The 55619-nt window shown below is 71.1% G+C and carries 53 protein-coding genes and 3 pseudogenes (2 of these 56 running past the window's edge); 24 read left to right on the forward strand and 32 right to left on the reverse strand.

Going from position 1 to position 55619, the window contains the following annotated elements; genetic code table 11:
- A protein-coding gene (locus IG08_RS0126630) for a VanZ family protein (RefSeq protein WP_030607321.1) crosses the window boundary here: on the forward strand, positions 1-94 show its final stretch. The gene continues 509 nt to the left of window position 1, outside the view; the window shows 94 of its 603 coding nt (coding positions 510-603); its start codon lies off the left edge, out of view; the stop codon is at positions 92-94.
- A 153-nt stretch (positions 95-247) separates the two neighbouring features.
- Positions 248-829 (forward strand): annotated as a pseudogene (locus IG08_RS0126635) (ricin-type beta-trefoil lectin domain protein); the annotation flags it as partial.
- A gap of 15 nt (positions 830-844) precedes the next feature.
- Here IG08_RS0126635 and IG08_RS0126640 read toward each other — a convergent pair.
- On the reverse strand, positions 845-1081 hold the full coding sequence (locus IG08_RS0126640) for a hypothetical protein (protein WP_030607327.1): 237 nt from the start codon (positions 1079-1081) through the stop codon (positions 845-847).
- A gap of 135 nt (positions 1082-1216) precedes the next feature.
- Between IG08_RS0126640 and IG08_RS0126645 the strand changes: the two genes are divergently transcribed.
- Both IG08_RS0126645 and IG08_RS0126650 read left to right on the forward strand, forming a co-directional pair.
- Positions 1217-2245, forward strand: coding sequence for a PHP domain-containing protein (locus IG08_RS0126645; protein WP_030607331.1), 1029 nt, complete (start codon positions 1217-1219; stop codon positions 2243-2245).
- Between the two features lie 292 nt (positions 2246-2537).
- On the forward strand, positions 2538-3500 hold the full coding sequence (locus IG08_RS0126650; RefSeq protein ID WP_030607334.1) for an SDR family NAD(P)-dependent oxidoreductase: 963 nt from the start codon (positions 2538-2540) through the stop codon (positions 3498-3500).
- Between the two features lie 122 nt (positions 3501-3622).
- Here IG08_RS0126650 and IG08_RS55970 read toward each other — a convergent pair whose 3' ends face one another.
- The 8 genes from IG08_RS55970 to IG08_RS0126690 all read right to left on the reverse strand — a co-directional run bounded on the left by IG08_RS55970 (position 3623) and on the right by IG08_RS0126690 (position 12908).
- Positions 3623-4438 carry a hypothetical protein gene (locus IG08_RS55970; RefSeq protein WP_052424890.1) on the reverse strand — a complete coding sequence of 272 codons (816 nt, stop codon included), beginning with the start codon at positions 4436-4438 and terminating at the stop codon, positions 3623-3625.
- Between the two features lie 281 nt (positions 4439-4719).
- Positions 4720-5370 (reverse strand): M15 family metallopeptidase, encoded by a 651-nt coding sequence (locus IG08_RS0126660; RefSeq protein ID WP_030607341.1) that lies wholly within the window; start codon positions 5368-5370, stop codon positions 4720-4722.
- Positions 5371-5400: 30 nt separating this feature from the next.
- On the reverse strand, positions 5401-6960 hold the full coding sequence (locus IG08_RS0126665) for a helix-turn-helix domain-containing protein (RefSeq protein ID WP_030607344.1): 1560 nt from the start codon (positions 6958-6960) through the stop codon (positions 5401-5403).
- Positions 6957-7235 carry a helix-turn-helix domain-containing protein gene (locus IG08_RS54475; RefSeq protein WP_030607349.1) on the reverse strand — a complete coding sequence of 93 codons (279 nt, stop codon included), beginning with the start codon at positions 7233-7235 and terminating at the stop codon, positions 6957-6959. The genes IG08_RS0126665 and IG08_RS54475 overlap by 4 nt, the downstream gene beginning before the upstream one ends.
- Before the next feature lie 94 nt (positions 7236-7329).
- Positions 7330-7545, reverse strand: coding sequence for a hypothetical protein (locus IG08_RS0126675; RefSeq protein WP_030607352.1), 216 nt, complete (start codon positions 7543-7545; stop codon positions 7330-7332).
- Between the two features lie 272 nt (positions 7546-7817).
- Positions 7818-8600 carry a DUF899 domain-containing protein gene (locus tag IG08_RS0126680; RefSeq protein WP_030607355.1) on the reverse strand — a complete coding sequence of 261 codons (783 nt, stop codon included), beginning with the start codon at positions 8598-8600 and terminating at the stop codon, positions 7818-7820.
- A 108-nt stretch (positions 8601-8708) separates the two neighbouring features.
- A complete protein-coding gene (locus IG08_RS0126685; RefSeq protein ID WP_043455254.1) occupies positions 8709-9692 on the reverse strand; it encodes a phosphotransferase family protein in 984 nt (327 codons plus the stop codon).
- 18 nt (positions 9693-9710) lie between these two features.
- Positions 9711-12908 (reverse strand): cytochrome P450, encoded by a 3198-nt coding sequence (locus IG08_RS0126690; protein ID WP_030607361.1) that lies wholly within the window; start codon positions 12906-12908, stop codon positions 9711-9713.
- Positions 12909-13013: 105 nt separating this feature from the next.
- Between IG08_RS0126690 and IG08_RS0126695 the strand changes: the two genes are divergently transcribed.
- A complete protein-coding gene (locus IG08_RS0126695; RefSeq protein WP_052424892.1) occupies positions 13014-13697 on the forward strand; it encodes a PAS domain S-box protein in 684 nt (227 codons plus the stop codon).
- On the opposite strand, the gene IG08_RS0126700 is transcribed toward IG08_RS0126695, so the two are convergent.
- A complete protein-coding gene (locus IG08_RS0126700) occupies positions 13625-14551 on the reverse strand; it encodes a DUF3626 domain-containing protein (protein WP_030607367.1) in 927 nt (308 codons plus the stop codon). The genes IG08_RS0126695 and IG08_RS0126700 overlap by 73 nt on opposite strands.
- Before the next feature lie 80 nt (positions 14552-14631).
- Between IG08_RS0126700 and IG08_RS0126705 the strand changes: the two genes are divergently transcribed.
- Entirely contained in the window at positions 14632-15126 is a 495-nt protein-coding gene (locus IG08_RS0126705; RefSeq protein WP_030607370.1) for an FBP domain-containing protein, read from the forward strand.
- 1 nt (position 15127) lies between these two features.
- Here IG08_RS0126705 and IG08_RS0126710 read toward each other — a convergent pair whose 3' ends face one another.
- The gene (locus tag IG08_RS0126710) at positions 15128-16126 is read right to left on the reverse strand and encodes a quinone oxidoreductase family protein (RefSeq protein WP_030607373.1); all 999 of its coding nucleotides are present in this window, start codon (positions 16124-16126) and stop codon (positions 15128-15130) included.
- 147 nt (positions 16127-16273) lie between these two features.
- On the opposite strand from IG08_RS0126710, the gene IG08_RS0126715 reads away from it, so the two are divergent.
- Positions 16274-16858 carry a CGNR zinc finger domain-containing protein gene (locus IG08_RS0126715; RefSeq protein ID WP_052424893.1) on the forward strand — a complete coding sequence of 195 codons (585 nt, stop codon included), beginning with the start codon at positions 16274-16276 and terminating at the stop codon, positions 16856-16858.
- Here IG08_RS0126715 and IG08_RS0126720 read toward each other — a convergent pair.
- Together IG08_RS0126720 and IG08_RS0126725 are read right to left on the reverse strand one after the other, a co-directional pair.
- Positions 16822-18156, reverse strand: coding sequence for an erythromycin esterase family protein (locus tag IG08_RS0126720; protein ID WP_030607381.1), 1335 nt, complete (start codon positions 18154-18156; stop codon positions 16822-16824). The genes IG08_RS0126715 and IG08_RS0126720 overlap by 37 nt on opposite strands.
- A gap of 122 nt (positions 18157-18278) precedes the next feature.
- On the reverse strand, positions 18279-18872 hold the full coding sequence (locus tag IG08_RS0126725) for a TIGR03086 family metal-binding protein (protein ID WP_030607384.1): 594 nt from the start codon (positions 18870-18872) through the stop codon (positions 18279-18281).
- 108 nt (positions 18873-18980) lie between these two features.
- Here IG08_RS0126725 and IG08_RS0126730 point away from each other — a divergent pair, with 108 nt between their 5' ends.
- The 3 genes from IG08_RS0126730 to IG08_RS0126740 all read left to right on the forward strand — a co-directional run bounded on the left by IG08_RS0126730 (position 18981) and on the right by IG08_RS0126740 (position 22589).
- Positions 18981-20216: an FUSC family protein gene (locus tag IG08_RS0126730; protein WP_030607397.1), complete on the forward strand. Its 1236-nt coding sequence runs from the start codon at positions 18981-18983 to the stop codon at positions 20214-20216.
- 47 nt (positions 20217-20263) lie between these two features.
- Positions 20264-21268 carry a hypothetical protein gene (locus IG08_RS0126735; RefSeq protein WP_030607400.1) on the forward strand — a complete coding sequence of 335 codons (1005 nt, stop codon included), beginning with the start codon at positions 20264-20266 and terminating at the stop codon, positions 21266-21268.
- 91 nt (positions 21269-21359) lie between these two features.
- Positions 21360-22589, forward strand: a complete 1230-nt coding sequence (locus IG08_RS0126740; protein ID WP_030607403.1) for a lactonase family protein — start codon at positions 21360-21362, stop codon at positions 22587-22589.
- Here IG08_RS0126740 and IG08_RS0126745 read toward each other — a convergent pair.
- Both IG08_RS0126745 and IG08_RS0126750 read right to left on the reverse strand, forming a co-directional pair.
- Positions 22557-23282 (reverse strand): DUF2470 domain-containing protein, encoded by a 726-nt coding sequence (locus IG08_RS0126745; protein WP_030607406.1) that lies wholly within the window; start codon positions 23280-23282, stop codon positions 22557-22559. The genes IG08_RS0126740 and IG08_RS0126745 overlap by 33 nt on opposite strands.
- A 95-nt stretch (positions 23283-23377) precedes the next feature.
- Positions 23378-23986 carry a TetR/AcrR family transcriptional regulator gene (locus tag IG08_RS0126750; RefSeq protein ID WP_030607409.1) on the reverse strand — a complete coding sequence of 203 codons (609 nt, stop codon included), beginning with the start codon at positions 23984-23986 and terminating at the stop codon, positions 23378-23380.
- Between the two features lie 107 nt (positions 23987-24093).
- On the opposite strand from IG08_RS0126750, the gene IG08_RS0126755 reads away from it, so the two are divergent.
- Entirely contained in the window at positions 24094-25605 is a 1512-nt protein-coding gene (locus IG08_RS0126755) for a cytochrome P450 (protein ID WP_030607411.1), read from the forward strand.
- Here IG08_RS0126755 and IG08_RS0126760 read toward each other — a convergent pair.
- Positions 25567-26397: a pentapeptide repeat-containing protein gene (locus IG08_RS0126760; RefSeq protein ID WP_030607428.1), complete on the reverse strand. Its 831-nt coding sequence runs from the start codon at positions 26395-26397 to the stop codon at positions 25567-25569. The two genes, IG08_RS0126755 and IG08_RS0126760, sit on opposite strands and share 39 nt — an antisense overlap.
- A gap of 53 nt (positions 26398-26450) precedes the next feature.
- On the opposite strand from IG08_RS0126760, the gene IG08_RS0126765 reads away from it, so the two are divergent.
- The 3 genes from IG08_RS0126765 (at position 26451) to IG08_RS0126775 (ending at position 28498) form a co-directional block, all read left to right on the forward strand.
- Entirely contained in the window at positions 26451-27038 is a 588-nt protein-coding gene (locus tag IG08_RS0126765) for a TetR/AcrR family transcriptional regulator (RefSeq protein WP_030607431.1), read from the forward strand.
- Positions 27039-27042: 4 nt separating this feature from the next.
- Positions 27043-28191 (forward strand): serine hydrolase domain-containing protein, encoded by a 1149-nt coding sequence (locus tag IG08_RS0126770; RefSeq protein ID WP_030607434.1) that lies wholly within the window; start codon positions 27043-27045, stop codon positions 28189-28191.
- A 106-nt stretch (positions 28192-28297) separates the two neighbouring features.
- Positions 28298-28498 (forward strand): DUF5999 family protein, encoded by a 201-nt coding sequence (locus IG08_RS0126775; protein WP_030607435.1) that lies wholly within the window; start codon positions 28298-28300, stop codon positions 28496-28498.
- Between the two features lies 1 nt (position 28499).
- On the opposite strand, the gene sigJ is transcribed toward IG08_RS0126775, so the two are convergent.
- The 11 genes from sigJ to IG08_RS0126830 form a co-directional block, all read right to left on the reverse strand.
- Positions 28500-29393 (reverse strand): RNA polymerase sigma factor SigJ, encoded by an 894-nt coding sequence (sigJ, locus tag IG08_RS0126780; RefSeq protein ID WP_030607436.1) that lies wholly within the window; start codon positions 29391-29393, stop codon positions 28500-28502.
- 57 nt (positions 29394-29450) lie between these two features.
- On the reverse strand, positions 29451-30065 hold the full coding sequence (locus IG08_RS0126785) for an FxLYD domain-containing protein (RefSeq protein ID WP_030607437.1): 615 nt from the start codon (positions 30063-30065) through the stop codon (positions 29451-29453).
- 110 nt (positions 30066-30175) lie between these two features.
- Entirely contained in the window at positions 30176-30919 is a 744-nt protein-coding gene (locus tag IG08_RS0126790; RefSeq protein WP_030607439.1) for a PIG-L deacetylase family protein, read from the reverse strand.
- A gap of 37 nt (positions 30920-30956) precedes the next feature.
- The gene (locus IG08_RS0126795; protein ID WP_030607444.1) at positions 30957-32258 is read right to left on the reverse strand and encodes an alpha/beta fold hydrolase; all 1302 of its coding nucleotides are present in this window, start codon (positions 32256-32258) and stop codon (positions 30957-30959) included.
- A gap of 102 nt (positions 32259-32360) precedes the next feature.
- Positions 32361-33386 (reverse strand): LacI family DNA-binding transcriptional regulator, encoded by a 1026-nt coding sequence (locus IG08_RS0126800; protein WP_030607447.1) that lies wholly within the window; start codon positions 33384-33386, stop codon positions 32361-32363.
- Positions 33387-33465: 79 nt separating this feature from the next.
- Positions 33466-34890, reverse strand: coding sequence for a BNR repeat-containing protein (locus IG08_RS0126805; RefSeq protein WP_030607451.1), 1425 nt, complete (start codon positions 34888-34890; stop codon positions 33466-33468).
- Positions 34891-34938: 48 nt separating this feature from the next.
- Positions 34939-35259 (reverse strand): L-rhamnose mutarotase, encoded by a 321-nt coding sequence (locus IG08_RS0126810; protein ID WP_030607455.1) that lies wholly within the window; start codon positions 35257-35259, stop codon positions 34939-34941.
- Between the two features lie 17 nt (positions 35260-35276).
- Positions 35277-36356: a rhamnose ABC transporter substrate-binding protein gene (gene rhaS, locus IG08_RS0126815; protein WP_030607457.1), complete on the reverse strand. Its 1080-nt coding sequence runs from the start codon at positions 36354-36356 to the stop codon at positions 35277-35279.
- 158 nt (positions 36357-36514) lie between these two features.
- A complete protein-coding gene (locus IG08_RS0126820) occupies positions 36515-37510 on the reverse strand; it encodes an ABC transporter permease (protein ID WP_030607460.1) in 996 nt (331 codons plus the stop codon).
- Positions 37503-38543, reverse strand: a complete 1041-nt coding sequence (locus IG08_RS0126825; protein ID WP_030607463.1) for an ABC transporter permease — start codon at positions 38541-38543, stop codon at positions 37503-37505. Before IG08_RS0126825 ends, IG08_RS0126820 begins: the two co-directional genes overlap by 8 nt.
- Positions 38540-40057, reverse strand: a complete 1518-nt coding sequence (locus tag IG08_RS0126830) for a sugar ABC transporter ATP-binding protein (protein ID WP_030607466.1) — start codon at positions 40055-40057, stop codon at positions 38540-38542. The genes IG08_RS0126825 and IG08_RS0126830 overlap by 4 nt, the downstream gene beginning before the upstream one ends.
- Positions 40058-40341: 284 nt before the next feature.
- Between IG08_RS0126830 and rhaI the strand changes: the two genes are divergently transcribed.
- The 7 genes and pseudogenes from rhaI to IG08_RS54480 all read left to right on the forward strand — a co-directional run bounded on the left by rhaI (position 40342) and on the right by IG08_RS54480 (position 49289).
- Complete coding sequence (gene rhaI / locus IG08_RS0126835) at positions 40342-41502, forward strand: L-rhamnose isomerase (protein ID WP_030607469.1); 1161 nt, start codon at positions 40342-40344, stop codon at positions 41500-41502.
- 114 nt (positions 41503-41616) lie between these two features.
- Entirely contained in the window at positions 41617-43656 is a 2040-nt protein-coding gene (locus tag IG08_RS0126840; protein ID WP_030607472.1) for a bifunctional rhamnulose-1-phosphate aldolase/short-chain dehydrogenase, read from the forward strand.
- Positions 43653-45101, forward strand: a complete 1449-nt coding sequence (locus IG08_RS0126845) for a rhamnulokinase (protein ID WP_030607475.1) — start codon at positions 43653-43655, stop codon at positions 45099-45101. Before IG08_RS0126840 ends, IG08_RS0126845 begins: the two co-directional genes overlap by 4 nt.
- 84 nt (positions 45102-45185) lie before the next feature.
- On the forward strand, positions 45186-45941 hold the full coding sequence (locus IG08_RS0126850) for a (Fe-S)-binding protein (protein ID WP_030607478.1): 756 nt from the start codon (positions 45186-45188) through the stop codon (positions 45939-45941).
- Positions 45938-47416, forward strand: a complete 1479-nt coding sequence (locus IG08_RS0126855) for a LutB/LldF family L-lactate oxidation iron-sulfur protein (RefSeq protein ID WP_030607482.1) — start codon at positions 45938-45940, stop codon at positions 47414-47416. Before IG08_RS0126850 ends, IG08_RS0126855 begins: the two co-directional genes overlap by 4 nt.
- A complete protein-coding gene (locus IG08_RS0126860) occupies positions 47413-48060 on the forward strand; it encodes a LutC/YkgG family protein (RefSeq protein ID WP_030607486.1) in 648 nt (215 codons plus the stop codon). The genes IG08_RS0126855 and IG08_RS0126860 overlap by 4 nt, the downstream gene beginning before the upstream one ends.
- 22 nt (positions 48061-48082) lie before the next feature.
- Positions 48083-49289 (forward strand): annotated as a pseudogene (locus IG08_RS54480) (ABC transporter ATP-binding protein).
- Between the two features lie 114 nt (positions 49290-49403).
- Here the strand turns inward: IG08_RS54480 and IG08_RS0126870 are convergent.
- Positions 49404-50279: a hypothetical protein gene (locus IG08_RS0126870; RefSeq protein WP_234342984.1), complete on the reverse strand. Its 876-nt coding sequence runs from the start codon at positions 50277-50279 to the stop codon at positions 49404-49406.
- Positions 50280-50557: 278 nt separating this feature from the next.
- Between IG08_RS0126870 and IG08_RS54485 the strand changes: the two genes are divergently transcribed.
- The 3 genes from IG08_RS54485 to IG08_RS0126885 all read left to right on the forward strand — a co-directional run bounded on the left by IG08_RS54485 (position 50558) and on the right by IG08_RS0126885 (position 53394).
- Complete coding sequence (locus tag IG08_RS54485) at positions 50558-51397, forward strand: N-acetylmuramoyl-L-alanine amidase (protein ID WP_052424894.1); 840 nt, start codon at positions 50558-50560, stop codon at positions 51395-51397.
- Between the two features lie 104 nt (positions 51398-51501).
- A complete protein-coding gene (locus IG08_RS55975; protein WP_052424895.1) occupies positions 51502-52164 on the forward strand; it encodes a hypothetical protein in 663 nt (220 codons plus the stop codon).
- A 222-nt stretch (positions 52165-52386) separates the two neighbouring features.
- Complete coding sequence (locus tag IG08_RS0126885) at positions 52387-53394, forward strand: ArsR/SmtB family transcription factor (protein ID WP_030607498.1); 1008 nt, start codon at positions 52387-52389, stop codon at positions 53392-53394.
- An 11-nt stretch (positions 53395-53405) separates the two neighbouring features.
- Here IG08_RS0126885 and IG08_RS54490 read toward each other — a convergent pair.
- The 4 genes and pseudogenes from IG08_RS54490 to IG08_RS0126905 form a co-directional block, all read right to left on the reverse strand.
- Positions 53406-53920, reverse strand: a pseudogene (locus tag IG08_RS54490) (glycine betaine ABC transporter substrate-binding protein).
- The gene (locus IG08_RS0126895) at positions 53917-54588 is read right to left on the reverse strand and encodes an ABC transporter permease (RefSeq protein WP_030607501.1); all 672 of its coding nucleotides are present in this window, start codon (positions 54586-54588) and stop codon (positions 53917-53919) included. The pseudogene IG08_RS54490 and the gene IG08_RS0126895 overlap by 4 nt, the downstream one beginning before the upstream one ends.
- On the reverse strand, positions 54585-55265 hold the full coding sequence (locus tag IG08_RS0126900; RefSeq protein WP_030607504.1) for an ABC transporter permease: 681 nt from the start codon (positions 55263-55265) through the stop codon (positions 54585-54587). The genes IG08_RS0126895 and IG08_RS0126900 overlap by 4 nt, the downstream gene beginning before the upstream one ends.
- 61 nt (positions 55266-55326) lie before the next feature.
- Positions 55327-55619: the 3' portion of a hypothetical protein gene (locus IG08_RS0126905; protein ID WP_078655770.1), read on the reverse strand. Its footprint extends 64 nt past the window's final position; the window shows 293 of its 357 coding nt (coding positions 65-357); its start codon lies off the right edge, out of view; it ends in the stop codon at positions 55327-55329.

Raw genomic sequence — 55619 nt, forward strand, 5'->3', positions numbered from 1 at the left:
CTTCGACATCGACGACGTCATCCTCAACACCACCGGAGCCCTCATCGGCTATCTGCTGCTGGGGCGTCGACTGAGCCGGGCACTGCACGCCTGAGGTCCTGAGCGGCGGCTCACACGGAGGGCCGCCGCTCAACTTCTGGTCCACACCAAGATATTGACGCCCCCTTATCCCACTCCATGAATCAAGAGACGACGCCTTCGTCCCCCATCTCGATCGGCGCACCCGCATCCCGGGCCGCCGTACGGCGGCTCCGAGCCCTCCACCGGGCACGGCACCATCCCCGCGGCCCCGACTGGCGCGGCCCACTCCCTGCCGAACGGCCAGGCCTTCGCCGACGCCTTCCACACCTTCGCCGTCGGCTGGGCACCCGGCTCGATCACCTGGTCCGTGGACGGGACCGTCCACCAGCGGCGCACGCCCGCCGACCTGGGCGGCCGGACCTGGGTGTTCGACAAGCCTTTCTTTCTGATCCTCAACCTGGCGGTCGGCGGCTACGGGCCCGGCGACCCGGACGGTTCCACGGGCTTCCCGCAGCAACTCCTGGTCGACCACGTATCCGTGACGACCGGTGACACGGCCGCGGGCGTGGCGATCAGAGCACTGGCGGGCAAGTGCGTCGACGCCACCGGGGCGAACCCGGCCAATGCCACACCCGTACAGCTCTACGCCTGCAACGGCACCGCGGCGGCCCAGCAGTGGACCGTCGGATCGGACGGCACGCCGCGGGCGCTCGGCAAGCACCTGGACGTCACCGGCAACGGCACCGCCGACGGCTCGACCGTTCAGCTGTGGGACTGCACCGGCGGCCCCCACCAGAAGTGGACGGTCTGCTGACGCGTCCGGTCAGTGCCGGGTCCAGGTGAACTTGTCCCCGCCCACCCAACGGACCACGTCCGGATCGTCCAGGTCGTGGACCGTGATGCCGAAGGCGGCGGCCGTCTCCAGGACGTCCGTGACGGTCTTCGCCGCACCGACCATCTGGCCGTCTATCTCCACGATCCGGAACGGCGGCGTGCTTGGTTGCACCCCGAGCACCATGATCCGCGGATGAGCTATGTGCGGGCTCGCGATTTCGGTCATGAATAGAGCGTAGAGCGCAATCCGCGAGAACGAGTCGTCCACGTCGAACACGACATATGACTCAATGTACGAACAAACCATCCGCTCGCCGTGCGAACCCCTCCAGCCTGGGGAAATCTGGAGGAGGAGGTGGTGATGGATCCCATCGAGGCTCTGGAGCGGATCGCCTTCCTGCTGGAGCGGTCCCTGGCGCCGACGTACCGCGTCCGCGCCTTCCGCGGCGCGGCCCGGGTGCTGGCCGCGCTGCCCGCGGACGAGGTGCGCGAGCTGGCGGAGAGCGCGTCACTGGAGTCACTCAAGGGCATCGGCCCGAAGACCGCGCAGGTGGTGCGCGAGGCGCTGGCCGGAGAAGTGCCCGGCTACCTGGAGAAGGTGGAGGGCGACAGCGCCGCCCCGCTCTCCCACGGCGGGGAGCGGCTGCGGGCGCTGCTGCGCGGGGACTGCCATCTGCACTCCGACTGGTCGGACGGCGGCAGCCCCATCGAGGAAATGGCCCGGACGGCGGCGGAGCTCGGCCACGAGTGGGCGGTGCTCACCGACCACTCACCGCGGCTGACGGTGGCCCGCGGACTGTCGCCCGCGCAGCTGCGGCAGCAGCTGGACGTGGTGGCGGAGCTGAACCGGACCTGGGCGCCGTTCCGGCTGCTCACCGGCATCGAGTGCGACATCCTCCACGACGGTTCGCTCGACCAGGAGCGGGAGCTGCTGGAGCGCCTCGACGTCGTGATGGTGTCCGTGCACTCCAAGCTGCGCATGGACGCCCGCTCGATGACCCGCCGCATGGTGAACGCCGTACGCAATCCGCACGCCGACGTCCTCGGGCACTGCACCGGGCGGCTGGTGACCGGGCAGGGACGGCCGGAGTCGGAGTTCGACGCGGACGAGGTGTTCGCCGCGTGCGCCGAGTCGGGCACGGCCGTGGAGATCAACAGCCGGCCCGAGCGGCTCGACCCGCCCCGGCGGCTGCTGCGGCAGGCCGTGGCGGCCGGGGTGCTGTTCTCGGTCGACACCGACGCGCACGCGCCCGGTCAGCTCGACTGGCAGATCCTCGGCTGCGCCCGGGCGGAGGAGTGCGGGGTGCCGGCCGAGCGCGTGGTCAACACGTGGAGCGTGGAGGACCTGCTGGCCTGGACCCGGGAGGGCCGGACACCATCCCGAGGGTGACCCAGATCACCGCAAAACGCGACAGGCGGCGGAACACCGAAGGGTCGTTGCCCGTTGAACAACTCGTGGGTACGGATGGGACAGTGCCCCCGGGCCTCACCTATTGCCCACAGGGACGATCGTTCGGCTGAAGCCCTGTGGAGCCTTTCGCCGAGAGGCGACCGCCATCCGTGCCCACCACTGAACCGCCCCGACCGTGATTCCCCCGTCCGGTCGGGGCTTTCTCATGCACCGGCGCGTGCTCCCGGGCCGGCTTGACTTCGAGAGCACTCCAATTCGTAGCGTTCCGCGCATGACCACTGCACAGCACAAGATCGGTTCGGGGTTCGGCACCCGCAGCACCGCCGACGAGGTCCTCGCCGGCGTCGACCTGTCCGGCAGGCTCGCGATCGTCACCGGCGGCTACTCGGGGCTCGGCCTGGAGACCACGCGCGCACTCACGAAGGCCGGCGCCCGGGTCGTCGTCCCCGCCCGCCGCCCCGACGCCGCACGGGAGTCGCTGGGCGGCCTGGCCGGCGTAGAGGTGGACGAACTGGACCTCGGCGATCTGGAGAGCGTGCACGCCTTCGCCGAGCGGTTCCTGGCCTCCGGCCGCACGATCGACCTCGTCATCGACAACGCCGGGATCATGGCCTGCCCCGAGACCCGGGTCGGGCCCGGCTGGGAGGCGCAGTTCGCGACCAACCACCTCGGCCACTTCACCCTGGTCAACCGCCTGTGGCCGGCGATCGAGCCCGGTGGCGCCCGCGTGGTCTCCGTGTCCTCGCGTGCCCACCACTTCGCCGGGATGCGCTGGGACGACGTCCACTGGCAGCACGGCTACGACAAGTGGCAGGCGTACGGGCAGGCGAAGACGGCTAACGTCCTGTTCGCCGTGCACCTCGACAAGCTCGGCGCCGACCGCGGTGTACGGGCCTTCTCGCTCCACCCGGGCGGCATCATGACCCCGTTGCAGCGCCACATCCCCAAGGAGGAGATGGTGGAGCGCGGCTGGATCGACGAGCAGGGCACCGTGCTCAACCCCGAGGGCTTCAAGACCCCGGAGCAGGGCGCGGCCACCCAGGTGTGGGCCGCGACCTCGCCCCAGCTGAACGGCATGGGCGGTGTCTATCTGGAGGACTGCGACATCGCCGAGCCCGCTGTCGACGGCGACCAGAGCAGCGGCGTCAGGGACTGGGCGACCGACCCGGAGCAGGCGGCGCGCCTGTGGGAGCTGTCGGCGGAGCTGACCGGCGTGAACGCCTTCGCCGCCTGAGGGCTGACGCGAGGCGAGGCTCACCACCTGAGTGGTGAGCCTCGCCTCGCGTACGTTACGACGGCGGTATGGAGATCCCTCCGTTTTGAACCCTCCCCCAGCTGAAGCAGGGGATTCCTGGCTCAGGAAGCCCCGCAGGTCGGCGACCTGAAAGGTCTTACTCCCTGGTTCGTTGAGCAAAGCTCAGGTGTGCCGTCTTGGTTCTCGACCCACACCGTGTACGCGCTTGGTTCTCGCAACGTACGACAGGCAGCGCGCAGGCCGTGCTCGCGCAGCTGCCGGTGGTCGGCGATCAGGTCGGCGTACTCGGCACGCAGGCCGGCCGCGTGGAACTGCTCCAGCCGGGCGCCGGTGTCCGCGAGGCCCGTGCGCCGCACGCACCTCGCCTCGGCCACGGCGTACCGCTTCTGCAGATCCGCGGCCTGCCGCTGATCGAGATCGCGGGCGCGGCTCTGCCACGCGCCGCGCAGCTGCGCCGGGTCCTCGGCCTTCCGCACCGGCGCGACGCAGCGCGCCCAACGGGCGAGCACGGCCCGGTACGCCGGGTCCCGGGTCACACGGTGATGGGCGGCGGCCTCGAGGTTGTTGACCGCGACCGCGACCTCGGTCCGGAACCAGCGTGCCTGGTCGCCGTAGAGGACGCGTTGTGCCTCGGCTAGACAGCCGTCGCTGTTGGCTCGGCCGACGAGGCCGGTGGCCGTACGGGTGGACAGTTCACGGCGTCCGGGGCCGAACAGGGCGTCGACCAGCCGCTGTTGCTGTGCCGCCGCCCTCTTCCCGGGCTGCGGCGACGGCTGTTCCTGTTGCGTCCCGTCCGCGTCGCCGAAGCCGTGCTCGGCGGCCCAGGCCGGGTCGTCGATCCCGTAGGGGAACTGGCGCCGCGGTGCGGCCGCCGTGTCCTGCGAGCTGCCGTTGCCGCTTCGCGTTCTGCCGGACAACGCCGTACGAGCGCCGACTCGGCGTTCTTCAGCAGGTCGTCCTGGGCCGGGGTGGACCGCGGTACGGGTCGAGGCTCCCCCGAATCGCTCCGGCCCGCGCCGTCCGCGCAGCCGCCGACCATGGCCGCCACGCACTCGACAGCGCCACCGTGGAAACGAACCTCGAAGCCCGCACCGTGGCCCCCCTCCCCCCGGATCAGCCGTCTTCCGACTCCCCCGTCGGCTTGGTTCCAGTAGAGGGGAGCGGCGGGCGGTTGTGATCCTCGGAAGTCATAGGGCGGTTACGGCAGTTCCCTCGGCCCGTACAGGGCGGCGGGCGCGCCGCTCGCCAGCGCCCAGTAGCGGTCTCCGTACGACCAGTGCCACCACTCGGTCGGGTAGTTGACCAGCCCGGCCGCGCTCAACGCCCCGCCCAGCACGGCCCGGTTGGCCCTCGCCGTGTCGGTGATGTTGTCGGCGTCCGTGTAGCAGGCGCCGTCACTCTCTTCCGGGGTGGCGTTCATGGGCGTACCCATGTCGAGCTCGCGACCGTCGGCGGCGGCCAGGGTCAGGTCGACGGCCGCTCCGGCACTGTGGGGGGCGATCTCGGGCGGGGAGACGTAGCGGCTGGCGGCGGCGCGGAGCCGGTCGGCGGACCAGTCGGGGTGCTCGCCGCGCAGTTCGTCGGCGTACGACTCGAAGTAGCGGCGCTGGAGGGCCGGCGGGCGGTAGCCCTCGACGAAGAGCAGCCGCAGGCCCTCCGGCAGCAGGTTCTGCGCGTGCAGAAGCCGGTCGAGCACCCCCTGTCGGAGGTGGATCTCCGCGCCCTCGGAGTCCTTGTGCTTGCGGTCGTCGACCAGGAGCGAGCCGCTCACGTCGACGAGGCGTTCACCGCACTCCTCGACGGGTATCGCGGCGACCCGGGCGTCGGACATCAGGATGATCTCGTTCATGCCGTGATCATGCCTCGCGCCCGGGCGGGCTCACTCCTCCTGTTCGCCCGCGGCCGTGGTGTCGGGCTCCTCGCCCAGCGTGTACGTGTCCTTGATCTTCACCTCGGAGACGCCACGGCCCTCGGGGAAGACGCGACGCCAGTCGCCGATGACGTGGAGTTCGTCGGTGCCCATGGCCCGGACCACCATGAGGCCTTCGTCGTGGGCCTTGTAGGCCTTCATCCAGAGGTTGGCGAAGGCCTGGGAGCGGATGAGGTGCATCCAGTCGGGGCGGTAGAGCTCGCGGTTGTAGTTGGACTCGCCCATCGTGGAGACGAACTTGGAGTACATCGCCTTCACGTACTCCAGAGTGACCTCGTCGTCCTCGGCGATCGCCCGGTCCCGGGCGTCCTTCATCGCGATGCGGAACTTCTCCAGGAGGTTCTCGGTCGCGCCCGAGGTGAACGACTCGTGGATCTCCGGCGGGTCGCACAGACCGTACTTGGATCCCGACAGGCGCATGAGGAGGCGCAGGGTCGGTTCCGTGACCCACAGGGGGCCGGGCTCGTCGCGGTTGCCGAGCGGGTTGGGGAGGTGGGCGTCGTGCTCCCAGGCGGGCGGGGTGATCAGGTGGACGCCGGCCCGGCGGCGGTCGTGGTCGAAGCCGGTGGAGTGCTCCAACTGGCCGATCGGGAGATGCGTCTTGAGGGCGGACAGGTAGGCGCCGTTGATGTCGAGGGCCGTCACCTCGTGCGTACCGGAGGGGAGTTCCTGCCGGGCCCACTTCGGCCGGGCCTCCCAGATGTGGTCGGAGCCGCGGGCGCTCTGCTTGCGCAGGACGTCCGGGATCCAGGGATGCGCCACGACGTCGTACCGGCCGCCCTTGCGCGTCTCGTCCAGCAGCGTCATCGCGTCCGGGATGGCCCGCTTGACGAGCGCCGCGGTCGCGGCTTCCAGGTCGCCCTCGTGCTGGGCGAGGGCAGCCGTCACGGCGGCGCCGATCAGGTCGGGGGTGTCGGAGGCCGCCTGCATACGGCGGCCCACGGGGCGGACCTGCACCGGCTTGGGCACCGGCTCGGGCTCGGGCTCGGGTTCGAGTTCGAGTTCGGGTTCGGGTTCGAGTTCGGAAGGCGCCGCGGCGTCCGCCGTACCGCCGCATTCGGCGGGGTCCAGATGCTGCGGGAACCCGGCGACCTGGTGGAGGGCGGGGCCACCGCACAGCACACAGGGACGGGCGGCGGACAGAGGCTCCACGTCGTCGAGGTCCGTCCCCTCTGCCGCGGCCTGCGTCTCCTCGTCGTCGACGGCGTCACCGCCCGCCGGGCCCTCCATCGCCTCGTCCGCTTCCGCGGCCAACTCCTCGGCCCGCGCCTCCAGCTTGGTCCGGGCCCCCTCCAGGAAGTACGCGTACTTCTCGCGCACCTCCCCGCCCGGATCGCGCCCGGTCTCCCAGCCGCCGACCGTGGAAGGGCTCACACCGAGCGCCTGCGCCACCTGGGCGCGGGAAAGGCTGAGCCCCTCCCGAAGACCGCGTCGCACCTCGGCCGGCGGCAGCGGCACCTCCTCGCGGGCGGCCGCCAGGAGGGCGTCGATCGCCTCGAAGTCCGTCATCGGGCCACCTCCCGGGAGCCGCGACGGCGGCGCCGTACCGGCAGGCTCTCGCACGCCCTGGTCGGTCCGGCGAGCAATTCCAGTACGTCGATGCCGAAGTGCGCGGCGAGCGCGTCACAGTCGGCCAGGCTCCAGGCCGCGCTGCCGGACTGACGGCGGCTCACCTGTGCCTGGCTCACACCGAGGGCCACGGCCACGTCCGCCTGCGACTCACCTGTCGCGTGCATCAGCGCGGCGACCGACGACCTCACCCGTTCTCCCAGAGGCAGTTCCACGCCGCGCACCCTACCCGGCCTCATGCGTCATGCGTATGAGGCTTGCCGTGGGCGCATGAACGCGATGCAGGGCCGCGAGGCAGGCCGAGCGTGGTCAGTCGGAGGGCTCGTCGGGTTCCTCGTCGCTGTCGGGGACGTCGGCGGCGGACTCGGCGGCTTCCGCGGCCTCGGTGGTGTCCACGGTGTCGCCCTGCGCCCGGCCGGCGCCGATCTCCCAGGGGTCCTCACCGTCGTGGGCCTGCTGGTCCGGCATGTCCCGCGGTACGGGCGCGCCGCTCTCGCCGGGTCCTTCGTCGCTGTGGTCGGTCACGGCGTACTTCCTTCGCGTCGTCGGGGCGACACGCGGGTACCTCCGCGATGACCAGCGAAACGTCAGTGCGGCACCCGCTCCTCCAGTGCCGTGCGCCACGCGAGGCGCCGGACCCTCGGGCGCGAGCTCGGGGCGCCGGCCGCCCAACGATTTTCACAGCAGCAGCGCCCGCTGCCCGTCGGTCACGAGTTCGGGCACTTGGGCGATACGTGCACCCGACACCCGACACCCGACACCCGACACCTTTTGCCGACGCCGTCGACGAAGGCGCGTCAGTGGTGGTGGTCGTGCCTGCCGAGGGTCTGCACGGGGGTCGCGCCGGGGCGGGTCCACTGCGGCACGGGGCGGCTGGTCGGGCCCCAGGTGGCGTTACCGTCCGCGTCCGAGCGCCAGGACCAGCACGGGCTGCCGCCCTCGGGCCAGTCCTCGGGCTTGTCCTCCCAGGCCTCGCCGCGGCCGTAGGGCGTCATGTCGAGCAGGCCGAGGGACCCGTTGACCCGCTCGTTGCCCCGGCCCGTCGTGGAGTAGGTGAGGAACACGCGGTCGCCGTCGCGCAGGAAGCAGGTGAGGTAGCCCATGCTGCCGCCGGCCGGCCCGTCCACGTCGCGCGCCGAGTACCAGGGCTGGGTGTAGCCCATGAACTCGACGTAGGAGGCCACCTCGTCCCACCGGCCCGTGGTCACGATGGCGAACGAGACGTCGCGGGCGTTGAGGTAGGCGGCGTCCTTCAGGTGCCAGGCCGTGGTGGTGCAGCCCTCGCACTGTCCCTGGTGCGGCGCGCCGTCGTACCACATGTGCTTGTAGACCACGAGCTCGTCGCGGCCCTGGAACAGGTCCAGGAACGGGACCGGGCCGTCGGATCCGACGACCTCGACCGTCCCGTCGAACTCCACCATCGGCAGCCGGCGGCGGGCCGCGGCGATCGCGTCGCCCTCGCGGGTGTGGGCCTTCTCGCGGACCAGGAGCTCGTCACGGGCGGCCTGCCAGGTGGCCAGGTCGACGACGGGCGGCCGGCCGGGCAGCGCGGTGGTCGGGTCACTCGGCGTGGTCGTCATGGTGTCCTCCGTGGTGTCTCGTGCCGGGCAGCGTCGTATGACGTCCTAAGACGCTCACCAGAACAGACTCGCGATCCGGCCGGAACTCATCGCAGGCACGGACGCGGTCTAGGAGACCTCCTCCTGGATCTCGTCCAGCGCGATGACGAGTTCGGGCGCGACCACCGCCTGGACCCACCGCTCCTTGTCGACGTCCACCGCCCTGGGATTCGTCTCGGTGAGCATGATCAGGTAGAGGTAGGCGCGGTAGAGGGCCAGGCGCAGCCGGGCCGGGGGGTCGAACACGGCCCGGCCGCCCGCCTCCCGATAGCCCGCGAGGAAGGGCTCGTCCTTCTTGATGTCCCCCAGCAGCGCCAGGGAGACGAAGTCGGCGAGGGGGTCGCCCCAGAACATCCGCTCCCCGTCGATGAGCCCGCCGATGCGCGCCTCGCCGTCGGACGGCCGGTCCAGCAGGATGTTCCCGTCCCACAGGTCGAAGTGGACCAGCGCGGGGACCGTGACCTCGTCGAGGGCGGGGTAGGCGGCCTCGAGCATGTAGGTGATCTGGTCGACGGAGCGGGGCAGCCGGGCCATGTAGTACCGGGCGTCGTCCAGGATTGCTTCGAGCATGGCCGTGAAGGCGGTCCGCCAGTCGGGGGCGAGCGGGCCGAGAGCGCCGGAGGGGTAGCCGTAGCCGGGTCCGGTCACCGTGTGCAGACGTGCCAGCTGACGGCCCAACTCCCTGCGCAGCGGGGCCCTTTCGGCTTCGGTGACCGACCCGTTCCACGGCTCGCCGGGACACGCCGTCATCAGCAGATGCGGTACGTCGGCCTCCTCGCCGACCGTCACGACGCGCGGCGTCTCGACCCCGGCCCCAGCGGCAGCCCTGTAGAACTCCACTTCGGAGTCCAGGAGCCGACGCTCGTAGCGCAGGCTCGGAACGGTGGACGCGGGTGCGGTCTTGAGGACGTAGCGGGTGCCGTCGGTGAGGAGGAGTTCCTCGACGGTGTTGTACGTGCCGCCGGACAGGGGCCGGACACCGGTGAGACGGTCGGGGGCGAGGTGCGCGTCCTCCAGAATGCGTCGTGCCCGTTCCCAGGAGTCCACCGACATCCCGCCCCTTCTCTCGGATCAGCCCGCCGCGTACACGTCCTCGACGTAACGCCCGTCCCGCACCAGCTCGTCGAGCCACCGCTCGGCCGCCGTCTCGTCGGCGTCCGGCGTGCGGTCCCGGAACAGAGTACGGAACGCCTCCCGTACGCCGGGGGCCATTTTCGAACCGTCGCCGCAGACGTAGACCCGGCCGCCCGCCTCCAGCAGCTCGCGGACCTCGTCGGCCTCGGCGGCGATGCGGTGCTGCACGAAGCGCCCCTCGGGGACCGCACTGAAGGCCGGCCGCAGCCGCACCGCCCCGACCGCCTCGGCGGCGCGCAACTCGTCGGCGTGCAGGTAGTCGGCGTCCGGTGCGTCACAGCCGAAGTAGCAGAGGGCGGGCGGGAGTTGCTCACCCCGGGCCAGAGCAGCGACCCGGTCGGCGACGGCTCCGCGGAACGGGGCCAGTCCCGTGCCCGCCGAGATCATCACGACGGGAGCGGAGTGGTCGACCCGGAAGGCGTCCCGGCAGGGCTGGATGCGGGCCAGGACGGTGTCGCCGGGCTGCACGTCGGCGAGGTGGCCGGAGCCGACGCCCCGGTAGGTGCCGTTGCCGATGGGGGTCCCCCCGCTCGAGCGCAGCCGAGAGTGGGGGAGGGCGGGCGCCTCCAGCAGGGAGACCATGAGGTCGATGTGGTCCGGGTCGGCCGCCGGTGACGAGGACACCGAGTAGTGGCGGGGACGCAGCGGCGGGAGGACGTCCAGGAGCGCCGGCCAGCCGAGGGCGCCGCGCAGGGCGGGGTACGACTCGAAGAGCTCGACGAGCGTGCGCGGGTCGTCGCCTCCAAGGGCCGCCAGCTGGACACGTTCCGGCGGGCAGGGGTTGGCGGTTGCCAGCACGGACAGCTGCTCGGCGGTCGGTCGCTGCTGCAACTCGACGTGGTGTGTGAACAGTTGACGTACCGTCAAGGGCCGGTCCACGGCGAGTCCGTCGCGGCGCGGGCGGGTGGCACGGATGTCCAGGACGGCGTCCAGGTCGACGCCGATGGCCGCGGCGGCCCGCTCGACGAGGGTCTTGTCGTTGGCCGGGAGCACGGTGACGTGGTCGGCGGTGCGGTAGGTGGTGCCGGCGGGCAGGGCCAGCCGAACGAAACGCTTGAGGCGGGGGTGGCCGGGGGCGGTGAGGTCGTGGGCCTCGGTCACGGTCATCGGGACCAGGTCGTGCCGCTCGGCCAGGGCGTCCAGGGGGCCTCCGGCCAGCGTGCGGACCTCGTAGGCGGCCGCCGGTTCGGCCTCGGAGGCAACGGCGTCCGGGTCGCCGTAGGACTGCAGGAGCGCGGTGCGCAGCCCGGCGGTGAAGGTGCGGACGGTGCCGGTGAGGTCGCCCGAGGCGTCGCCGGCCGCGCGGTCCAGAAGGCGGGTGGCGCCGAGTTCGGCGAGGCGTTCGTCGATGCGGGTCGGAACGTGCTGGTAGGTGGCGGCCCAGTTGCGGTCGCCGACGCCGAGGACGGCGTAGGTGACTCCGGTCGCTTCGGTCGCGGTGGCGAGCCAAGCCTCGAACTGCCGTGCGTCGTCCGTGGGTTGGCCGTTGTAGGAGGCGGCGGTGATCACGACCGCACGGTCGGCGGGCAGGCCGCCCGCGTACGTGTCCAGCGACGCGACCTCGGTCTCGCAGCCCACGGCGGCGGCCTCGTCGGCGAGTTGGGCGGCGAAGTCGCGGCAGGTGCCGTAGTTGCTGCCGTGCAGGAAGAGGGCGCGGGTGCCGGGGCGGACGCGGGCGGGGAAGGACGTCTCCACTGCCGTCGCGCCCTCGCTCACCGCGACCGCACCCGGCAGGGGCGTGTGGGCCCGGTCGGCGGTGCTGCGCGAGGTCAGTGTGAGGGTGAAGCCGTCCGGCTTGAGGGTGAGCGCCTCCTTGATGGTGAGGCGGTAGTCGGCGTGGTCGTGCAGGCGGTAGCGGTGCACGAGCAGCGCGAGCAGCATGGTCGCCTCGTGCAGGGCGAACTGCCGCCCGATGCAGGCGCGTTCGCCGGTGCCGAAGGGCTTGAAGGCGTGCGGCGAGCGGGCGGCCTCCGCCTCGGCGGTGAACCGGGAGGGGTCGAAGAGCTCGGGGTTGTCGCCCCAGACCGGCTGCCGGTGGAGCATCGGGGCGGCCACGGTGACGGCCTGTCCGGCGCGCAGCGGGATGCGGCCGCCGAGCAGCGTGTCCTCACGGGCCTGGCGGCTGAACGCGGCGGCCGTCGGCCACAGCCTCAGCGCCTCGTTGAGGACCTGCCGGGTGTAGGTGAGCCGCCCGACCTCGTCGAACGTCGGCTCCGGGTCTGCGGTGTCGCCCCACATCGCGTCCACCTCGCGCTGCACGAGCTGGAGCACGGCCGGGTGCTTGGCGAGGTAGTACATCGCGAAGGACATCGCGCCGGAGGTCGTCTCGTGCCCGGCGATCAGGAAGGTGATGACCTGGTTGCGGATGTTGGTGGTGTCGAGGGTGGTTCCGTCGGCGGGGTGCGTGGCGCTGAGCATGAGACCGAGGAGGTCGTCGCCGCCGGTCTCGCCGGACTCGACACGGGCACTGATCACGTCGTCGACGACCTGCGCCAGGTAGGCGGCGTCGGTCCGGAACGCCTCGTCGACGGCCGTGCAGTCGCCGCCCGGGGTGCGGGCGAGGCGGGTCATGGCCCACTCCAGGCAGCGCACCATCGACTCGACGAAGGGGTGCGGCTCGTCCCGCTCGAAGGAGCCGAAGTCGTAGCCGAACCCGGCGAGGCCGATGGTGTCGAGCGTCATCCGGGTCATGTCGTCGGGGACGTTCACCGGCTCCCCGGCCCGGGCGGCCCGGTCCCAGGTTCCGATCAGCCGGCGGGCCACCTCCAGCATCACCGGGTGATAGGTGCGCATCGAGCCCAGCACGAAGGCGGGCATCAGGATGTCGTGGGCCTTGGCCCAGTTCGGCTCGTCGTTGTACGCGGTGAACAGCCCGTCGGCGGCGAACTCGCGGACGTTCTCCAGCGCGGGCCCGATGGCCTTGGCGAACCGGGTCTCGTCGGCGAGTTCGGTGACGAGGTCCAGATCGGCGACGAAGGTGACGTCCCGGCCGTGCAGCCGCCGTACGAGCACGGGGCCGTGTTCGCGCATCAGCCCCATGACCTGCTGGACGGGCGTACGGCCGGGGCCGATGTCGGAGATGTCGACGACCGGGATGTCGGGAAGAGCGGGTGCGGTCTGCGCGGTGGGGGGCATGGCGCGACAACTGCCTTTCGCGGTACGGGAGTACTGCGATCCAGCGTGATCGACTGGCCCCGGCCGCCCGCTCCACCGCACTACATGATTGTGTAGTGCACGTACATGCGTCGCTCTTGCGTCGAGGGGCTGGAGGTGCTGGTGGACTGGGCTCACCCGGAGGCCGTGGTGTGGCGCAACCGCGCCCTGACGCTCTTCGACCGGGTCTCCGTGCCGGTCGCGGTCTGCGATGTGTACGGCGACGTCCAGTTCGCCAATCCGGCGATGGCGGCGGAATGCGGTACGACCCCGGGGCGGCTGCGCGGCCGTGACGTGCTGGAGTTGTTCCATCCGCAGGAGGCCATCCAGGTGGAGCGGATCGCCGAGGCGCTGCGACTGCGGCACCGGTCGCGGTACCAAGTGTCCGTGCGATGGCGGGCGCCCGGCGGCGGGGAGCGGTACGGGGAGCTGACGGCGGACCCGGTGAGCGACACCGTGGAGGAGACGCCTGCCCTGCTGGTGATGCTGCGCGTCCGGGGCGAGCGGGAACACCACGCTGAGGCGCCTGCCCGGGTCGCCCCGGTCGAGGCCCGCATCCTGGCGCTGCTGGCCGGCGGCGCCACGACCGTCCGCGCGGCCCGCGAGACCGGGCTCACCACGGACGGCGTGACCTACCATCTGCGGCGCCTGTCGGCGCGCTGGGGCGCGGCGAACCGTACGGAACTGGTCGCGCGCGCCTACGCGCTGGGGGTGCTGACCTCCGGGGCGTGGCCGCCGACCGCCGCGGAGTCCGCCGTAGCCACCGAGTAGGCCGTACCCGCCCCCTGCGGCGCCCCGAAGCGGGCCAGCGTGTGCCACACCATCTTCAGGTCCTGCAGTTCGTACCGGCCGGTGCGGGCGGCGTCGCCGATGATCCGCGGGTCGATGCGGCCACCCTCGGCGATGCGGGCGCCCAGGTCCATGTACTCCTGGCCGCGGTAGTCCGCGTGGCGGTGGAGTTCCGCGACGGTCAGCCGGTAGCCGGGGTGCCACTCGACGGGGACGCGCAGCCGCCGTGCCGCGGCCTCGACCGGAGTGCCCCGGTAGCTCGCGTCCAGGACGAGCGCCTCCACGTTGCGGGTGAGGTCGACACCGCCGTGCACCTGGGCCTCGATGTAGTCGTTGAGGGCGTCCTGCTCGTCCGCCTCGGCCAGCGCGATCAGGGACATGCCGGCGGCGACACCGAAGTGGGTCGGCTCGGCCGCGCTGTCGGGGTAGCAGAAGGTGGCACGGGCGAGCGTCGCGCCGGTGAGCCGGACGTGCGCGGAGCCGAACCGCGGGGCCGCGCCGACCACCTGGCGACGGAAGTTCAACGCGCCGTAGACGGGCCGTTCGGGCGCGGCCGCGTCGTCGTAGACCCCGCCGAAGATCCGGCTCTCCCAGCGCCAGCGGTCGCCGCCGGGGTGTGCGGTGAGACCGCCGTTGCTCGTGCCGGTGACGAACTGCGAGTGGTACGTACCGTCCTGGGCCAGCGCCTCGAGGATGGGCACGCCGCGGACCAGGCGGTCGGGGTGGAAGTTCAGCGTGACGCGCACGTCCGGGCCGACGGCCGGCCCTTCGGAGAGCGCCGCCACATGGCTCAGCGCCGCCCGCGCCCGCTCCGTCCCGACGTCCCTGAAATCCACTGGTCTCTCCCCACTGCGACTGCCTACCCTAGGCGACAACCTAATATCCCTAGGCGTACGGCACCCAGGAGACTCCCCCCATGAGATCACTCACCGAGCAGGACATCCGCAACTCATTTGTCAACTGCTCGAAGGGGGAGGCCAAACGCCTGGCCGTCCCCAGGGACCTCGACCAACACCCCTGGGACGACCTGGACTTCCTGGGCTGGCGAGATCCCGGGGCGCCCGACCGCAGCTACCTGGTCACCGAGCGACAGGGGCGACTCGTGGGCGTGACGCTGCGCTTCCCGTCCTCACAGCGCGGGCTCCTGCACCGCAGCTTGTGCTCGTTGTGCCTGACCACCCACCCCGGAGGCGGGGTGTCCCTCATGACGGCACGCAAGGCCGGCACCGCGGGCCGCGAGGGCAACTCAGTGGGCGTGTACATGTGTACCGACCTCGCGTGTTCCCTCTACGTCCGCGGCAAGAAGTCGCTCGCGTCCGGGACCCGCTTCGAGGAGACCCTGACCCTGGAGGAACAGATCGCCCGGACCACGGGCAACCTGTCCGCCTTCGTCGACAAGCTGTACGTCTGACTCACTCCTCTCCCACGGCGAGCACGATCTTGCCGCGGTTCTCCCGGCTCGCCAGCCGCTCGTGGGCCGCTCGCGCCTCCTCAAGCGGTACGACGGTCTCGACCGGCACGCGGAAGACGCCGGCGGCGACGCGGTCGACGATGTCCCGCAGGTCCGCGCGCGGATCGTAGCCGTGGAGCTGGCGGTTGGTGAGCTGGAAGCCGAGGATCGACGCGTTCTTCGGGTAGAAGTCGCGGGTGTCCACGGTGCTGGGTTCCAGGGCGACGTTGGCGAGGGCGACGACCCGGCCACCCTGCCCGACCTCGCGCAGGCTCCGCCCGAAGGCCCGGCCGCCGACCGTGTCGAGGACGACGTCGGCGCCCCGCCCGTCGGTCAGCCGCAGCACCTCCTCCACCTCCGCGTCGTCCGGGTACGCGGAGGTGTCGACGGTGACGTGGGCCCCGAACTCCCCCGCCCACGCCGCCTTCTCCGGCGACCCGGCCAGTGCGACGACCCGCGCGCCCACCTCGGCGGCGATCTGCACGGCCGCGGTGCCGACACCGCTCGCGGCGGCCTTCACGACGACCGTGTCCTCCTTGGAGACGCGGGCGAGAGTCCGCAGGCAGTACCAGGCGGTGAGCCAGGCGACCGGCAGCGCCGCTGCCTGCACGAGGTCCACGCCGTCGGGCAGAGCGACCACCTGCGTGGCGGGAACAGCCACCAACTCGGCGTAGAAACCTGGTGACTTGCCCGCATCGAGGGTCACGACCCGCTGCCCGGGCACGAAGCCGGTCACCCCCTCCCCCACCGCGGCCACGACCCCCGCCGCCTCCGCGCCCGGGATCAGCGGCGGGCGCCCGGCCCGGTGATACACGCCGGCGCGCAGCAGCGCGTCCACCCGGTTCACGCCCGCCGCGACGATCCGCACCAGCACCTCACCAGGGCCCGCCACCGGGTCGGGCACGTCGACCGGCACCAGCACTTCGGGCCCGCCGAACTCGTCGATCCGTACCGCACGCATACCGCACCTGCTTCCTGTCGCAGCCACCCGAACAGCTGACACCGGTTGAAGTAGTGTCACCATGCGACACCACTTCAACCGGTGTCAAGAGGTGGATGCGGCAGACAACACCTCCTGAACGGGTGTCGAGGCGGTACGCTCGACACCATGACCAGTGCCTCCGCCCCCGCCGACCCGATGGCCTTCCCCTCTGTCGGCGGCCGCCCGTGTCTGGACTTCGTGGCCACGCTCGGCAAGCGGCATGCCACTCCCCTGGAGCGGATCCCCGACACCGCGGCCCTGGCGCGCTGGCTCACGGAGGCGGAGCTGGTCGCGGGCGAGGGGCCGGTGCGGGTCACCGCCCGGGAGCTGGCGGACGCCCGCCTCCTGCGCGAGGCCGTCCACCGTCTCGTCCACGCGGCGATGGCCGGGCGGGAACCGGAACCGGCCGATGTGGAGCAGGTCAACGCGGCGGCCGCCCAGCCGGATCTCGCACCCCAGCTGGGGCCGGTGCGCTGGACGGCACGGCATCCGGCCCGCGCCGCCCTGGCGACGGTGGCCCGGGATGCCGTCCTGCTGGTGAGCGGTCCGCTGCTGGGGCGGGTCAAGGAGTGCGAGAACCCGGGCTGTTCGCTGCTGTTCCTGGACGACTCCCAGGCCCGCCGCCGCCGTTGGTGCTCGATGGACCGCTGCGGCAACCTCGCGAAGATCGCCGGTTACCGATCGCGCAGCCGGGCCGCCTCCACCCGGTGAAGGTGGACCAGGATGTCGTAACTACGGGCGAGCGCGGTGTCGTTCGGGCCGTCCGGGTAGGCCGTTCCGATGCTGCGCGTCGGCCGTGCCTGGCGCAGCCACTCGTGCGCCGGTGATCCGACGGACCGCAGGTCGAGTACGTAGTCACGGAGGCGCACCCTGTCGAGGGTCCGCTCGTTGCTGCCCGGCCCCGCCGGTCCCGGCGTCCAGCGACGGATGACGTCGTCGTCCTGGCCGGTGGCGTTGAACGAGCCGTGGTCGAAGGTCAGCCCCACGCTCACATAGTCCGTGCCGAGGCTGTCGCGCAGGAACGCGCCCTGCACCTTCGGGTAGTGGGCGGGGTCGTCCGGCACGTATCCCACATGGTTGTTGTGCGCCGACAGCAGCACCTTGGTGCCGGTGTGCCGCTGCCACCACACCACGTTGGCGGCCATCATCTCGTCGCGGTAGCGCATCGCCGCGCCGAGCTGGGCCGGGTCCTCGAAGTCGAAGGCGTACTGCCGGGCGGTCCGGTCGATCGCGGAAGCGTCCCGCAGGGCCCAGTCGTACGCCTCCCGGTCCGGGCCCGGCGCCTGCCGCCTCAGCAACTCCAGCGCCTCGCCCGTGCGGTCGGCCATCTCCTTGCGTTCGGCGTACGGCGTGTTCAGGTAGCGCTCGATGTACGGCCCGGTGGCCACGGTGGGCCGCAGCCCGCGGTAGAGCCCGGCGATGCGGGCACTCAGCTCGGGGTGGGCGCCGGCCACGTAGTCCTTGACGGCGTCGTACAGTTCGGGCCCGGTCCAGGCGATGTCGTCGCCCATGAAGCGGACCGGGTCGGCGGGGTGGTGGACGTTGTAGGCCCGCATCCACTCGATGAGCCGCAGGTATTCGGTGTTGTTCCACCACAGGTAGTCGCGCTGGAACTCCTCGCGGAAGATACGCCGTGGTTCACCCTTGCCGTACAGCACGTAGTCGTTGAGCCGCAGGCCGGTGCTCCAGGGAGCCTCCAGGGCGAAGGTGCGGAAGCCCTTCTCCTCCACGAGGTGGCGGAAGACTCGGTCCTTGAGGGCGAAGAAGTCGTGGGAGCTGTGGGTGGCCTCGCCGAGGCCGACCACTTCGGCGCCGCCGATCATCCGGTCGAGGGCGCGCAGATCGCGGGTGTCGCCGCCGGGTTCGACGGTCCGCAGGGGGTGGGCGGCGCGGTCGAGGGCGGTGCCGACCGTGGGCGTCGGCGTCCCTGCGGCCGCGGTGCCGGTCATCACTGTGGTGCCGAGGGTGATGAGCAAGGTCAGGATCGATCCGGTCCGTTGCCATGTCATTCGTCCAGGCTTTCGTCCCGGACCGGCGCCGACCATCCGGCGGTCCACCGTGTCGGGGTGCGGACAGCCACGGGTCGGCGACGGGGGTTTTCCTCATGGGTCACCGGTGCGGTCGGCGCGGATCAGGACGCGGGCGGCGTCCAGCCCGGGTCGCGGCCGAGGAAGGCGAGCAGCGCCTCGGCGCTGTCGTAGGCCTGCGGTGTCTCCCGTGCCGGGGCGAACACCCGGTAGGCGTCCCGGAGATGGTCGACGAGCTGTTCCGCCGCCGGCCAGATTCCCTCGGCGACGTCCTTGGGCAGCGGCCGGTCCTGGCCCGTCGCGACCGCGATGTCCCAGCCGTGCACGGCCGCGTCCATGGCGGCGGCCGCCGCGGCGATCGGCAGCGGCAGGGAGCCCAGCGGGGTCGGCACCTGGTCGGCGTCGGCGGGCAGCCCGTCGTATGCGGCCGCCACCGCGCGCAGCACCTCGTCGAGCTTCGCCGAGGGGTCCCCGTCGAGGACGTCGGCGGGCTGGAAGGGGTCGGAGTCGGGGCGGCCGCCGGTGATCGCGAGGCCGTATCCCTGTTGGTCGATGCGCGCGTGGTTGAGGACCTGCCGGGCCGTCCACTCGCTGCACGGCGTCGGCGCTCCCCACGCCGCCTCCGGAACCGCGGCCACCGCTTCCCGTAGATAGCCATGCGCACGCGTGAGAACCTTGGTACCTCGGGTGTCCGCCATCACTGCTCTCCCCTCTTGCCGTCGACCGGCCGTTGCCAACAATCTAGGCACCGTTGCGGACAGTTACGGTCCGCGACCAGCACTTCTGTGGAGGGGAACAGTCTGAGGATGCGAGATGTACGTGAGTGGACGGCGTCCCTGGTGCGCTACGTGAAACGGCGCCGGGACCCCGCGGTCGTGCAGACGCTGCGGTCGGCCGTCGCGGCGACGATCGCGTACGTCGTCGCGCTGCGTCTCAGTCCCGAGGCGGCGCCGCTCACCGCACCGCTGACCGCGCTGCTGGTCGTGCAGGTCACCCTCTACTCCACGCTCACCACCGGCGTACGCCGGGTGAACTCGGTGGTGGCCGGGGTGCTCCTCGCCATCGGCTTCAGCCTGCTGGTGGGGCTGACCTGGTGGAGTCTCGCACTGCTGATCGTGGCCTCGCTGGTCGTCGGCCGTCTGGTGAAGGTCGAGGAGTTCGTGCCCGAGGTGGCGATCAGCGCGATGCTGGTGCTCGGGGTGACGGCCGTCGGGGACACGGCCTGGGCGCGGGTGGTGGAGACCCTGATCGGCGCGGTCGTCGGGCTGGGCTGCAATCTGCTCCTGGCTCCGCCGGTGTGGGTGGACGAGGCGGGCGAGTCGATCGAGGGACTGGCCCGTGGGCAGCGACAGTTGATGCTGCGGATGGGTGAGGAGGCCGCGGGCCGTACGCCCGTCGAGCACGCGACCGCCCGGCTGCACGAGGCGCGCCGGCTCGACCACGACATCGTCGAGGTCGACGCCGCCCTGCAGCAGGCGGAGGACAGCCTGCGGTTCAATCCCCGTGTGAAGGAGGGGCTGCTGCACCGGGTAGTGCTGCGCACCGGGCTGGACACGCTGGAGATCTGCACGGTCGTCCTGCGAGTGCTCGCCCGCACCCTCACCGACCTCGCGAAGGAACGCGATCCCGATCCGCTGTTCGCGCCGCAGACCGGTGCCGCCGTTGAGCAGCTGCTGTCCGAGATCGCCGACGCCGTGGTCAGTTTCGCGGTGCTGGTCACCACCGACGTCAGTGTCAGCGCCGAGTCGGCGGAGGCGCGGCTCGCCTCCCAGTTGCGCCAGGCCGCCGCGACCCGCGACAAGCTGGCCCAGCTGCTCCTGGAGGAGATCCAGCGCGACGCCCGCCAGTGGCAGCTGCACGGCGCCGTCCTCACCGAGGTCAACCGCATCCTCGACGAGCTGGACACCGAGCACCGCTCGCGCCGTCTGCTGGAGGAGCTCGACCGGACCGCCCGCGAGCAGCGTGAGCGCATGCCGCACCTCACCCGGCTGAAGGAGCGGCTGAGGCGGAACCGCCGCACGGCCGCCGTTCGTTCCAAGTGACGTAGTGACGTAGTGACGTAGTCACACCGATCGAAGGGGGCGGGCCGATGACCGGCACCGGCGTGCGGATCGACGGGAACACTCTGCGGCTGCCGGGCGGTGTGGCGGTGCGGTTCGTGCGCACCCTGCGCCTGCCCGAGACGGGCACCCATCCGCTGCCGCCGGGCCTCGGCGAGTTCCCGGTCCGCCGGGTCTCGGACTACCCGGACACGGTCCCGGAGCCGTGGCGGGCGCGGGGCGGCGTGATGCTGCCGGTGTATCTGCGCGAGGCGATGTGGCTCAGCTTCGGGGGCACGCGGGAGCCGGCTGCGTTGCAGGTCGGGGTGGGCAAGGTGTGCGCGGTCTCGGGCCGGCCGTGGAGCGACCGACTGTCCCGGGATCCGCAGAACTACCTCGTGCTGCCGCGTCAGCCCTGGCTGGACGGCATCAACTCCGGGAAGGGGACCGTCCGCCAGTTCGTGGCGGTGCCCCTCGGACTGGGCGCGACCGTCGAGGGCCAGGTCACGGGCGAGGAGGTCTGGGGCGGCGTACAGCTGCAGTCCTTCCCGCTGGTCGAGGAGCGGCTGGCGCAGTGGCGTGAGCTGGAGCGGAGGGCGGCAACCAGGTCGAGGGCGGCCTACGGGGCAGCGCTGCCCATGGCGGCGGCCGCGGCAGGGCCGCCCCGCGCCCCTGCGGCCATGGGTCTCGGCGTCGGCGGTTCGATGCGCCAGGAGGTGTACCGGGACGACCGGCCCCTGTCGGACTGGTGCGACACGGCCGCCGGCCGGGTGTTCGTGCACCTGGTGACGCCTCCCGAGTGGCGCCGCATCACCGGCGAGGCTCCCCCTCCGTCGCCGGTGGACCGCGCGGCGTACACCAAGGCGGGCCTTCCCTGGTACGACTACTACGACCAGGACGCGACCGACCTCGCCCCCACGGACACGCTCGATGCCGTGAAACCGGTCGGTGACTGGCTCGGCGACGACCACGAACCCTGGCAGGAGCCCGCGCCGTACCAGGTCAAACCACTGGGGGACGCGCCGGGCAAGCCCGTCGAGGACGGCGACTGGTAGCCACGGACCGGCCCTGTGTTTGCACGCGACGGGTGATCCGCGCGAGGGTGGCTGTTCACGACCGAGGCGAACGATCACCCGAGGTGCAGGTATGGGCAGTGGGGCACGAGTGGCGAACGGCGACTGGAGCAGGCGTCGTCTCGTCGGCGCCCTCACCTCGGCCGCCGCGGTACCGGTGCTTCCGGCCTGCGCGTCGTCCGAGCCCGGACGGTCCACGGCGGGCTCCGAGGAGTCCTCGCCCGCGTCGCGGAGTCCGGCTCCGGCGGAAACCCCCTCCGCCGAACAGCAGACCGGACCACGCCCCCTCTACCTCGGCACCTACACCTCGGTCGAGGGCGGCGGCACGGGCATCGGGCTCGCCACCTACGACGCCGGGACCGGCCGTATCACCGACGCCGGAACCCTCACCGGCGTCGCCAATCCCTCGTATCTCGCCGTGCACCCGGACGGCGACACGCTGTACGCGGTCGACGAGCGCGACGACGGTGCCGTGACCGCCGTACGCCTGGCCGACCGCAAGATCCTGGGGAGCCGGAGCACCGGCGGGGCGGGGCCGTGCCATCTGTCGGTGCATCCGGGCGGGCGGTGGCTGCTCAGCGCGAACTACGCCTCCGGCAGTGTCGCCGTGCACCCGATCGACGCCACCGGGGCGCTCGGCGAGCGGAGGGAGTCGGTCACGCACACCAGTCCCGAGCCGGGGCCGGGCCAGGAGGGTCCGCACGCCCACCAGTTCGTCACCAGCCCCGACGGCGGCCATGTGCTCGCCGTCGACCTGGGCACGGACACCGTGTACACCTACCGCCTCAACGAGCGGACCGGCGCGCTGACGGAGGTCTCGCAGGCGCACACCCGGCCGGGTGCCGGACCGCGCCACCTCACCTTCCATCCCGGGGGCCGGTACGCCTATCTGGCCAACGAGGTCGACAACACGGTCGCCGTCTGTGCCTACGACCGGAAGACCGGCCGTCTGAGCGTCGGCGAGGCACAGTCGACGGGAACGGGGTCGGGCACGAGCTACCCGGCACAGCTCCTGGTCACCTCGAACGGCGCGTACGCCTATCTCGCCAACCGGGGCCACAACAGCCTCACCCGCTACGCGGTGGAGGCGGACGGCGCCCGGCTCAGGCTCCTCGACACGGTGCCGGTGTCCGGTGACTTCCCGCGGCAGATCGCCTTCTCGCCGGACGGGGCGCTGTTGTTCGCGGCGAACCAGAAGTCGAGCACCGTGAGCGTGTTCCGGGTGAACACGCGCAGCGGTGAACTGCGGCTCGCAGGCTCGCCGTTCGCGTCACCCGTCGCCGTCTGTGCGCTGCCGCTGTAGAGCCCGCGGGCAGGACGCGGCACTCGCCTGCGTGAGCAGGACGTGCATGCGCTCGGTCAGCCGCGCGACGTCGTCGGCAGGCGCGTGGAAGGGCAGTCGTACGTCGCCTTGAGCGCGGGCGCGCTCGATGCGCAGCGTCAGTCCGTGCCGGTCGACGGCGAGGGGCTGGACGCGGACCGCGCCGTGCAGGCTCTCGGAGTCGACGAGCCGGGTGAGCCGCTCGACCGCGTCGGGGTGGCAGTCGGCGAGGTGGGTGAGCAGCCGGGCCTCGGCGGTGGACAGCGGGTCGGGCTCGGCGGCGGCGAAATCGTCGAGGTCGACGACGACCGCGCCAGAGGGCTCGCGCAGCACCACGCGCGTGGCCTGGAACGCCAGGTGACCGTCCTCGGGAACGAACCAACCGGCGATCCACAGCCGGGCCCGGATACGGTTGCGCACGGGAACGGGCGCCACATCGGCGAACTCCAGGACGGCGGACGGCTCTCCCCGGGGCGCACAGATCGCGGCCGCGATCAGCGTGCTGTCCTCGGGCACGTTCACCAGCACCCGCCCGTCCTCGGCCACGGAGTGCGCGCCGACGAACTCCTCCCGGCCGCCCTCCGCGGTCACCGCGCAGGACCACGACGCGGCGAGCACCGACCGGGCCCGCTCCGCAGCGGAAGGCGCGGCCGTCCAGGTTTGGCTGTCACCCATCCCAATACCTCCTTAGGTAAGCCTTGCCTAACCTATCGAAGATCGGGGCCGAAGCCAACCATGGGGTGATCAAAGAATGTCCCGGAGCGCTCGCGTCAGGGCGCGATGACACCGAGCAGCGCCCGGGCGCACAGGTCGCGCACCTGCTCCCGGGAGAGGTCCGCACCGCGCAGCCACTCCAGGCAGACCGCGGTGGTGAAGGCCAGCCAGCCGCGTACGGCCAGCCGGAGGTCGGGCCGCTCCTGGGCCTGCGGACCGAATTCGGGGTCGGCGTCGAGCGCCGCGAGAATCTGCCGCTCCTGCGCGGCCAGCGCCCGCTGGTAGACCTTGCGCACGGCCTGGTCCCCCGCCGCGTCGGCGCGGTGGAACGCGCGATAGCCGTGCGCGTGGGCCCGGACGTACTCCAGGTAGGTGTCGAGGCCGGCGGTGAGCTGTTCGCGCACGGGAATGCCGGGCACCGCCGCGGTCAGACGCAGCATCCGCTCGCTCTCGCACTCGACGACCGCCGCGAAGAAGTCCCGCTTGGTGGGGAAGTAGTGGTAGAGCAGCCCGCGTGAGACCCCGGCGATCTCGGCGACCTGCTCGATCCACACCTCGTCGTAGGGGCTCTCCGAGAACAGCCGCGCGCCCACCGACAGGAGCTGCTCCCTGCGCTCCTCGGTGCTGAGCCTGCGACGCGCGCGCTCGCCCTGCTTCCCGGCCATGCCCGCACTTTACTTGACGTCGATTCAACAACGGGACCAGACTGAACCGCGCTATTGAACCCACGTACAACGCGCTCAACTGCCGCTGCATCAAGGGAGATCGCGTCATGGCGGAGACGACCACACAGGCCGCACGACCCCGGGGATTCCGCAGTGCCGAGCTGGGCTGGCCGGAGCTGCACCGCATTCCGCATCCGCCGCGCCGGCTCCCCCTGCTCGGTGATGTGCTGGGCGCCGACAGGCGCACTCCGCTGCAGGACTCCCTGCGGTTCGCACGGCAGTTGGGGCCGATCTACCGGCGCAAGGCCTTCAACCGGGAGTTCGTGTTCGTGTGGGGCGCCGATCTCGTGGCCGACCTGGCGGACGAGTCGCGGTTCGCCAAGCACGTGGGTCTCGGAGTCGCCAATCTGCGGCCGGTCGCCGGGGACGGGCTGTTCACGGCGTACAACCACGAGCCGAACTGGCAGCTGGCGCACGACGTGCTGGCCCCGGGCTTCAGCCGGGAGGCCATGGAGGGCTACCACCCGATGATGCTGGCCGTGGCCGAGCGACTGACGGACCACTGGGACCGCGAGCTGGCGGCGGGACAGGCCGTCGACGTGCCCGGCGACATGACCAAACTGACCCTGGAGACCATCGCGCGAACCGGGTTCGGGCACGACTTCGGCTCCTTCGAGCGTTCCCGGCCGCACCCCTTCGTGTCCGCGATGGTGGGCACGCTCACCTACGCCCAGCGGCTCAACTCGGTGCCCTTCCCCCAGCTTCTACGGCGTGCCGCGCGTCGCAACGAGGACGACATCTCCTATCTCAACCGCACGGTCGACGACCTGGTCCGCGCCCGCCGCACGGCGAGCGGGGACGGTGACCTGCTGGACCGGATGCTGGAGACGACCCACCCCGAGACAGGTGAGCGGCTGTCGGCCGAGAACGTCCGCCGACAGGTCATCACCTTCCTGGTGGCGGGCCACGAGACCACCTCCGGCGCGCTCTCCTTCGCCCTGCACTACCTCGCCCGCCACCCCGACATCGCGGCCCGCGCCCGCGCCGAGGTGGACCGTGTCTGGGGCGGCACGGCCGTGCCCGGCTACGACCAGGTGGCAAAACTCCGTTATGTGCGCCGGGTCCTCGACGAGTCGCTGCGGCTGTGGCCGACGGCGCCCGCCTTCGCCCGCGAGGCCGTGCGGGACACGGAGCTGGCCGGAGTGCATCCGATGCGGCAGGGCGCCTGGACGCTGGTGCTGACGCCGATGCTGCAGCGCGATCCCGCGGTGTGGGGCGCCGACGCCGAGCGGTTCGATCCGGACCGCTTCGAGGCGAAGGCCGTACGCTCCCGTCCCCCGCACACCTTCAAGCCGTTCGGGACCGGGGCGCGGGCGTGCATCGGGCGGCAGTTCGCGCTGCACGAGGCCACGCTCGTCCTCGGGCTGCTGCTGCGCCGCTACGAGCTGCGGCCGGATCCCGCCTACCGGCTGCGCGTGGCCGAGCGGCTCACACTGATGCCGGAGGGGCTGCGGCTGCACCTGGAGCGGCGGACTCCCACCGCCGACGTGTCGCCGGCGGCCGACCTGGACGAGGCGCCGTCAGAGCTGCGCTGTCCAGTGCACGGGGCGGGTGACTGACCCCGGCAGCCGGGTGCCCGCACTGCCCCTGGCCGCGTTGAGCTGGGGCTGGGTGAGGAAGAAAGCGCCGGTCAGGTCCACGTCCGTGAGGTCGGCGTCACGCAGGTCGGCGCCTATCAGGTCCGCGCCGCGCAGGTCGGCACCGGTGAGGTCGGCTGCTATGAGGTAGGCGCCGCGGAGAGTGGCGCCGCGCAGGTCGGCGCCCTTGAGGCGGGCGCCCATCAGGTCGGCGCCCCGGCGGTTCTTCTTCCTGCCGCCGATTCCGGCCCGTGCCAGGTCGCTGGTCCTCAGGAGCAGGACGTTGACCTCCTGCCGGTGCGCGCCCACGTCCAACGCGGCGAGTTCTTCGGGGCTTCGGAGGGTCAGCTCCTCGGTCTTCGTCAGCATCCGGCGCAGGTCGGCGTGGACCGGGCGGGCCGCCGGCAGGGTGAGCGCCTCGGTGAGGTACCAGAGCAGTTCGTGGAGCTGGCGGACGACCGGGAAGACCTCGACCATCCGCCGGGCGTCCTCACGCGATCCCGTACGCCGGTCCCGGCCGCCGAAGGTGATCTGCGAGACCTTCTGTCCCGCGCCGAAGCAGTCGTAGACCGTGCAGCCGTTGAAGCCCTCGGTGCGCAGCTTGGCGTGGATGCCGCACCGGTGGTCGTCCCCCAGGTTCGGACAGGGCTTCCCGGCCTGCTTGTCGATCGCGAAGTCCGCGGAGGCGGCGAAGGGCAGGGCGACGCAGCACAGCCCGAAACACCGCTCGCAGTCGCCGCGCAGGTCGGCCGGGTCGGTCGCTTGATCTTGCATGACGTCCAGCCTACGTCTGGCCCATCATCGAACCGATCGTTACCATCTCACGCATGCCCGTACCCAAAGGAACGTCCCTGGATCCGGACCGCACCCGCGCGACCCTCCTGTCCTCGGCGACCGCGATCCTCTACGAGCGCGGTCTCGACGGAGTCGGCGTGGCCGAGCTGTGCCGCGCGGTGGGCGCGTCCAAGGAGACGCTGTACCGCCACTTCGGCTCGAAGGACGGCCTGGTGGAGGCGGTGCTCGAGGCACGCAGCGATCGCGTCGTCCAGTGGCTGACCGACGCGGTCGAGGCCGCGGGGCCCGACCCGCGCGCCCAACTCGCCGCGGTCTTCGACACCTTGCGCGACTGGTATCAGGAACCGGGGTTCCGGGGCTGCGCGATCGTCAACGCGGCGACCCAGCGGCACGTCCCGCCCGCCCGGGCCGTGGCCGATCGTCATCTCGCGCGCTACCGCCGACTGCTCACGGACCTCGCCGAACGGGCCGGAGTCCGTGAACCCGCCCTGCGGGGACGGCAGTTGCTGATCCTGTTGGAGGGCGCCACGGTCGTCGCCGACCATCACGACCCGGACGGCCGGGCCGCCGAGGACGCCAAGCAGGCGGCCCTCGCGCTGCTCGCGGTACAGGGGGCGTGAGGCGATGTCCGTCCAGGGCTTCACGGCACCGGGTTTCGAGGCGGTCGCGGACGCCTTCGCCCGCAACTTCGAGAGGTACGGCGAGGTGGGCGCCGCCTTCGCCGCGTACCGGGACGGCGAGGTCCTCGTCGACCTGTGGGGCGGCGTCGCCGACCCGGGAAGCGGGCGTCCTTGGCGGGCCGACACCCTCCAGCTCGTCTTCTCGGGCGCCAAGGGACTGACGGCCGCGTGCGTGCTGCTCCTCGTGCAGCGGGGGCTGCTCGACCTGGACGCCCCGGCCGCGCGCTACTGGCCCGAGTTCGCCGCGGCCGGCAAGGAGCGGATCACGGTCGCCGAGATCCTCTCCCACCAGGCACGGCTGCCCGGCGTGCGGGAGCCCTTCGGCACCGCGGAGTTGCTGGATCCGCGGCACATGGCGGGGCTCCTGGCCGCGCAGGCCCCGTCGGACGACCCGCGGGCCGGGTTCGTCTACCACGCGCTGACCTGGGGCTGGCTGACCGGCGAGCTGGTCCGCCGGGTCGACGGGCGGAGTGTCGGGGCCCTTTTCGCCGAGGAGTTCGCGGGCCCGCTCGGCCTGGACGTCTGGCTGGGGCTGCCCGACGAGCAGCATCACCGGGTGGCCACGATGCTCGCCTCGCCCGGCGTCCTGGAAACGCCCGGCCGGCCCGCGGAGACGGATCCCGTGCGCGTCCTCACCCGCAATCCCCTCATGGCCCCCGATGCCCCGGCCCTCTGGAACAGCGCCGCCTTCCGGCGCGCCGAGCTGCCCGCCGTGGGCGCGCATGTGACGGCGCGTTCCATGGCCCGCTTCTACGCCTGCCTGGCCCGGGGCGGCGAGCTGGACGGCGTCCGCGTGCTGAAGGAGGACACCGTCGAGCTCGCACGGCGGGAACTGCGGCGCGGCGTCTCACCGCTGTGGGGCAGCGAGATGGCCTACGGAGCGGGCTACGAACTACGCACCGGAGCAGCGCTGTTCGGGCCGCCGTCCCAGACCTTCGGGCATGCCGGGGCCTGGGGCTCGCGGCACGGCGCCTGGCCCGCCGAGCGCCTCGGATTCTCGTACGCGATGAACCTGGCCCGGGCCGAACTCCCGGACCGGCGCCCGCTGGACCTGCTCGCCGCACTGCACGACGCGACACGAACTCACCGATGAATTTCCGGCGTTGTGGGGGTCTCCTCATACAACGGAAAACAAGCTCGGCTACCAATGAGATACGAACCGAGCGAGGCAGGAGCCGAACGCATCGAGGAGAGACGTCATGTGCAGCCACCAGCCCCCGTGCCCCACCGCAGACAGCCCAGTGCACCACACCGCCGTGATCGTCTCGGCCCATCCCGAACAGGGCTGGAGCCTGCTGTGCAACGGCACCATCGTCTTCGACGACACCGGTGAACTCCTGCCGGACGGGCGGGTCGTGAATCCGCACCGCATCCTCGGCACGCTGGCCGTGGCCGCCTGACTCAGCCTGCGGCGCCCGGCAGTCCGAGACGGGCGAGACGTTCCGGATCGGCCAGGATGTGCAGGGCGACGATCCTGCCCTCGGCGACCGTGACGCCCATGACCGACAGCGGCCGGCCCTCGGGCGCGTTGACAACCCCGACGTCGCCGTTGACCAGTGCGAGTCGCGCGTCCTGCGCGAACCGCCGGAACAGCATCGCCTGTTCGGCCACGGCCTTCGCGCCCCGCACCACCTTCGAGGCGGCCGCCCCGCCGACCAGGGCCCCGGAGTCGGCACGCAGCACGACATCGGGGTGGAGCACGGCGACCAGGGCCTCGAAGTCCCCCGCGTTGCAGGCGGCCAGGAAGGCGTCCAGGACCTCGCGCTGCTTGCCGAGGTCGGGTTCGGACGAGGGAGCGGCGCCCTGCACCCGGCGCCGGGCCCGGCCGGCCAGCTGCCGGGTGGCGGCCGAACTGCGTTCCACGATCGGCGCGATGTCGTCGAACGGCACCGCGAACATGTCGTGCAGCACGAACGCGAGACGCTCCGCGGGCTCCAGGTTCTCCAGCACCACGAGCAGGGCGAGGCCCACCGAATCGGCCTGGAGCACTTCCTGTTCGGGGTCGATCCGGGACAGCGGACTGATCACCGGGTCGGGAACGAAGGTGTCGTCCAGGGGATCCTCACGCCGTGCCGCCCGGGAGCGCAGCATGTCGAGGCAGACCCGGCCGGTCACCGTGGTCAGCCAGCCGCCGAGGTTGCGGATGCCGTCCGTGTCGCTGCGGCTCAGCTTCAGCCAGGTCTCCTGGACCGCGTCCTCCGCCTCCGAGAGCGAGCCGAGCATCCGGTAGGCCACCGCCCGCAGGTGCCCGCGGTGCTCCTCGAAGCGCTCCGCGAGCAGGTCCGTTCCGTTCACGCCACCCCCCGTGTCGTCCTGGCGAACCCGACGATCAAATCACGCCTTCGGTGAAGGCTAATACCGTTGCGCCTTGGCCAGCTTCGGTGTCAGCACCGGCTCCTGGGGCTTGCGGCTGACGGCGAGGGGCTGGGCCTTCTCGCCGGAGTCGAGGTCCTCGGCACCGACGTACCGGGTCTCCACCACCTTGCCCGAGGAGTCGAGGAAGTCGACCTGGACGGCGTACGACGCCTGCTTGTCCGTCTTGTTGGTGATGGTGACGACGACCGCGAGCAGTCCGCCGGTCTCGGAGCGCGGTTTGCCGGTCATGGCGACGTCGGACATCGCGTTGCCCTGCCCGTCGACCTTCGCGAGCTCGGTCTGGGCGGCCTTGTTGGCCCGCTCCACCTCCGCCGACACCGAGGCCTCGAAGGCGGAGGCGGCTGCCGAGGCGGATGAGGCCGCCGCGGAGGCTGCGGCGCGCACCGATGCCTTGGCCGACTTCAGCGCGGAGGGCACCGCGCCGGAGAAGGACGCCGTGTCCGGGGCCGGGAGCCGTCCGGTGACCGACGACGATCCGCTCGCGTCGTCGTCGCTGCTGCACGACGCCAGCGTGAATGTGCTCGCGGCGGCGGCCAGGGCCACGGCGAGGGCGGTGAACCGGGACCGTCCGTGGGGTGACGGTGTGCTCATCAGGTGATGTCCTCTCGGCCTCCGGCGTCGTCGCATGGACGAAATGAACCATATGCCGGAATGCAGGGCGGGGCATGTCGTCGGCCGTCGGGCCAAGCCTGGACGAGGGGCTATCTGCCGAAGACCTCGAAGGCCACGGCCGGCTTCCCGCCGAACCGCTCCCCCGTCGCCGCCACGTTCCCCGTCAGGAATCCGCGTACGTACGTCTCCGGGTCCTCGCTCGTCAACACCTCGATGTAGGTGCGGTGTTCGAGCAGCGAGCGCACCGCCCGCTCCAGGCCGGGCGTCGCGTCGACCGCGTGGGTGGGTGTGGCGGAACCGGCGACGGCGACCCAGCGGACGCCGTCCCAAGGCTCCAGGCCCTGCTCGGCCAGCTCCGGGAAGATCCACCGGTTGCCGGCGTCCCCGGCCGCGTCCAGGGTGGCGCGGCCCACCGCCACATGGTCGGGGGTGTTCCAGGCGATGCCGCCCCAGGTGTCCCGGTGGTTGAGGGTGATCACCAGCTCGGGGCGGTGTCGGCGGATCGCGGCGGCGATGTCGCGGCGCAGGTCGGTGCCGTACTCGATCACGCCGTCCTTGTGGTCGAGGAACTCCACCGTCGTCACGCCCACGATCGCCGCGCTGGCCCGCTGCTCCTGCTCGCGCAGCGGGCCGCACTTCGCGGGTTCCAGCGTGTCGATGCCGGCCTCGCCGCGGGTCGCCAGGACGTAGGCGACCTCGCGGCCGCCGTCGGTCCATGCGGCGATCGCCGCCGAGCAGCCGTATTCCAGGTCGTCCGGGTGCGCCACGACCGCGAGGGCGCGCTGCCAGTCGTCGGGCATGGGCTGGAGCTGGGGGATCGTCGGCTCGGTCATGTCCGTCATGTCCGCAGACTAGCCCGAGCCTCTGACATCAGGCCTCGTCGCGGGTGAGGGCGAGCAGCCGGTCGAGGACGCGGGGGCCGCCCGCGCCGACGCCGTCGTGCTCGAACTCGTCGGTGACCCAGGTGCGCAGGCCGCGGATGGAGCGGGCGGTCTCGAGGGCGTGGGCCCTGTCGACGTACATGTCGTCGTGGTAGACGGCCGCGGCCACCGGGACCTCGTTGGCCGCGAGGCTGGCCCGGTCGTACAGCGGTGTCCAGTCGGTGCGGGCCGCGAGGAGGTCCGCGGTCTCGCGCAGCGGGCGCAGGGCCGGGTCGCAGTCGAACGTCCAGGGGTGGACGGACTCACCGGTGAACAGCAGCGGTTCCTCGCCGGCGAGCGTCTTGGCCGCGTCGAACTGCGGGAACTCGGCGCGCACCCGCTCGGCCGACCAGGCGGTGGGCCGCTCGTCCTGGCCGTAGATCGTCTCGTGGACGAGGGCGTAGAGCGGGTGTCGCGCGTACGACAGGAGCCCCTGGACGTCTTCCTGGAACGCGTCGGACAGCACGGAGCCCTGTGGGGTGCGGACGAAGGCGTGTTCGAGGAGGTAGTGGAGCCGGTGGCTGCCCTCGCTGGTCCCGAGGAGGATGCCGAGGGACTGGAAGGCCTCGACGGTGAGCCGGTAGCCGTTCGGCAGGATCACGTCGTGACCGAGGAGGTGGTCGGCGATACGGCGGGCGCGCTCGACGTCCTGCGGGTAGCGGGCGTAGTGGGCGGTGACCTTGCGCTCGATCCGCGGGAAGGCGGCCCGGTAGACGTCGTCGGCGTGGGCGTCGAGGGAGGGCAGGCCGCCGGTGATCACGGCGGCGGCCAGGCCCTCGGGGGCGGTGGACAGGTAGTTCACCGCACAGAAGCCGCCGTAGCTCTGGCCGAGGACGGTCCAGGGGGCGCCGCCGGTCAGCTCGGCGCGGATCGCCTCGCAGTCGCGGACGATCGAGTCGGCGCGGAAACGGGCCAGGTAGTCGGCCTGGGCGGCGGGGCCGCCGCGCAGCGGGAGCGTCTGGCGGTTGGCGGGCGTGGAGTGCCCGGTGCCGCGCTGGTCGAGGAGCAGGACGCGGTACTCCTTCAGGGCGCGGCCGAGCCAGCCGCCCTTGCCGACGAAACGGTTCGCTCCGAAGCCCGGGCCGCCCTGGAGGTAGACCAGCCACGGCAGGCCCTGGGCCGCCTTGTCGCCGGCGACGACCTCGCGGGCGTAGAGCTCGACCGTCTCTCCGGCCGGGTTCTCGTGATCGAGGGGCACGGTGAAGTGGCGGTCGGTGAGGACGACGCCGGGCTGGCGGTAGGTCGCGGTCAACAGGGCTCCCGGGACGGACGGATTTTCAGGCGCGTCCCAGTTCAGCACATGTTCGTCCGACCCGCCGACCCTCGGGATCATGGAATCGTACTGAACGGCTGATCAGCGCGCCGAGAGGCTGGAGCGCCGCACCACCAGTTCGGGCTGGAGCACGACCCGTCGGTGCTCGTGTTTCCTCGGCGAGCTCTCGGCCTCCGTCTCCTCCAGGAGGAGTTCGGCGGCCATGGCGCCCATGGTGACGGCGGGCTGGCGGACCGAGGTGAGCGGGACGGCCGCGGCGGCCGCGAACTCGATGTCGTCGTAGCCGACGATGGCGAGGTCGTCGGGGACTCCTATGCCGGCCGCGTACATGGCCTGCAGGACGCCCAGGGCGAGCAGGTCGTTGGCACAGAAGACGGCGGTGGGGCGGTCGGCGAGGCCGAGCAGACGGGCGCCCGCGTCCCGCCCGGCGGCCACGTCGAGCCGTTCGGTGGGCAGCTCGCGCAGGCACTCCGGCCCGAGCCCCGCCTCGGCGAGCGCGTTCAAAGCGCCGGTACGGCGGTCGCGGACCTGGTTGAGCCCGGGCGGGCCGCTGACGTACGCGATGGAGCGGTGCCCGGCGTCGACGAGGTGGCGCACCGCCAGGGCGCCGCCCGCCACGTCGTCGACGGAGACCGAGCACTCCGTGGTGCCCTCGGCGACCCGGTCGACGAGGACGAAGGGGATGCCGTGGCGCCGGAAGCTCTCGATGTTGCGGCCCGTCGCGTCGGCGGGGGTCAGCAGCACACCGCGCACCCGCTGCTCGGCGAAGAGGGACAGGTACTCGGCCTCCTCGCTCGCGCTCTGGGCGCTGTTGCAGACCATCACGCCGAGCCCGTCCTCGCGCGCGGCCCGCTCGGCACCGCGCGCGACGTCGACGAAGAACGGGTTGCCCATGTCGAGGACGAGCAGACCCATGATTCGGCTGCGGCCCGCGCGCAGCTGGCGCGCGGACTCGCTGCGGACGTAGCCGAGCCGGTCGATCGCGGACAGCACCCGCGCCCGGGTCTCGGTGGCGACGGTGTCCGGACGATTGATCACGTTCGACACCGTGCCGACGGAGACTCCGGCGACGCGGGCGACATCCTTGATACCCACCGACTGGGCCATCAGGCAGGGACCTCCAGAGGGACGTGGGAGGGCGGAAGGACCTTCACATTACCGTCATGAACGCCGGCGTCTCCCCCGGTCACGCGGGCAGTGCGAAGTCGACGACGTGCAGCGCCGACGGAGTCGTGCCGCTCGACGCCTCCTGGTACATGACCGACAGGACGTTGTCCGCCTTCACCCGGAGCTCGTCGATCACTACCTCGCCGAAGGCGTTCAGGTCGCTGCCGTCGTACAGCACCGCCCAGTCGGTGTACCCGGAGGACTTCGACGCGGCGGCGATACGGCCGAAGGGGAAGATCGCGTAGGCGTTGTCGTACTTGTCCAGGACCAGCTTGGTGCGCTGGCTGGAGCCCAGCACGACAGGGATCTCCGTCTTGGTCCAGGTGCCCGAGGAGTTCTTTCGGAGGTGGAAGGCCCGGCCGTTGGCGGTGCGGTCGCTGACGTAGTTGGTGGTGCACTGGCCGAAGCGGCCCGGGACGTAGCTGATGATCGCGTGCGGGAGGCCGGCCGAGTCGGTGAACTGGCTCTCCTGGTTCATCAGGGAGTGGTCCGGGTTGAGGGAGTCGACGACCAGTCCGGAGTCGGTGACGGCCACGGTGTCGGAGCTGCCCGTGGTGCCCACGAGGGTGCCGGCGTTGTTGCGCCAGGTGCGGCCGCGGTCGGTCGAGTAGACGTAGCCCGTGTCGTGGTTGGTGATGCCGCCGCTGTTGCACATCACGGCGGCGCTCTGCTCGCGCCAGGTGAAGAAGGAGTGCAGGCGGCCGTTGACGTCGTAGTCGATGCCGTGCAGGTACATGTTGCGGGCCGTGCTGGAGCCGTGCGAGCTGGTGTAGGTGCCGGTGGAGCTGGACCACTCCCCAAGAGCGGTCCAGGACGAACCGTCGTACTCGGCAAGGGCGTTGCGCCCGTTGCCGGAGATCCCGACCCGGTAGCTGAGCTGCAGCTTGCCCTCGGGGGTCGCGACGAACTGCGGGTAGGTGAACTGCGAGGTGAGCGCGAGACCGTCGAGCGAGGTCTGGACGGAGCCGAAGACGGACGAGGTCCAGGACGTGGACGCCGGGTTGTCGAGGAGGCCCGCGACCGACTTCACGTAGAAGAAGCCGTCGCTGTGCGAGTCCATGTTGATGTGCAGGCGGCCGTCGACCTTGGAGACGCCCATGGAGATGACGTTGTGGGAGTCGCTGCTCTTGAGGGTGTGGGAGAGCGTGACCTTCGACCAGCTGGACCCGCCGAGGACGCGGCGGGCGATGACGGCGTTCTTCGTCGAGGTGTACCAGGCGGCGTACTGGTAGCCCTTGTACGTGAACAGGCCGTTCTTCTGGAACGAGTTGTTGTTGACCAGGCCGTCGTAGGAGACGAAGAAGACGGCCTGACCGTCGAGTTGGGTGGTCCCCGTCTTGCTGACGGAGGGGCCGGGGTCGGCGGCCCGGGCTGTGCCGGAAGCAAGGGCAGGGGTCATCACGGCTCCGGCGAGTGCGGCGCCCAGCAGGGTGCGTCTCTTCATCTCGAGGACTCCATTGTCGTGCGAGGAAGGGGGAGGGGACGAACGGGGTCAGGCGAGGTGGAACACTTCGGTGAGCGGTTTCATGGCCTCATCGGGACGGGCGCCGTCCAGCGACTCGAAGAACGGCGCCATCTCCGCCTGCCAGCGGGCGTTGACATAGGCGGCTTCCATGCCGGCCTGGGCGGCGGCGAAGTCCTCGGTCTCCAGGTAGCCGACCAGGAGGCCGTCTTCACGCAGGAAGAGCGAGTAGTTGCGCCAGCCGGTGGCCGAGAGCGCCTCGAGCATCTCGGGCCACACGGCTGCGTGCCGCTCGCGGTACTCGTCGAGGCGGTCCGCCCGGACCATGAGCAGGAAGCACACGCGCTGCATCAACAACCCTCCGGCTACTAGAAGTTGAACTGGTCGATGTTCTTGGCGTTGAACACGGTCGGCTTGCCGAGGTTGATCACGCCGTCCTTGCCGATGGTGTAGGTGGTGTCGCCGGCCTTGAAGGTCTCGCCCTCCTTGCCGGTGATCTGACCCGAGACCAGCGCCACGGCCGTACGCGCGGCCAGGTCGCCGAGCTTCGCCGGGTCCCACAGCTCGAACCCCTCGACGGTGCCGTTCTTGACGTACTTGCGCATGTCGTTCGGGGTGCCGAGGCCGGTCAGCTTGACCTTGCCCTTGTACTTGGAGCCGGAGAGGTACTGGGCGGCGGCCTTGATGCCGACGGTGGTCGGGGAGATGATCCCCTTCAGGTTCGGGTACTCCTGGAGGAGGCCCTGGGTCTGCTGGAAGGACTGCTGGGCGTCGTCGTTGCCGTACGCGATCTTGACGAGCTTGATGTCCTTGTACTTGGCGTCCTTCAGCTCGTCCTTCATGAAGTCGATCCAGGTGTTCTGGTTCGTAGCGGTCTGCGCGGCGGACAGGATCGCGATCTCGCCCTTGTAGTCGATCTGTTCGGCGAGCAGCTGCACCTCGGTGCGGCCCAGGTCCTCGGCACTGGCCTGCGAGACGAAGGCGTTGCGGCACTCGGGCTTGGTGTCGGAGTCGTAGGTGACGACCTTGATGTCGTTGTTCATGGCCTGCTTGAGCGCGGTGCACAGGGCGCCCGGGTCCTGCGCGGAGACGGCCATCGCGTTCACCTGCTGCTGGGTGAGCGTGTTGACGTAACTGACCTGCCCGGCGGTGTCGGTGGCGCTGGAGGGGCCGACCTCCTTGTACTTGCTGCCCAGTTCGGTGAGGGCCTTCTCGCCGCCCTTGTCGGCGGAGGTGAAGTACGGGTTGTTGACCTGCTTGGGCAGGAACCCGACGGTCAGGCCCTTCTTGGTGGCAGCGTTGGGGTCGGCCTTGCCGGCGGAGGCGGCAGCGGAGCTGTCGTCCTTGACGTCGCTCTTGGTGGTGCCACCGCAGGCGGTGAGGGCGAGGGCGAGGGAGGTTCCGGCGGCGATCGCGGCACAAGTGCGGCGGAGGGATGACTTACGCATGGCATGGGGTCCTTTGATACGAGGGTGAGTGGAGCGCCCCTTCAGGGGCGCGGGACTGTTTCGATATGCGGCTCCGCCGCGATGGAGGTCCCCCGCTCGAGCGAAGCCGAGAGTGGGGGGAGCGACCAGCCACAGGCGGTCCGCAGCCGACGAACGGCCTATCCGGTGGAGCGTGCCGCCCTCGCCACTGCGATCTGGCGTGCCACACGCGGGCCGAGCACCGACAGCACAAGCAGCACACCGGTGACGACGATCTGCGACTGCGCCGAGACGTCCTGCAGGCTCATCACGTTCTGCAGAGCCCCGAGCAAGAACACCCCGGCGATGGCGCCACCGAGCGTGCCCTTGCCGCCGTCGAAGTCGATGCCACCGAGCAACACGGCCGCGACCACGGAGAGTTCGAGGCCCGTCGCGTTGTCATAGCGAGCGCTGGCGTAGTGCAGCGCCCAGAAGATCCCGGTGAGCGAGGCCATCAGCCCCGTCACCGTGAACAGGATCAACTTCTGCCGCCTGACCCGGAGACCGGCGAACCGTGCCGCCTCCTCGCTCGCGCCGATCGCGAACAGCGACCGCCCGAACGGGGTGGCGTGCAGCACGACCACGGCGATCGCGAGCAGGACGAGGAAGGGCAGGAAGGCCTGCGGGATGAAGGTGTCCCCGATGCGTCCGGACGCGAAGTCCAGGTACTGGGTGGGGAAGTCGGTCACCGCGTCGGAGCCGAGCACGATCTGTGCGATGCCCCGGTAGGCGGCGAGGGTGCCGATGGTGACGGCGAGGGAGGGCAGCCCGAGCCGGGTGACGAGGAGGCCGTTGATGAGGCCGCACACCACGCCGAGCAGCAGGCAGATCGGGATGATCGTCTCGATCGTCATGCCCTGGTTCCACAGGGCGCCCATCACCGCGCCGGACAGACCGGCGGTGGAGGCGACCGAGAGGTCGATCTCGCCGGCGACCACGAGCAGCGTCATGGGCAGGGCGATCAGCGCGATCGGCAGAGTGTTGCCGATCAGGAACGACAGGTTGAGGGCGTTGCCGAAGCCGTCGACAGTGCCGAAGGACAGCAGCAGGACGACGATGAGAAGGGCGCCGACGGCTGAATCCCACCTTTTCAAGGCGGACCAGCGGATCGCTCGACTCAGGGAGAAGTCAGCCATGGCGGGCGTTCCTCTTCTTCAGGGCGGAGGCCACGCGCAGCGCGACGATCCGGTCGACCGCGATGGCGAGGATGAGCAGGATGCCGTTGATGGCCAGCACCCAGACCGAGCTGACGCCGAGGGCGGGCAGCACGCTGTTGATCGAGGTCAGCAGCAGGGCGCCGAGGGCCGCGCCGTAGACGCTGCCGGAGCCGCCGGTGAAGACGACGCCGCCGACCACGACCGCGCTGACGACGGTCAGTTCGTAGCCGTTGCCGGTGCCCGAGTCGACGTTGCCGAACCGGGCCAGGTACATCGCGCCGGCCAGTCCGGCGAGGCCGCCGCAGAAGGTGTACGCCGCCAGGATCCGCTTGCGGACGGGGATGCCGGCGAGGCGGGCGGCCTCGGGGTTGGAGCCGAGCGCGTACAGCTCGCGTCCGCTGCCGAAGTGCTTGAGGTAGTACGCGGTCGCGATCAGCACCGCCAGCGCGATCAGCGCCAGCCACGGCACCGCGGAGATGCCGCCGGAGCCGAAGTCCACGAAGCCGTCCGAGAGGTCGGCCGCCGTGATCTGGCGGGAGCCGACCCAGATCGAGTCGATGCCTCGGATGATGTAGAGCGTGCCGAGGGTGACGACGAGCGCGGGCACCTGGCCGAGGCTCACAAGAAGGCCGTTGAGCAGGCCGAAGCCGATGCCCATCAGGACCGCCAGGAGGATGGCGACGACCGGGTTGCCACCGCCCTGGAGGTAGGTGCCGGCGGCGAAGGCGCTGATGCCGAGCGTGGAGCCGACCGACAGGTCGACGTTGCGCGTGATGACGACCAGCGACTGTCCGGTGGCGACCAGGACCAGGATGGTGGCGTTCAGCAGCAGGTCCTTGATGCCCTGCTCGGTGAGGAACTCGCTGTTGCCGGCCTGGGTGACGCCGATCATCACCAGGAAGACGAGCAGGATGGCGAGCTCGCGCATCTTGAACACACGGTCGACGAGCCGGGTGGCACCGGCCTTGGGCACCTCTGCGGGAGGGGCCTGCTGAGGGGTGGTCACCGTCATGCGGCGGCCCTCCCGGTGGCTGCGGCCATCACGGTTTCCTCGGTGGCTTCGGAGCGCGGGATCTCTGCGGTGAGCCGGCCCTCGTGCATGACCAGCACGCGGTCGGCCATGCCGAGGATCTCGGGCAGGTCGGAGGAGATCATCAGGATGGCCACCCCGTCGGCGGCCAGCTCGCTGAGCAGCCGGTGCACCTCGGCCTTGGTGCCGACGTCGATGCCGCGGGTGGGCTCGTCGACGATCAGCACCTCGGGGCCGGTGGCGAGCCACTTGGCGAGGACGACCTTCTGCTGGTTTCCGCCGGACAGGGTGTTGACGGTGTCGGCGATGCGGGCGTACTTGACCTGGAGCTTGACGGCCCAGTCGAAGGAGCGGCTGCGTTCGGCGCCGCGGTCCATGAGGCCGGCCTTGACGGTCGTACGGAGCCCTGTGAGCCCGATGTTGCGCTCGATGGACATGTCCATCACCAGACCCTGGGCGCGCCGGTCCTCGGGGACGAGGGCGAGCCCTGCGGCCATCGCGGTGGACGGGGCGCCGTTGACCAGCGCCTTGCCGCCCACGGACACCTCACCGGCGTCCCAGCGGTCGATGCCGAACACCGCCCGGGCGACTTCGGTACGGCCGGCTCCCACGAGGCCCGCGAGGCCGACGATCTCGCCGCGCCGCACATCGAAGGAGACGTCGGTGAAGACGCCCTCCCGGGTCAGCCGGCGCACGGTCAGCGCGACCTCGCCCGGCCGCACGTCCTGCTTCGGGTACAGCTCGTCGAGGTCGCGGCCGACCATACGGCGGACGAGGTCGTCCTCGGTCATGTTCTCGACCGGTTCGCTGGCGATCCAGGCCCCGTCGCGCAGGGTGGTCACCTGCTGGCAGATCTGGAAGATCTCCTCGAGGCGGTGCGAGATGAAGAGAACGGCCGCGCCCTGCTCGCGCAGCGTGCGGACTACGCCGAAAAGACGGGCGACCTCGCTGCCGGTGAGGGCGGCGGTCGGCTCGTCCATGATCAGGACGCGGGCCTCGAAGGAGAGCGCCTTGGCGATCTCGACGATCTGCTGGTCGGCGATGGACAGGCCGCGCGCAGGGCGGTCGGGGTCGAGTTCGACACCGAGCCGCTGCATCAGGGCCAGGGTCGCCGAATGAGTGGTCTTGTGGTCGATCCGGCCGAAGGCGCGCCGGGGCTGGCGGCCCATGAAGATGTTCTCGGCGATCGACAGGTCGGGGAAGAGCGTGGGCTCCTGGTAGATCACGGCGATACCGGCGTCGCGGGCGTCACCGGGACCGTGGAAGACGACGGGCGCGCCGTCGAGCAGCACCTGGCCGGCGTCCGGTCGGTGCACTCCTGCAAGGGTCTTGATGAGGGTCGACTTGCCCGCGCCGTTCTCCCCGGCGAGGGCGTGCACCTCCCCGGGATAGAGATCCAGGGAGACATCCCGCAGGGCGCGGACCGCGCCGAAGGACTTCGAGATGCCCTTGAGCGCGAGAACCGGGGCCGGACCCGTGGTGGACGGGTGGGTCATGGAGGCTCCTCGACGACGCCGGCGGGACGGCCCTCACGGCGTCGTGAAAGGTTTCAACTTGGTTGCCGGGACGTTAGGCATGGAGCCCATGTCACGTCAATGGGTCCGTGTCGAAAATATTTCGATGAACGAAGGTCACAGCGGAGTCACGAGCAACAGCCTTGGTCGGAGGGGTTGACACTCTCCCGAAGGGCTCATACTTTCCCGTCTTGAATCGTTTCACAGCGAAGCCTTTCAGAAGTCCTACCGAAGTCCTTTTGACCCGACGTCACAGGAGCCCTCAAGTGACCGAGCTCGCCGCGGTGAAGGCCGCTCTCAAGACACAGGCCGTCGAGACGCCGTCGTGGGCGTACGGGAATTCAGGGACCCGCTTCAAGGTGTTCGCCCAGCAAGGTGTTCCGCGGACTCCGCAGGAGAAGCTGGAGGACGCGGCGCAGGTGCATGCGGTGACCGGTGTCGCGCCGACCGTCGCCCTGCACATCCCCTGGGACAGGGTCGAGGACTATGCCGCGCTGGCCAAGTTCGCCGAGGAGCGGGGCGTGAAGCTCGGCGCGATCAACTCCAACACGTTCCAGGACGACGACTACAGGCTGGGCAGCATCTGCCATCCCGAGGCGGCGATCCGCCGTAAGGCGGTGGACCACCTGCTCGAGTGCGTCGACATCATGGATGCGACGGGCTCCGCCGATCTGAAGCTGTGGTTCGCCGACGGGACGAACTATCCCGGTCAGGACGACATCCGGGCGCGGCAGGACCGGCTCGCCGAAGGGCTCTCCGAGGTCTACGCGCGGCTGGGGGACGGGCAGCGGATGCTGCTGGAGTACAAGTTCTTCGAGCCGGCGTTCTATGCGACGGACGTCCCTGACTGGGGGACGGCTTACGTCCACTGCCTGAAGCTCGGCTCGAAGGCCCAGGTAGTTGTCGACACCGGTCATCACGCGCCCGGCACCAACATCGAGTTCATCGTCGCGACGCTGCTGCGGGAGGGGAAGCTCGGTGGGTTCGACTTCAACTCTCGGTTCTACGCCGACGACGACCTCATGGTGGGTGCGGCCGATCCGTTCCAGCTCTTCCGGATCATGTACGAGGTGATCCGTGGGGGTGGGTTCTCGCCCGACGTGGCGTTCATGCTCGATCAGTGCCACAACATCGAGGCGAAGATTCCGGCGATCATCCGGTCGGTGATGAATGTGCAGGAGGCCACGGCGAAGGCGCTGCTTGTCGATGCGGTGGCTCTGGCGGAGGCTCAGCGGTCGGGGGATGTGCTTGAGGCCAATGCGGTGCTGATGGCCGCGTACAACACGGACGTGCGTCCGCTGCTTGGCGAGGTTCGTGAGGAGCTGGGGTTGGACGCGGATCCCATTGCCGCGTACCGCCGGTCCGGGTGGGCCGAGAAGATCGTGGCCGAGCGGGTTGGTGGGCAGCAGGCCGGGTGGGGGGCGTAAGCGTCTGCCGAGTTCTGTCTGCTGCGGACTGCGGGCCGTATGTGGCTGGTCGCGCAGTTCCCCGCGCCCCTGAAGAAGTGCACTCACCCTCTCTCCAGTAAGGACTGAACGTTCATGGCACCCCACCCCGAAGCCGCCGCCCTCCTCGCCCGGTCCCATCGGCTCGGCGCTGATCCCCGTAACACCAACTACGCCGGTGGCAACACGTCCGCGAAAGGCACCGACACCGATCCCGTCACCGGTGGTGACGTGGAGCTGATGTGGGTCAAGGGGTCCGGTGGGGATCTCGGGACGCTCACCGAGGGTGGGCTGGCCGTGTTGCGGCTGGACCGGATGCGGGCGCTCGTCGATGTCTATCCGGGCGTCGAGCGCGAGGACGAGATGGTCGCCGCCTTCGACTACTGCCTGCACGGCAAGGGTGGCGCGGCTCCTTCCATCGACACCGCCATGCACGGGCTCGTCGAGGCCGCACACGTCGACCACCTCCACCCCGACTCCGGGATCGCGCTCGCCTGTGCCGCCGACGGGGAGAAGCTGACCGCCGAGTGTTTCGGGGACACCGTGGTGTGGGTGCCGTGGCGGCGGCCCGGTTTTCAGCTGGGGCTGGACATCGCGGCGGTCAAGGAGGCCAATCCGCAGGCCATCGGGTGCGTGCTCGGCGGGCACGGGATCACGGCCTGGGGGGACACCTCCGAGGAGTGCGAGCGGAACTCGCTGCACATCATCCGGACCGCGGAGGCCTTCCTCGCCGAGCGCGGGAAGCCGGAGCCGTTCGGGCCGGTCATCGAGGGGTACGAGCCGCCGGCCGAGGCCGAGCGGCGGGAGCGGGCCGCGGCGCTGGCCCCGTACGTCCGTGCCGTCGCCTCCCAGGACAAGCCGCAGGTCGGGCACTTCACCGACTCCGAGGTCGTCCTCGACTTCCTCGCCGCCGCCGAGCATCCGCGGCTGGCCGCGCTCGGCACCTCCTGCCCGGACCACTTCCTGCGGACCAAGGTGCGGCCCCTCGTCCTCGACCTGCCGCCCACCGCCCCGCTCGACGAGGCGATCGCGCGGCTCAAGGAGCTGCACGCCGAGTACCGCGAGGAGTACGCCGCCTACTACCAGCGGCACGCCGAGCCCGACTCCCCCGCGATGCGCGGCGCCGACCCGGCGATCGTGCTGATCCCGGGCGTGGGCATGTTCTCCTTCGGCAAGGACAAGCAGACCGCCCGGGTCGCCGGCGAGTTCTACGTCAACGCGATCAACGTGATGCGCGGGGCCGAGGCGGTCTCGACATACGCGCCGATCGAGGAGTCGGAGAAGTTCCGCATCGAGTACTGGGCCCTCGAGGAGGCCAAGCTCCAGCGGATGCCGAAGCCCAAGCCGCTGGCGACACGCGTGGCGCTGGTGACGGGTGCCGGCAGCGGGATCGGCAAGGCGATCGCGCACCGGCTCGTCGCCGAGGGCGCGTGCGTTGTCGTCGCCGACCTCAACGCCGAGAACGCCGCTCAGGTCGCCGAGGAACTCGGCGGGGCCGACAAGGCCGTCGCCGTGACCGTCGACGTGACCTCCGAGGAGCAGATCACCGCGGCCTTCAAGGCGGCCGCGCTGGCCTTCGGCGGTGTCGATCTGATCGTCAACAACGCCGGGATCTCCATCTCCAAGCCGCTGCTGGAGACCTCGGCGAAGGACTGGGACCTCCAGCACGACATCATGGCCCGCGGTTCCTTCCTGGTGTCGAGGGAGGCGGCCCGGGTGATGATCGCGCAGGGGCTGGGCGGCGACATCGTCTACATCGCCTCGAAGAACGCCGTGTTCGCCGGCCCGAACAACATCGCCTACTCGGCCACCAAGGCCGACCAGGCCCACCAGGTCCGGCTGCTGGCCGCCGAGTTGGGCGAGCACGGCATCCGCGTCAACGGGGTCAACCCGGATGGTGTGGTGCGCGGGTCCGGCATCTTCGCCGGCGGCTGGGGTGCCCAGCGGGCCGCCGTGTACGGGGTGGAGGAGGCGAAGCTCGGCGAGTTCTACGCCCAGCGGACCATCCTCAAGCGGGAGGTGCTGCCCGAGCACGTCGCGAACGCGGTCTTCGCGCTGACCGGCGGGGAGTTGACCCACACCACGGGGCTGCACGTCCCGGTCGACGCCGGCGTCGCGGCCGCCTTCCTGCGATGAGCGCGGACGTGAAGTCGTACGCCGCGGTCGACCTCGGCGCGTCCAGCGGACGTGTCATGGTCGGCCGCGTCGGCCCCGACAGCCTGGAGCTCAGCGAGGCACACCGCTTCCCCAACCGGCCCGTCCGGGTGCCGGAGGGGCTGCGCTGGGACGTTCTCTCGCTGTACGGCGGTGTCCTGGACGGGCTTCGGGCGGCGAGCCAGGTGGACTCCATCGGCATCGACAGCTGGGCCGTCGACTACGGCCTGCTCGACGCCGACGGAGCGCTGCTCGGCAACCCCGTGCACTACCGGGACGCCCGGACCGAGGGCGTCGCGGAGAAGGTGTGGGCGACCGTGCCCGCCCCCGAGCTGTACGCCGCGACGGGGCTGCAGTACGCGCCCTTCAACACGCTGTACCAGCTCACAGCCGCGCGCTCCACGACCCAACTGGCCCACGCCCAACGCCTGTTGCTCATCCCCGACCTGCTCACGTACTGGCTCACCGGCCAACAGGGCACCGAGCTGACCAACGCCTCCACCACCCAGCTGATCGATCCCCGGACGCGCGAGTGGTCGTACGACATCGCCGCCCGACTGGGCATCGACCTGGGCCTGTTCGCGCCGCTGCGGCAGCCCGGTGAGACCGCGGGTGTGCTGCGGGCGGAGGTGCTGGAGGAGACCGGGCTGACCGGGCCGGTGCCTGTGACGGCGGTCGGGTCGCACGACACCGCGTCCGCGGTCGCGGCCGTCCCGGCCACCGGCGAGCGGTTCGCGTACATCTGCACCGGCACCTGGTCCCTGGCGGGCCTGGAGCTGGACGCTCCGGTGCTCACCGAGGAGAGCCGGACCGCCAACTTCACCAACGAGCTGGGACTGGACGGCACGGTCCGGTATCTGCGCAACATCATGGGGCTGTGGCTGCTCCAGGAGTGCCTACGGGCCTGGGGCGACCCCGACCTGGGCGAGTTGCTGCTGGATGCGGCCAAGGTGCCGGCGCTGCGGTCGGTCGTGGACGCGGGGGACGCGGCGTTCCTGGCGCCGGGCCGGATGCCGGAGCGGCTCGCCGAGGCCTGCCGGGCCTCGGGGCAGCCGGTGCCCGAGTCGCCGGCCGAGATCACGCGCTGCATCCTCGACTCCCTGGCCCTCGCCCATCGCAAGGCCGTCGAGGACGCGCAGAGGCTCGCCGACCATCCGGTGGATGTGGTGCACGTCGTCGGCGGCGGCACCCGCAACGCCCTGCTGTGCCAACTCACCGCCGACGCCTGCGGGTTGCCGGTGGTGGCGGGTCCGACGGAAGCGGCGGCGCTCGGGAACGTCCTGGTCCAGGCCCGGGCCCACGGCCTTGTCGGTGACCTCGCGGGCGGGCGCCGACTGCTCACCCGTACGCAGCCACTGACCCGGTACGAACCCAGGGGCGACCCGGAGCGCTGGCGCGAGGCTCAGGCCCGGCTCGCCGGGAGCTGACGAGGCCGCCCCCGGACCTCTCGCCCGGACCCCTCCCCCGGACTACGCTGCACTCATCCGATGATCGACCACAAGGAGCCCGCGATGCGTGTCGCCCTGTTCCTGACCTGTGTCAACGACACGCTCTACCCGGATACCGGGCGCGCCGTGGTGAAACTCCTGACCAGACTGGGCGTCGAGGTCGACTTCCCGATGGCCCAGACCTGCTGCGGGCAGGCGCACTACAACACCGGGTACCGGCATGAAGCCGAGCCGATGGCCCGGCATTTCTCCGATGTATTCCGGGACTACGAGGCGATCGTGACGCCGTCCGGGTCGTGCGGGGCCATGGTGCGGGAGCTGTATCCGCGGATGGGTGAGCGGGCCCGGGCCGAGGGGCGCGGGGACACCCTCGCGGCCACCCTGGCGCCCGTGGTGCCCAAGACGTACGAGCTCACGGAGTTCCTGGTGGACGTGCTGGGGGTGACGGACGTCGGGGCGTACTACCCGCACACGGTGACGTACCACCCGACCTGCCACGGGTTGCGCAGCCTGGGGCTCGGTGACCGGCCCCGGCGGCTGCTCCAGGCCGTCAAAGGACTCGAACTCAAGGAGCTTCCCGGCGCCGACGAGTGCTGCGGCTTCGGCGGCACCTTCGCGCTGAAGAACTCCGATGTCTCGGCGGCGATGGGCGCGGACAAGGTGCGCAACGCCGAGTCGACGGGCGCCGAGGTGCTGTGCGCGGCCGACAACTCCTGTCTGATGCACATCGGCGGGACGATGGCCCGGCTGGAGACGGACATGCGACCGGTGCACATCGCCGAGATCCTGGCGAGCACTGAGGAGGAGCCGACGGCATGAGCGGAACGTTCGTAGGAATGCCGGCCTTCCCGAAGGCCGCGCACGAGGCCGTCAACAACCAGACCCTGCGCGGCAATCTGCGCCACGCCACGCACACGATCCGCGCCAAGCGGGCGAAGGCCGTCACCGAGGTCTCCGACTGGGCCGAGCTGCGCGAGGCCGGCAAGCGGATCAAGGACCACACGCTGCGTCATCTCGACCGCTATCTCGTGCAGTTGGAGGAGTCGGTGACGGCCGCGGGCGGCATCGTCCACTGGGCCGCCGACGCCGACGAGGCCAACCGGATCGTCACCGAACTGGTCAAGGAGACCGGCGAGTCGGAGGTCGTCAAGGTCAAGTCGATGGCCACGCAGGAGATCGGGCTCAACGAGGCGCTGGAGGAGGAGGGAATCCGCGCCTACGAGACCGATCTCGCCGAGCTGATCGTGCAGTTGGGCAAGGACCGGCCCTCGCACATCCTCGTCCCTGCGATCCATCGCAACCGGGGTGAGATCCGGGAGATCTTCGCGCGCGAGATGAGCGAGTGGGGCCGCCCGGCTCCCGAGGGCCTCACGGACACACCCGCAGAACTCGCCGAGGCCGCACGCCTCCACCTCCGCGAGAAGTTCCTGCGCGCCAAGGTCGGCGTCTCCGGCGCCAACTTCATGATCGCGGAGACCGGCACCCTGGTGGTCGTCGAGTCCGAGGGCAACGGCCGGATGTGCCTGACGCTGCCCGAGACGCTGATCTCGGTCGTCGGCATCGAGAAGATCCTGCCGACCTGGCGTGACCTGGAGGTGTTCCTGCAGACCCTCCCCCGCTCGTCCACTGCCGAGCGCATGAACCCGTACACCTCGATGTGGACGGGCACGACGGACGAGGACGGCCCACAGAACTTCCACCTGGTCCTGATCGACAACGGCCGCACCGACACCCTGGCCGACGAGGTCGGCCGCCAGGCCCTGCGCTGCATCCGCTGCTCGGCCTGCCTGAACGTCTGCCCGGTGTACGAGCGGGCCGGCGGCCACGCCTACGGCTCGGTCTATCCAGGCCCGATCGGCGCCATTCTCAGCCCCCAACTCCGGGGCACGGCAAGCGAGATCGACGCCTCACTGCCGTACGCGTCGACTCTGTGCGGGGCCTGCTACGAGGTCTGCCCGGTCGCCATCGACATCCCCGAGGTGCTCGTGCATCTGCGGGAGCGGATCGTCGAGGGCGGACCGGTGACGCGCGAGGGCAACAAGGTCGTGCTGCAGCCGGCGAAGGGGCATGCCGCCGAGCGGGCGGCCATGCGGGCGGCGCGCTGGGCGTTCTCGCACCCGGGCGCCCTGCGCACCGGCCAGCGGTTCGCCTCACGCACCCGGCGCCTCCATCCGCGTTCACTGCCGGGCCCCGGCAAGGCGTGGAGCGAAACGCGCGACCTGCCGCCGGTACCTAAGGAGCCCTTCCGCGACTGGTGGCAACGTACGAACGGCGGAAAGGACGGCTCCAAGTGAGCAGCAGGGAGCGGATCCTGGGCCGGGTGCAGCGCGCGCTGGCGGACGTACAGCAGGACGACACGCCGTACGAGCAGGCGGTTCCCCGGGACTATCTGCGCGAGCACGGCGACCGGAGTGTCGAGGAGACGGTGGATCTGCTCGCCGAGAACCTGGCGGACTACCGGGCGATCGTGCACCGATGCACGACCGCCGACCTTGCCGCGACGCTCGCCGGGATGCTGGCGGCGCGGGGTGTGAAGACGGTGCTCGTGCCGCCCGGTCTCGATCCCGCGTGGCTCGCGGCCGCCGACGCCGAGCGGGTGCCGGACCGGGCCGAGAGCACTCAGCACGCACTGGACCAGGTGGACAGCGTGGTCACCGGGTGTGCGGTCGCCATCGCCGAGACCGGCACCATCGTCCTGGACGGCTCGCCCGACCAGGGCCGCCGCCGTATCACCCTCGTACCCGACCACCACATCTGCGTCGTACGGGTCCCCGACCAGGTCGTCTCCTCCGTCCCGCAGGGCCTCGAACGCCTGGACCCGACCCGCCCGCTGACCTGGATCTCCGGCCCGTCCGCGACCAGTGACATCGAACTCGACCGGGTGGAGGGGGTACACGGTCCACGCACCCTGGAGGTGGTGCTGGTGAGCGGGGAATGACCGCTCCCGTTAGCGTGAGGTCATGATCCGGTTCGAGCAGGTCACCAAGCGGTACCCGGACGGTACGACAGCGGTGGACGACCTGAGTTTCGAGGTGTCCGAGGGCGAGCTCGTCACGCTCGTGGGCCCGTCCGGCTGCGGCAAGACGACGACCATGATGATGGTCAACCGGCTGATCGAGCCGACCTCGGGGCGGATCTTCGTGAACGGCGAGAACATCGCGACCGTGGACCCGGTGCGGCTGCGCCGCCGTATCGGATACGTCATCCAGCAGGTGGGGCTCTTCCCGCACCGCACGGTCCTCGACAACACGGCGACCGTGCCCTCGCTCGTCGGCTGGAAGCGGGCGAAGGCCCGGGCGCGCGCCGCCGAGCTGCTGGATCTGGTGGGCCTGGACCCGAAGCGGTACGGCCGGCGCTATCCCGAACAGCTGTCGGGCGGTCAGCGTCAACGGGTCGGCGTGGCACGGGCGTTGGCCGCCGATCCGCCGGTACTGCTGATGGATGAGCCTCCCCCACTGCCCTGAACGGGCGTGGGAGGTGCCCCCAGGGGCGGTCGACCCCGTGGTGCGGGAACAGTTGCAGGACGAGTTCCTGCGGATGCAGGCCTCCGTGCGCAAGACGGTGCTGCTGGTCACCCACGACATCGAGGAGGCCGTACGCCTCGGCGATCGTATTGCCGTGTACGGGCAGGGGCGGATCGAGCAGTTCGGCACGCCCGGGACGGTGCTCGGGCGCCCGGCGACGCCGTACGTCGCCGAGTTCGTGGGTGCCGACCGCGGGCTGAAGCGGCTGTCGGTCACCGAGATCGAGCCCGACGACCTTCAGCAGCCGCCGGTCGCCCGGCCGGACGAGCCGGCCGGGCGGGCCGGGCGGGCCGGGCGGGCCGCGGAGCGGTTGCGTGCCGAGGGCGCGCGCTGGGCCGTGGTCCTGGACGCACAGGGCGACCTGCACGGCTGGGTCGGCATCGACGACCTCGGCGCGGACCGCTCGGTGGGCGAGCTCGCCCACCGGATGAACGCCTGGGTGCCGGTCGGCGCCCCCTTGAAGCAGGCGTTCGGCGTGATGCTCCAGCACGACGCCGGCTCGGTCGCCGGACTGGACGGAGCGCGCTTCCTCGGCGTGCTGACCCCGGCGAAACTCCACGAGGCGCTGCGGCGGTCGGTGGACGCGGACGCGCTGGGCGTGTCGCGCGGTCAGGTGCCGTTCGACTCGGTGGCGGACGCGTAAGCGCTCCGCCGGCTGTGTCGATATGCGGCTCCGCCGCGGGGCCACGATGTGCCGTCGATCGTCTGCGGCGCCGTCGTCGCAGGTCGCGCCGTTCCCCGCGCCTCTTCGGGGCGCTTAGTCCCTGCCCGATTTACTGGTCGCGTCGCGCCTCAGGATGCCGAAGGCCCAGCGTTCGTTGAACCCGGCGATGAAGCCGATGGCGCACCAGAAGCCCCAGAACTCCGTGCCCGTGGCGGGCGCGGTCGCGCTCCCCGCGGGCCCGCAGATCTCGGCCGTCGTGGCGGGAACCTCGATCACCGGCACGATGCCTCCGCTGAGCACGAAGTAGACGGCCACCGCGAGGATCCAGCCCACGCACACCCGGTAGACCCCTTCGTGGCGCATCCGCCGGGCGAGCTGCCGGGCGGGGACCGCCGCGCTCCCCGACCCGGCCGCCTGGCGGTTCGCCAGCTCCTCGACGCTGAGCCGTAGCCGCCCCAGGACACTGAGCACCGCCCCGAAGGCCCCCACTCCGCCCGCGGCGAAGGCGCCCAGCAGGCCCCAGCGGTCGCCGCAGCCCAGAGTGACGCCCAGCATGTGCAGCGTGGGCCGGCCCGCGAGAAGCGGCACGGCCAGCAGCAGCACCCCAGCGACGGCCCCCAACCCCAGACCGATGTTGAGGCCCCGGCCGACCGCGGTCACACGATCCTGGTCCAGCCAGCCCTCCAGGTCGGCGAGCTCCCGCTCCAGGTAGCCGCGCACATGGTCGCCGGAGGGGCGGGTCTCCGCCAGCACGTTCCGCAGGGCGCCCCGCAGCGCCTGCTCCACGCTTCGCCGGGTCGCCCGGTCGAACGCGCGCTGCGCGGTGCCGAGCGCCGCCTGCATCCGCAGGTGCTGTGCGGGATGGGTCGCGCAGAACTCCTTGTAGGCCGGTTCGTCCTCGGACCGTACGAGTTCCGCCAGGCTCTTCGGCCGTCGCTCGGCCTCCGCGCCGTCCAGTACTTCTCTCAATCGACGCCACCACCGGCGACGTCCCCCGTTGTTGTCCCCCATGTACCGGGTGTACCGATTCGCGCCTTCTCCGGGAACCCACCGCACCGCACCAGTCCGGTCACCGACGTCACGGACCCGTGACGTCCCGTCAGCAGTGGGCCCCGGGCAGCCGACCTGCGCCTTTCGAACTGGCTCGAAGGCGGTTGAGTCCGTTCCGGACGGTCCAGCACGCTGAACGCGTCCACTCGTCGAGATACGGCGGGTTGCGAACAGCGAACGACGAACGGGGGATTCACATGGCGTACCTGACATGGCTGGCGGACATCCTGCGCAAGGAAGGACTCCAGGTCCAGGAAGAGGGCGGCTGGCAGCAGCGGGGCCACGGCGACATGGCCGACATCCGCGGTGTTCTGCTGCACCACACCGCCGGCGCGCCCGAGGGCAACTACCCGAGCCTGGCCATCGTGCGGGACGGGGACGCGACACTCGAAGGGCCCCGGGCGCACCTCGGTCTGGCGCGCGACGGCAGTTGGATCGTCATCGCGGCCGGGCAGGCATGGCACGCCGGAAAGGGCGGACCGTGGCAGAACGTCCCGAAGGACGACGCAAACAAGTACATGATCGGCGTCGAGGCCGAGTCGGTCGGGACCCGCTTCGACTGGACGCCCGCGCAGATCGACTCCTACCCGCGCGGGGTGGCCGCCCTGCTGCGCCATGTCGGTCTCGGGGCCGACCGGGCGCTGGCCCACAAGGAGTGGGCTCCGGAGCGCAAGACGGACCCCGCCTTCTGGCCGGGTGACATGGCGGGTTTCCGGGCCCGTGTCGGCGAGATCCTGGGCGGCGCACCCGCGCCCGGTCCGACGCCGCCTCCGCCGGGCGGTGGGCAGAGCCCGAACTTCCGTACCTGGGGCACCCAGGTACGCGTCCGCAAGGACGTCAAGCTCGACGCTCCCGTCGTCACCACCCTCGCCGGACCGACACCGGTCTTCGTGGAGTACCAGCGACGCGGCGACACGGTCAACGCCGAGGGCTTCAGCAACCCGTTCTGGTCCTTCGTACCGGCCCTCGGCGGCTTCCTCTCCAACATCTTCATCGACAACCCGGACTCGTTTCTCCCGGGCGTGCCGGAGCGCTGATGGGCCTCCCACTCCTCGACCGGGTCATCGGGTGGGGCAGAAGGCAGCTCAACACCCGCACGGATCAAGCAACGCAACGACAGCCAGAGGCCAGGAGGAACGCCGTGGCATACGACATGGAAGTCGCCAAGACCATCTACCGGGTCGGCCGGGAACTGAACGTCAACGACAAGGTGATGCTCGCCGCCTTCGAGACGGGCATCGTCGAGTCGGGCATGCGCAATCTCAACTACGGCGACCGTGACTCGCTGGGCGTGTTCCAGCAGCGGCCCCAGTGGTGGGGAACGCCGGAGCAGATCATGAACCCCGACTACGCGGCGCGGAAGTTCTTCGAGCACGCGGTGCCCAACGACCAGAAGAACCCGGGCCAGACGGCGGGCCAACTCGCCCAGAGCGTGCAGCGGTCGGCGTACCCGGCGAAGTACGACGAGGCGGAGGCCGCGGCCAAGCAGCTGCTCGCGGACACCGCGGCGGCCGTGGGCAACGCGCCGGCGCCGCTTCCGCCGGGCGGCGGGCAGGCTCCGAACTTCCGTACCTGGGGCACCCAGGTGAACGTTCGCAAGGACGTGAAGCTCGACGCCCCTGTCGTCACGACTCTCGCGGGGCCGACGCCGGTGTTCGTGGAGTACCAGCGGCGGGGTGACACGGTGAACGCCGAGGGGTTCAGCAACCCGTTCTGGTCCTTCGTACCGGCGTTGGGCGGCTTCCTGTCCAACATCTTCATCGACAACCCGGACTCCTTCCTCCCCGGAGTTCCGGAGCGCTGACCGCCCACCCCGCTTCCCCTCCGCACCGCCCCCGACCGGCCCCCTCCGGTCGGGGGCGGTTCACATTGGTGAAGGACTGAAGACCGCGGTAAAGAGGGCCATCGAGTTCTGTGAAGGTCCCCGCGCCCCCGGTGACACGCGTGACACAAGGCCAACCATGGGTGGAGAGACACCGAAGGGGAACCACGGGGGTAACCGCGGTGTCCACGGGGATGGCTCACCATGGCATTGCGCATTCACTTCACCGACGACGACCTCACACGGATCAGGCTGGCTCAGGCCCCCGACCCCATGTGGGAAGCCCTGCAGAGCATGCACATGCTCCAGACACGGGACGGCTGGGCGGTCTTCGGCCGGTGGCGCGGCCGGGTCCGCACCGGCCTCACCGGACCGGAGCGCCAGTTGCTGCGCCTCGCACCGCCGGTCGGCTATTCGCCGGACTTCCTCACGCCCAGCGCCGGCGAGGGCGGCCTGGAGTTGGGGATCGACGCCCTGCTGTCCACGCCCCGGGCACGATTACGGCACGACTTGCGCGAACTCGCGGCCGCGGGGCGCCGGCTCCCGCCGTGGGGCCGCCCACTGGCGGACGGCGACAGCGAAGCGGTCCATCATCTGGGCCGCACCCTCCGGACCTACTTCCGCAGGAGCCTGGCGCCCTACTGGCACCAGGTACGCGCCCGGCTCGACGCCGAACGCGCCGCGCACGCCAGGCCGTCGGCCTCCGGTGACCGCGGCGGCCTGCTCGCCGGGCTGCACCCGGAACTGCGCTGGCAGTCGCCCGTGCTGACGATCGGCGGGCTGCGCGTGGAGCGGGACGTGCATCTGCGCGGGCGGGGACTGCTGGTGCTCCCGTCCTACTTCTGCTGGCGGTATCCGACCGTGCTCAAGGACACCCGCCTGCCTCCGGTCGTCGTCTATCCGATGACGCACCCGGACGCCCTGGACGTGGCAGACCCGGCGGCCGAGGGCATCAGGACACCGTCACGGTCGCTGGTCGCCCTGCTGGGGCGGACCCGGGCGGAGATCCTCGGTCATGTGGCCGAGGGCGGGCGTACGACCACGGAGCTGGCCCGTGGCACGGGCATGTCCCCCGCCACCGCCAGCTACCACGCCACGGTCCTGCGGGACGCGGGCCTGCTCAGCACCCACCGCCTGGGCGGCGCCGTCCTGCACACACCCACCCCGCTCGGGGCGGCCCTGCTGGAAGGACGGCGCCGTTCGGCGGCCTGACCACCGTGTCCTCACTTCAGCAGGCCCTTCCCCTCCGGATAACTGTGCGCCACGTCCTTCGCCAACCGTCGCCAGCTGTCGACCTGTTGGTTCATGGAAGCGAGGTCGGCCGTCGTCAGGACGTCGTTGAGCTTGCCGAGCGCCTTGGTGACGCCCTCGGCGCCCGCGCGGGAGCGGTTGACGACGGGGACGACGTAGTCGGCGTTCTGCAGATGCTTGTCGTCGGTGAGGAGGACCAGGCCGAAGTCGTCCAGGGTGGCGTCCGTAGTGGTGGTGAGCACCATCTGGTCCTGACCACTCTCCACGGCCCGCTTCGCCTGGGTCGTGCCGACGCCCTTCGGGTCGACGCCCGTGAGGGCGTACATCTGGGCGAGCAGGTCGCTCTCGGTGAATCCGGCGGATCCGATGGTCAGGTGGCGGCTGTCGCCGGCGGTGCGGTGACCTCGCCCTGCGTCTCCAGAGAGGGGCCGGCCGAGCAGCCCGTGAGCAGCAGCAGAACGGCGGTCGGGCCCAGGGCACGTCTCATCGCACGTCCCTCGCCCACCGGGGCGCGAGCCGCTCGGCCACCTCGAAGACCCCCTCCACGACCAGCGCGAACAGGGCGACGAGCACAGCTCCCGCCAGCACCTGCGGCGTACTGGCGAGGTTGAAGCCCGCTGCGATGATCCTGCCCAGCCCTCCCCCGCCCGCGAGCGCGGCGATGGTGGCGGTCGCGACGAGCTGGACGGCGGCGATCCGCACCCCGGTCAGGACAATGGGGAGCGAAAGGGGCAGTTCCACGTGAAACATCACTTGTCGCCCGGTCATCCCCATCCCGCGCGCCGCCCGCACGATGCTGCGGTCGACCTCGCGCATGCCGACGTACGCGTTGGTGAGCAGGGGCGGCACGGCGAACAGCACGAGCGCCACGACCGTCGGACCCTCGCCCCACTTGCCCACGGGGGTGAGGAGCAGGAGGACCAGGACGGCGAAGGTCGGGACCGCCCGGCCTATGTTGGAGATGTTGACGGCCAGGGCGCCGCCCTTGCCCAGATGCCCCAGGACGAGAGCGACCGGCAGGGCGATCAGACAGCTGACGACCAGGCAGACGACAGTGAGGACGAAGTGTTGGAGGAGCCGGTGCCAGATGCCGTCCTCGCCTGCCCAGTGCGAGGCGTCGGCGAGCCAGTCCCAGGCGTCGGTCAGGGTGTTCATCCGCGGGCCGCCCTGGTCCACGGGGTCATCAGGCGCTGCGCCCCGAGGAGCAGCAGGTCGGCCACGACCGCGATCACCACGCACAGCACCGACGCGGTGAGCACCTGTGCCTTGAAGTACGTGTTCATGCCGACGTAGATGAGGTTCCCGAGCCCGCCGAAGCCGACGATCGCGCCGACCGTCACGAGGGACACCGCCGAGACCATGGCGATGCGCAGTCCGGCCATCGCGGCGGGCAGGGCGAGGGGCAGTTCGACGGTGAGCAGGAGCCGGATCGGGCCGTAGCCCATGCCGCGCGCGGCCTGCCGGGTCTCCTCGGGGACGGCGCGCAGCCCGGCGAGGACGTTCCGCACGAGGAGGGTCAGCGAGTACAGGACGAGGCCTGCGACGACAAGGCTCTCCGAGAGCCCGTACACCGGCAGGAGCGGCGAGAACATCGCCAGGGACGGGATCGTGTAGAGGATCGTCGTCACGGCGAGGACGGGTCCGGCCGCCCAGCCCCAGCGGCGTGCGAGTACCGCGAGCGGCAGCGCGACGACGAGGCCGATGAGCACCGAGACCGCGGTCAGCTGCAGATGCTGGAACACCGCGTCGAGGAGGATGTGCCGGCGGGTGCTCAGATACTCACCGCAGATCCACTCGTTGCGCGCGAGGCAGTCGTCGGGGGGCGCGGTCACGGGTTCATTGCACCGGGTGGGCCCTGGTGTCGGCTTGTTCTGGTGGCCCGTACGGGGTGGGTCAGGGGTTCCAGTAGGTGGAGAGGGACGCGATGAAGGCCGCGCTCGCGGTGAGCAGCACGAGTTGTGTGGCGGCGGCGGTCCACAGACGGAAGGTCACGGCCAGTCCGACGGTGACGGCTTCGAGCCTGCAGAGGAACATCACACAGTCGTACTGATAGGACGCACTCGTCGAGTCCATCGGCCCGGGGTACCCCAGCCAGTCCTCCGTGAAGACGCCGTCGCTGCCCAGGAGGAGGATCACTCCGAACAGGACGACGTCCACGAGGGCGAGCACCGTGGCCACGGCCAGGT

This window comes from Streptomyces fulvoviolaceus, assembly GCF_000718165.1.
Taxonomy (GTDB): domain Bacteria; phylum Actinomycetota; class Actinomycetes; order Streptomycetales; family Streptomycetaceae; genus Streptomyces; species Streptomyces fulvoviolaceus.

Coding starts and splice junctions, on each gene's coding strand:
- IG08_RS0126790 (WP_030607439.1), bottom strand. CDS start 30,919: ATGACCGAGCCGACGATCCCCCAGCTCCAGCCCATGCCCGACGACTGG.
- IG08_RS0126740 (WP_030607403.1), top strand. CDS start 21,360: ATGGGCAGTGGGGCACGAGTGGCGAACGGCGACTGGAGCAGGCGTCGT.
- IG08_RS0126650 (WP_030607334.1), top strand. CDS start 2,538: ATGACCACTGCACAGCACAAGATCGGTTCGGGGTTCGGCACCCGCAGC.
- IG08_RS0126830 (WP_030607466.1), bottom strand. CDS start 40,057: ATGACCCACCCGTCCACCACGGGTCCGGCCCCGGTTCTCGCGCTCAAG.
- IG08_RS0126725 (WP_030607384.1), bottom strand. CDS start 18,872: ATGGCGGACACCCGAGGTACCAAGGTTCTCACGCGTGCGCATGGCTAT.
- IG08_RS0126800 (WP_030607447.1), bottom strand. CDS start 33,386: ATGGCCCAGTCGGTGGGTATCAAGGATGTCGCCCGCGTCGCCGGAGTC.
- IG08_RS54485 (WP_052424894.1), top strand. CDS start 50,558: ATGGCGTACCTGACATGGCTGGCGGACATCCTGCGCAAGGAAGGACTC.
- rhaS (WP_030607457.1), bottom strand. CDS start 36,356: ATGCGTAAGTCATCCCTCCGCCGCACTTGTGCCGCGATCGCCGCCGGA.
- IG08_RS0126820 (WP_030607460.1), bottom strand. CDS start 37,510: ATGGCTGACTTCTCCCTGAGTCGAGCGATCCGCTGGTCCGCCTTGAAA.
- IG08_RS0126730 (WP_030607397.1), top strand. CDS start 18,981: ATGCGAGATGTACGTGAGTGGACGGCGTCCCTGGTGCGCTACGTGAAA.
- IG08_RS0126710 (WP_030607373.1), bottom strand. CDS start 16,126: ATGCGTGCGGTACGGATCGACGAGTTCGGCGGGCCCGAAGTGCTGGTG.
- IG08_RS0126665 (WP_030607344.1), bottom strand. CDS start 6,960: ATGACGGACTTCGAGGCGATCGACGCCCTCCTGGCGGCCGCCCGCGAG.
- IG08_RS0126755 (WP_030607411.1), top strand. CDS start 24,094: ATGGCGGAGACGACCACACAGGCCGCACGACCCCGGGGATTCCGCAGT.
- IG08_RS0126805 (WP_030607451.1), bottom strand. CDS start 34,890: ATGAAGAGACGCACCCTGCTGGGCGCCGCACTCGCCGGAGCCGTGATG.
- IG08_RS0126850 (WP_030607478.1), top strand. CDS start 45,186: ATGCGTGTCGCCCTGTTCCTGACCTGTGTCAACGACACGCTCTACCCG.
- IG08_RS0126810 (WP_030607455.1), bottom strand. CDS start 35,259: ATGCAGCGCGTGTGCTTCCTGCTCATGGTCCGGGCGGACCGCCTCGAC.
- IG08_RS0126760 (WP_030607428.1), bottom strand. CDS start 26,397: ATGCAAGATCAAGCGACCGACCCGGCCGACCTGCGCGGCGACTGCGAG.
- IG08_RS0126775 (WP_030607435.1), top strand. CDS start 28,298: ATGTGCAGCCACCAGCCCCCGTGCCCCACCGCAGACAGCCCAGTGCAC.
- IG08_RS0126705 (WP_030607370.1), top strand. CDS start 14,632: ATGAGATCACTCACCGAGCAGGACATCCGCAACTCATTTGTCAACTGC.
- IG08_RS0126645 (WP_030607331.1), top strand. CDS start 1,217: ATGGATCCCATCGAGGCTCTGGAGCGGATCGCCTTCCTGCTGGAGCGG.
- IG08_RS0126895 (WP_030607501.1), bottom strand. CDS start 54,588: ATGAACACCCTGACCGACGCCTGGGACTGGCTCGCCGACGCCTCGCAC.
- IG08_RS0126855 (WP_030607482.1), top strand. CDS start 45,938: ATGAGCGGAACGTTCGTAGGAATGCCGGCCTTCCCGAAGGCCGCGCAC.
- IG08_RS0126840 (WP_030607472.1), top strand. CDS start 41,617: ATGGCACCCCACCCCGAAGCCGCCGCCCTCCTCGCCCGGTCCCATCGG.
- IG08_RS0126765 (WP_030607431.1), top strand. CDS start 26,451: ATGCCCGTACCCAAAGGAACGTCCCTGGATCCGGACCGCACCCGCGCG.
- IG08_RS0126845 (WP_030607475.1), top strand. CDS start 43,653: ATGAGCGCGGACGTGAAGTCGTACGCCGCGGTCGACCTCGGCGCGTCC.
- IG08_RS0126885 (WP_030607498.1), top strand. CDS start 52,387: ATGGCATTGCGCATTCACTTCACCGACGACGACCTCACACGGATCAGG.
- IG08_RS0126695 (WP_052424892.1), top strand. CDS start 13,014: ATGCGTCGCTCTTGCGTCGAGGGGCTGGAGGTGCTGGTGGACTGGGCT.
- IG08_RS0126825 (WP_030607463.1), bottom strand. CDS start 38,543: ATGACGGTGACCACCCCTCAGCAGGCCCCTCCCGCAGAGGTGCCCAAG.
- IG08_RS0126680 (WP_030607355.1), bottom strand. CDS start 8,600: ATGACGACCACGCCGAGTGACCCGACCACCGCGCTGCCCGGCCGGCCG.
- IG08_RS0126745 (WP_030607406.1), bottom strand. CDS start 23,282: ATGGGTGACAGCCAAACCTGGACGGCCGCGCCTTCCGCTGCGGAGCGG.
- IG08_RS0126685 (WP_043455254.1), bottom strand. CDS start 9,692: ATGTCGGTGGACTCCTGGGAACGGGCACGACGCATTCTGGAGGACGCG.
- IG08_RS0126690 (WP_030607361.1), bottom strand. CDS start 12,908: ATGCCCCCCACCGCGCAGACCGCACCCGCTCTTCCCGACATCCCGGTC.
- IG08_RS0126770 (WP_030607434.1), top strand. CDS start 27,043: ATGTCCGTCCAGGGCTTCACGGCACCGGGTTTCGAGGCGGTCGCGGAC.
- IG08_RS0126785 (WP_030607437.1), bottom strand. CDS start 30,065: ATGAGCACACCGTCACCCCACGGACGGTCCCGGTTCACCGCCCTCGCC.
- IG08_RS0126715 (WP_052424893.1), top strand. CDS start 16,274: ATGACCAGTGCCTCCGCCCCCGCCGACCCGATGGCCTTCCCCTCTGTC.
- IG08_RS0126750 (WP_030607409.1), bottom strand. CDS start 23,986: ATGGCCGGGAAGCAGGGCGAGCGCGCGCGTCGCAGGCTCAGCACCGAG.
- IG08_RS0126640 (WP_030607327.1), bottom strand. CDS start 1,081: ATGACCGAAATCGCGAGCCCGCACATAGCTCATCCGCGGATCATGGTG.
- IG08_RS0126735 (WP_030607400.1), top strand. CDS start 20,264: ATGACCGGCACCGGCGTGCGGATCGACGGGAACACTCTGCGGCTGCCG.
- IG08_RS0126660 (WP_030607341.1), bottom strand. CDS start 5,370: ATGAACGAGATCATCCTGATGTCCGACGCCCGGGTCGCCGCGATACCC.
- IG08_RS0126720 (WP_030607381.1), bottom strand. CDS start 18,156: ATGACATGGCAACGGACCGGATCGATCCTGACCTTGCTCATCACCCTC.